The 57671-nt window shown below is 45.8% G+C and carries 53 protein-coding genes and 4 tRNA genes (2 of these 57 running past the window's edge); 8 read left to right on the top strand and 49 right to left on the bottom strand.

The window, feature by feature from the left end:
* Both ABD744_RS20735 and ABD744_RS20730 read right to left on the bottom strand, forming a co-directional pair.
* Positions 1-258: the 5' portion of a hypothetical protein gene (locus tag ABD744_RS20735; RefSeq protein ID WP_344800509.1), read on the bottom strand. The gene continues 126 nt to the left of window position 1, outside the view; the window shows 258 of its 384 coding nt (coding positions 1-258); it begins with the start codon at positions 256-258; the stop codon falls past the left edge of the window.
* A 225-nt stretch (positions 259-483) separates the two neighbouring features.
* Positions 484-831, bottom strand: coding sequence for a hypothetical protein (locus ABD744_RS20730; protein WP_344800508.1), 348 nt, complete (start codon positions 829-831; stop codon positions 484-486).
* Between the two features lie 334 nt (positions 832-1165).
* Here ABD744_RS20730 and ABD744_RS20725 point away from each other — a divergent pair, with 334 nt between their 5' ends.
* Both ABD744_RS20725 and ABD744_RS20720 read left to right on the top strand, forming a co-directional pair.
* Complete coding sequence (locus ABD744_RS20725; RefSeq protein ID WP_344800507.1) at positions 1166-1741, top strand: hypothetical protein; 576 nt, start codon at positions 1166-1168, stop codon at positions 1739-1741.
* 398 nt (positions 1742-2139) lie between these two features.
* Complete coding sequence (locus ABD744_RS20720; RefSeq protein WP_344800506.1) at positions 2140-2943, top strand: chalcone isomerase family protein; 804 nt, start codon at positions 2140-2142, stop codon at positions 2941-2943.
* 118 nt (positions 2944-3061) lie between these two features.
* Here ABD744_RS20720 and ABD744_RS20715 read toward each other — a convergent pair whose 3' ends face one another.
* From ABD744_RS20715 to ABD744_RS20705, 3 genes are read right to left on the bottom strand one after another with little or no spacing between them, the layout of a single operon-like run.
* The gene (locus ABD744_RS20715; RefSeq protein WP_344800505.1) at positions 3062-4363 is read right to left on the bottom strand and encodes a sodium ion-translocating decarboxylase subunit beta; all 1302 of its coding nucleotides are present in this window, start codon (positions 4361-4363) and stop codon (positions 3062-3064) included.
* A gap of 14 nt (positions 4364-4377) precedes the next feature.
* Positions 4378-6159, bottom strand: coding sequence for a sodium-extruding oxaloacetate decarboxylase subunit alpha (oadA, locus tag ABD744_RS20710; RefSeq protein ID WP_344800504.1), 1782 nt, complete (start codon positions 6157-6159; stop codon positions 4378-4380).
* A gap of 55 nt (positions 6160-6214) precedes the next feature.
* Complete coding sequence (locus tag ABD744_RS20705) at positions 6215-6463, bottom strand: OadG family protein (RefSeq protein WP_344800502.1); 249 nt, start codon at positions 6461-6463, stop codon at positions 6215-6217.
* Between the two features lie 306 nt (positions 6464-6769).
* On the opposite strand from ABD744_RS20705, the gene ABD744_RS20700 reads away from it, so the two are divergent.
* Positions 6770-7729 (top strand): tRNA dihydrouridine synthase, encoded by a 960-nt coding sequence (locus ABD744_RS20700; protein WP_344800501.1) that lies wholly within the window; start codon positions 6770-6772, stop codon positions 7727-7729.
* A gap of 87 nt (positions 7730-7816) precedes the next feature.
* On the opposite strand, the gene ABD744_RS20695 is transcribed toward ABD744_RS20700, so the two are convergent.
* From ABD744_RS20695 to alaS, 7 genes are all read right to left on the bottom strand, one after another.
* A tRNA-Arg gene (locus ABD744_RS20695) sits at positions 7817-7893 on the bottom strand.
* Positions 7894-7945: 52 nt separating this feature from the next.
* A tRNA-Arg gene (locus tag ABD744_RS20690) sits at positions 7946-8022 on the bottom strand.
* Positions 8023-8079: 57 nt separating this feature from the next.
* Positions 8080-8156: transfer RNA gene (locus ABD744_RS20685), tRNA-Arg, on the bottom strand.
* Positions 8157-8224: 68 nt separating this feature from the next.
* Positions 8225-8314 (bottom strand) — tRNA-Ser (locus tag ABD744_RS20680).
* Between the two features lie 70 nt (positions 8315-8384).
* Entirely contained in the window at positions 8385-8570 is a 186-nt protein-coding gene (gene csrA / locus ABD744_RS20675) for a carbon storage regulator CsrA (RefSeq protein WP_284380622.1), read from the bottom strand.
* Between the two features lie 250 nt (positions 8571-8820).
* Positions 8821-10050 (bottom strand): aspartate kinase, encoded by a 1230-nt coding sequence (locus ABD744_RS20670; RefSeq protein ID WP_344800500.1) that lies wholly within the window; start codon positions 10048-10050, stop codon positions 8821-8823.
* A gap of 108 nt (positions 10051-10158) precedes the next feature.
* A complete protein-coding gene (gene alaS, locus ABD744_RS20665; RefSeq protein WP_344800499.1) occupies positions 10159-12783 on the bottom strand; it encodes an alanine--tRNA ligase in 2625 nt (874 codons plus the stop codon).
* Positions 12784-13021: 238 nt separating this feature from the next.
* Between alaS and ABD744_RS20660 the strand changes: the two genes are divergently transcribed.
* On the top strand, positions 13022-13477 hold the full coding sequence (locus ABD744_RS20660; protein WP_344800498.1) for a YtoQ family protein: 456 nt from the start codon (positions 13022-13024) through the stop codon (positions 13475-13477).
* Between the two features lie 55 nt (positions 13478-13532).
* Here ABD744_RS20660 and ABD744_RS20655 read toward each other — a convergent pair whose 3' ends face one another.
* Positions 13533-14549 (bottom strand): DMT family transporter, encoded by a 1017-nt coding sequence (locus ABD744_RS20655; protein WP_344800497.1) that lies wholly within the window; start codon positions 14547-14549, stop codon positions 13533-13535.
* Between the two features lie 426 nt (positions 14550-14975).
* On the opposite strand from ABD744_RS20655, the gene ABD744_RS20650 reads away from it, so the two are divergent.
* Positions 14976-16055, top strand: a complete 1080-nt coding sequence (locus ABD744_RS20650; RefSeq protein ID WP_344800496.1) for an energy transducer TonB — start codon at positions 14976-14978, stop codon at positions 16053-16055.
* A gap of 107 nt (positions 16056-16162) precedes the next feature.
* Here ABD744_RS20650 and ABD744_RS20645 read toward each other — a convergent pair whose 3' ends face one another.
* The 8 genes from ABD744_RS20645 to ABD744_RS20610 all read right to left on the bottom strand — a co-directional run bounded on the left by ABD744_RS20645 (position 16163) and on the right by ABD744_RS20610 (position 23384).
* Entirely contained in the window at positions 16163-16339 is a 177-nt protein-coding gene (locus ABD744_RS20645) for a helix-turn-helix domain-containing protein (RefSeq protein WP_344800495.1), read from the bottom strand.
* A gap of 63 nt (positions 16340-16402) precedes the next feature.
* Entirely contained in the window at positions 16403-18706 is a 2304-nt protein-coding gene (locus ABD744_RS20640; RefSeq protein WP_344800494.1) for a PqiB family protein, read from the bottom strand.
* Positions 18707-18710: 4 nt separating this feature from the next.
* Positions 18711-19289, bottom strand: a complete 579-nt coding sequence (locus ABD744_RS20635) for a paraquat-inducible protein A (RefSeq protein ID WP_344800493.1) — start codon at positions 19287-19289, stop codon at positions 18711-18713.
* A 62-nt stretch (positions 19290-19351) separates the two neighbouring features.
* Complete coding sequence (locus tag ABD744_RS20630; RefSeq protein WP_344800492.1) at positions 19352-20023, bottom strand: paraquat-inducible protein A; 672 nt, start codon at positions 20021-20023, stop codon at positions 19352-19354.
* An 88-nt stretch (positions 20024-20111) separates the two neighbouring features.
* Positions 20112-20618: a regulatory protein RecX gene (locus ABD744_RS20625; protein ID WP_344800491.1), complete on the bottom strand. Its 507-nt coding sequence runs from the start codon at positions 20616-20618 to the stop codon at positions 20112-20114.
* The gene (locus ABD744_RS20620; protein ID WP_344800490.1) at positions 20602-21636 is read right to left on the bottom strand and encodes a S1C family serine protease; all 1035 of its coding nucleotides are present in this window, start codon (positions 21634-21636) and stop codon (positions 20602-20604) included. Before ABD744_RS20620 ends, ABD744_RS20625 begins: the two co-directional genes overlap by 17 nt.
* 119 nt (positions 21637-21755) lie before the next feature.
* On the bottom strand, positions 21756-22790 hold the full coding sequence (gene recA / locus ABD744_RS20615; protein WP_344800489.1) for a recombinase RecA: 1035 nt from the start codon (positions 22788-22790) through the stop codon (positions 21756-21758).
* A gap of 96 nt (positions 22791-22886) precedes the next feature.
* Entirely contained in the window at positions 22887-23384 is a 498-nt protein-coding gene (locus tag ABD744_RS20610) for a CinA family protein (protein ID WP_344800488.1), read from the bottom strand.
* 90 nt (positions 23385-23474) lie between these two features.
* Here ABD744_RS20610 and ABD744_RS20605 point away from each other — a divergent pair, with 90 nt between their 5' ends.
* From ABD744_RS20605 to fdxA, 3 genes are all read left to right on the top strand, one after another.
* Positions 23475-24251 carry a substrate-binding periplasmic protein gene (locus ABD744_RS20605; protein WP_344800486.1) on the top strand — a complete coding sequence of 259 codons (777 nt, stop codon included), beginning with the start codon at positions 23475-23477 and terminating at the stop codon, positions 24249-24251.
* Positions 24252-24338: 87 nt separating this feature from the next.
* Positions 24339-26936 (top strand): DNA mismatch repair protein MutS, encoded by a 2598-nt coding sequence (mutS, locus tag ABD744_RS20600; protein ID WP_344800485.1) that lies wholly within the window; start codon positions 24339-24341, stop codon positions 26934-26936.
* 138 nt (positions 26937-27074) lie between these two features.
* Entirely contained in the window at positions 27075-27398 is a 324-nt protein-coding gene (gene fdxA, locus ABD744_RS20595; protein ID WP_344800484.1) for a ferredoxin FdxA, read from the top strand.
* Positions 27399-27528: 130 nt separating this feature from the next.
* Here the strand turns inward: fdxA and rpoS are convergent, their stop codons facing one another.
* From rpoS to pyrH, 28 genes are all read right to left on the bottom strand, one after another.
* The gene (gene rpoS, locus ABD744_RS20590) at positions 27529-28497 is read right to left on the bottom strand and encodes an RNA polymerase sigma factor RpoS (protein WP_344800483.1); all 969 of its coding nucleotides are present in this window, start codon (positions 28495-28497) and stop codon (positions 27529-27531) included.
* A 116-nt stretch (positions 28498-28613) separates the two neighbouring features.
* Positions 28614-29363, bottom strand: a complete 750-nt coding sequence (locus ABD744_RS20585; RefSeq protein WP_344800481.1) for a peptidoglycan DD-metalloendopeptidase family protein — start codon at positions 29361-29363, stop codon at positions 28614-28616.
* A gap of 157 nt (positions 29364-29520) precedes the next feature.
* Entirely contained in the window at positions 29521-30462 is a 942-nt protein-coding gene (locus tag ABD744_RS20580) for a DUF368 domain-containing protein (protein ID WP_344800480.1), read from the bottom strand.
* Positions 30463-30540: 78 nt separating this feature from the next.
* Positions 30541-31170, bottom strand: coding sequence for a protein-L-isoaspartate(D-aspartate) O-methyltransferase (locus ABD744_RS20575; RefSeq protein WP_344800666.1), 630 nt, complete (start codon positions 31168-31170; stop codon positions 30541-30543).
* A 40-nt stretch (positions 31171-31210) separates the two neighbouring features.
* Entirely contained in the window at positions 31211-31963 is a 753-nt protein-coding gene (surE, locus tag ABD744_RS20570) for a 5'/3'-nucleotidase SurE (RefSeq protein WP_344800479.1), read from the bottom strand.
* A gap of 3 nt (positions 31964-31966) precedes the next feature.
* Entirely contained in the window at positions 31967-33019 is a 1053-nt protein-coding gene (gene truD / locus ABD744_RS20565; RefSeq protein ID WP_344800478.1) for a tRNA pseudouridine(13) synthase TruD, read from the bottom strand.
* Between the two features lie 60 nt (positions 33020-33079).
* Positions 33080-33550, bottom strand: coding sequence for a 2-C-methyl-D-erythritol 2,4-cyclodiphosphate synthase (ispF, locus tag ABD744_RS20560; protein ID WP_344800665.1), 471 nt, complete (start codon positions 33548-33550; stop codon positions 33080-33082).
* Between the two features lie 50 nt (positions 33551-33600).
* Positions 33601-34317, bottom strand: a complete 717-nt coding sequence (gene ispD / locus ABD744_RS20555; protein WP_344800477.1) for a 2-C-methyl-D-erythritol 4-phosphate cytidylyltransferase — start codon at positions 34315-34317, stop codon at positions 33601-33603.
* Positions 34314-34601 (bottom strand): cell division protein FtsB, encoded by a 288-nt coding sequence (gene ftsB / locus ABD744_RS20550; RefSeq protein ID WP_344800476.1) that lies wholly within the window; start codon positions 34599-34601, stop codon positions 34314-34316. Before ftsB ends, ispD begins: the two co-directional genes overlap by 4 nt.
* Positions 34602-34695: 94 nt before the next feature.
* Positions 34696-35991, bottom strand: coding sequence for a phosphopyruvate hydratase (gene eno / locus ABD744_RS20545; protein ID WP_344800475.1), 1296 nt, complete (start codon positions 35989-35991; stop codon positions 34696-34698).
* A gap of 72 nt (positions 35992-36063) precedes the next feature.
* Positions 36064-36909 (bottom strand): 3-deoxy-8-phosphooctulonate synthase, encoded by an 846-nt coding sequence (gene kdsA, locus ABD744_RS20540; RefSeq protein WP_344800474.1) that lies wholly within the window; start codon positions 36907-36909, stop codon positions 36064-36066.
* A 15-nt stretch (positions 36910-36924) separates the two neighbouring features.
* Complete coding sequence (gene pyrG, locus ABD744_RS20535) at positions 36925-38550, bottom strand: CTP synthase (protein ID WP_344800473.1); 1626 nt, start codon at positions 38548-38550, stop codon at positions 36925-36927.
* Positions 38551-38734: 184 nt separating this feature from the next.
* Positions 38735-40072: a tRNA lysidine(34) synthetase TilS gene (tilS, locus tag ABD744_RS20530; protein ID WP_344800472.1), complete on the bottom strand. Its 1338-nt coding sequence runs from the start codon at positions 40070-40072 to the stop codon at positions 38735-38737.
* A gap of 57 nt (positions 40073-40129) precedes the next feature.
* Positions 40130-41080, bottom strand: coding sequence for an acetyl-CoA carboxylase carboxyltransferase subunit alpha (locus ABD744_RS20525; RefSeq protein ID WP_344800471.1), 951 nt, complete (start codon positions 41078-41080; stop codon positions 40130-40132).
* 136 nt (positions 41081-41216) lie between these two features.
* Entirely contained in the window at positions 41217-44714 is a 3498-nt protein-coding gene (dnaE, locus tag ABD744_RS20520; RefSeq protein ID WP_344800470.1) for a DNA polymerase III subunit alpha, read from the bottom strand.
* A 108-nt stretch (positions 44715-44822) separates the two neighbouring features.
* Positions 44823-45431 (bottom strand): ribonuclease HII, encoded by a 609-nt coding sequence (gene rnhB, locus ABD744_RS20515; RefSeq protein WP_344800469.1) that lies wholly within the window; start codon positions 45429-45431, stop codon positions 44823-44825.
* Position 45432: 1 nt separating this feature from the next.
* A complete protein-coding gene (gene lpxB, locus ABD744_RS20510) occupies positions 45433-46578 on the bottom strand; it encodes a lipid-A-disaccharide synthase (RefSeq protein WP_344800468.1) in 1146 nt (381 codons plus the stop codon).
* An 80-nt stretch (positions 46579-46658) separates the two neighbouring features.
* A complete protein-coding gene (lpxA, locus tag ABD744_RS20505) occupies positions 46659-47429 on the bottom strand; it encodes an acyl-ACP--UDP-N-acetylglucosamine O-acyltransferase (RefSeq protein ID WP_344800467.1) in 771 nt (256 codons plus the stop codon).
* On the bottom strand, positions 47422-47868 hold the full coding sequence (gene fabZ / locus ABD744_RS20500) for a 3-hydroxyacyl-ACP dehydratase FabZ (RefSeq protein ID WP_344800466.1): 447 nt from the start codon (positions 47866-47868) through the stop codon (positions 47422-47424). The genes lpxA and fabZ overlap by 8 nt, the downstream gene beginning before the upstream one ends.
* A gap of 37 nt (positions 47869-47905) precedes the next feature.
* Positions 47906-48931: a UDP-3-O-(3-hydroxymyristoyl)glucosamine N-acyltransferase gene (gene lpxD, locus ABD744_RS20495; protein ID WP_344800465.1), complete on the bottom strand. Its 1026-nt coding sequence runs from the start codon at positions 48929-48931 to the stop codon at positions 47906-47908.
* A gap of 119 nt (positions 48932-49050) precedes the next feature.
* Entirely contained in the window at positions 49051-49563 is a 513-nt protein-coding gene (locus ABD744_RS20490) for an OmpH/Skp family outer membrane protein (RefSeq protein ID WP_344800464.1), read from the bottom strand.
* 33 nt (positions 49564-49596) lie between these two features.
* A complete protein-coding gene (gene bamA, locus ABD744_RS20485; RefSeq protein ID WP_344800463.1) occupies positions 49597-52179 on the bottom strand; it encodes an outer membrane protein assembly factor BamA in 2583 nt (860 codons plus the stop codon).
* 27 nt (positions 52180-52206) lie between these two features.
* Complete coding sequence (gene rseP / locus ABD744_RS20480) at positions 52207-53565, bottom strand: sigma E protease regulator RseP (protein ID WP_344800462.1); 1359 nt, start codon at positions 53563-53565, stop codon at positions 52207-52209.
* Position 53566: 1 nt separating this feature from the next.
* On the bottom strand, positions 53567-54748 hold the full coding sequence (gene ispC, locus ABD744_RS20475) for a 1-deoxy-D-xylulose-5-phosphate reductoisomerase (RefSeq protein ID WP_344800461.1): 1182 nt from the start codon (positions 54746-54748) through the stop codon (positions 53567-53569).
* A gap of 3 nt (positions 54749-54751) precedes the next feature.
* On the bottom strand, positions 54752-55558 hold the full coding sequence (locus ABD744_RS20470; RefSeq protein WP_344800460.1) for a phosphatidate cytidylyltransferase: 807 nt from the start codon (positions 55556-55558) through the stop codon (positions 54752-54754).
* Between the two features lie 56 nt (positions 55559-55614).
* The gene (uppS, locus tag ABD744_RS20465; RefSeq protein WP_344800459.1) at positions 55615-56364 is read right to left on the bottom strand and encodes a polyprenyl diphosphate synthase; all 750 of its coding nucleotides are present in this window, start codon (positions 56362-56364) and stop codon (positions 55615-55617) included.
* A gap of 102 nt (positions 56365-56466) precedes the next feature.
* Positions 56467-57024, bottom strand: coding sequence for a ribosome recycling factor (gene frr / locus ABD744_RS20460; RefSeq protein WP_344800458.1), 558 nt, complete (start codon positions 57022-57024; stop codon positions 56467-56469).
* Positions 57017-57671, bottom strand: the 3' portion of a protein-coding gene (gene pyrH, locus ABD744_RS20455) for a UMP kinase (RefSeq protein WP_344800457.1). It continues 86 nt past the right edge of the window; 655 of the gene's 741 nt are visible here — the last part of the coding sequence; its start codon lies off the right edge, out of view; it ends in the stop codon at positions 57017-57019. The genes frr and pyrH overlap by 8 nt, the downstream gene beginning before the upstream one ends.

Raw genomic sequence — 57671 nt, 5'->3', positions numbered from 1 at the left:
CACCCCGAAAAAGCCTTCTTCCGGCACACAGCGATACTGAGATTCGCAATGCTCAAAGATGGGAGAAGCGTCGTTATTTTCAGTCAACGACCAATGACCCCGCTCATTTGAGAGACGTAACTGAAACTTGGAAACATCGTATATCAGAGACTGTATACCGGCAGGCCCTCCGTTTTCTACTCCGGCACCTGCATCTCCACGACAAAGATAAGTTTCAGCAAAAAGCAACGGTGAAAAAACAATTAACACTAAGCTCATACACTTCATATGCTCGGCGCCCATACAGCAATCAGATCACGTTCTTGCCTTCAGATAACCGAGTCCAAATTTGTGCATCTTCGATTATCAAACCTCTCTAAATTCTAGCAAAAAATAAAGAACTCACCTCTTATCTCTGCTGTTTGCGTATATCAGCCACAAAACCGAACTTAATTGGTGCAATCTTAATTCAGAATTATTCGTCCGATTAATTTTGCGCAAACATCAGGCAACCACTCGCCCTCTGTACATTTTTTTTGGCTTGTCTCGCACCACTTCAGTGCTTTCATCCAGCTTAGCGCTCACTAACTGAACACGACCTCGATAAACTTTAGTAACGTACTTATCCTCTGAAATTTCGCCAGCCTCAAGTTTTTGAGACCAACCTTCCCCTGCTTTATGAAACAACTCTTTCGTCAAGGCTTTCAGAATCGCATCGTCTGAGCCCTGATAAATGGGGATTAATTCATTAAATAGCTCTGGATTAGCCAATTTAATGCCCGGTTTGTCTTCAGAATCAGCGCGCCGTCGAATCTCTTGAATCAGATCAATCATGGACTTGTCGTAGTTCATTGTGGCTCCTTCGCGTATGAACAACCTTTGACTTAAAAATCAATTGATTAGCTCATAGCAATTTGCGTACACAGTTTATACTTAAGTCGTAAAAAAGTGACTGAGTCATCATTTTCCAACTACCTAAAAGTACTGTTCTTAACGCAACGTATTGGACATGTTGAGTTTTTTTTATTAAGAATTTCGCTGAGTAACTTGTAATTCAATAACCTAGCAAGGCTTGTTAGGTTGAATTATGAGTAGTTTGGTCTATCTTATTTAATTCACTACTAAACTCTTTCACTTATGCTGCCGATAGACTGGCTAAGCACTTTAAAATACATGAGAGATTAGAATGGCCGATGACAATAATGACAAAGAAGAGTTAACCGAAGAACAAAAAATCCAGTTGCTGGAAAAGAAAAATAACACACTGAAGATGTTTATCACCGTATTGGCCGGTATCAGCTTTGTTCTGTTACTCGGTGTCGGAACTCTTGCTTACTTACTTGCTGATCAGCCGGACATAGAGCTCGCAACAACCACAGAAACCAATGAATTAAAAACACAGCTTGATCTCCAGCAAGCCACTATTGATAAAATGTCAGCTCAGATTCAACTGATCGCCTTACAAAAAGAGAGTGCTTCGGGCATTCCAAGAGAGGCGGCCATAGAAGCACAACGCGACGTGATTCACTTGATCAAGCTATTGCAAAACAGCATGAGGGACGAGTCCCGGATGATTAAGGGAGCGCGCTCCTGGTATGAGCATTACGATCAACTGCTGGAAGCTTTGCGCCAAAAAGCCAAGGACAGAATCATTAAACTGGGTTCAACACCGCCACCTGAAAGCGATGCCGACCAACAAAGCCCGAAGAAAAACACCAGCTCCGGCTCAAAGAGTGATGATTTCTCGGAAGCCATGTTCTGAGCAGAATAATAACCCCACATTAGGAGCCTGATCTGGCTCCTTAATATTACCGCTGAATCTATACGCCCTAATTTATGTAGTCTTCTGCTTACAGAAAGTAAATGGTATATTCCGCTGATTTTCTGATACTGTGATGACTTCCACAGCCAAAGCGGACACCCTTCAACTTTCCTTGTTCAGCCGAGAAAAACAGCCTGCACTTTCCCAACTTCAGCACTAAATCATTACCGAAAAAACACTTATTTTTGAAGGATATATCTCACACTTTCACCAGAAACAAACGTTTCATTTATCGTCTTTGCTGTCCCATCAACTGTACATTTCCTGATCATTTTGATTGCTATATTTAGTCCTAGAAGGAAGTTCTTCATGAACACTGACGCTCTGGGGAAAGTAAGATGGGAAAGTTCATTCAGCAATCGGTTCAAGCGATTCAACATTCACAGGTTCAAGGTCATCTGATACCAACAGACCCGAACACACATAAATCACGGGCAAAGCATTGGCTAACTTCTCTCATTGCCACCGTTTGTTTTGCTTACGGTAGCACCAGCGTTGCGCAAGGTACCGAGTACTGGCCTCCATCATCGGAAGTCTTTACCGAAAACAGCATGTCCGTCACACACATTGGCAGCGCCATGCGCTATCACAGTTCCAAGCCCGTTTATATTGCCAGCCTTTACAGCCAGGATTCGTTTCCGAATACGGCTGTCCTTTATTCCAATGATGGTGCCAAAGAACTTCAGTTAATCGTAATGGACGAAAGCATGAGCTATCGTCGCTTCAAACGCATTTTAAGGGACGATTACCTGATCACGCTAAGCGAAGACGAATACACCAAACTGCAACCTAAAATCACAACCTTGCTTACATCGCTCAAATCCGACTTCAGAGTAGGATCATTAGTCACTATTGCCTACGATTCTCTACGTGACGCAACCATTCTAAGACTGGACGGCAAACGAAAATCCACCATTGACGGTAAAGAACTGTTTAATGCCACATTACGCGCTATGGTAGGCGAGAGAGCCCCCAGTCGAGAATTTAAAGAATCTTTACTGGGCCAACGCTTACCCATTATTGATATATCAATGGAACAGGAAATTTTACTGACTCAGTACATGGACAGACGTTTAAATAAACACGACGTCGGCAGCAGCACAAAACAGGAATGGGTGGTGAACTCAGATATTGACGGTTAAAGCAGAATAGGCACCCGACCTAAGACTCACTCAACTCTGTTAAGCGACTTTAAAAAACAGCCGGATATAAAAAAGCCACGCATATGCGTGGCTTTTTTGAGGTTCAGTGAATCCCTGATTAACTCAAGTAATTCAACATCACCCCTGCCGCTACCGCAGAACCGATTACACCAGCAACGTTTGGACCCATCGCGTGCATAAGCAGGAAGTTCTGCTTATTCGCTTCAAGACCAACCTTGTTGGATACACGGGCTGCCATAGGTACAGCAGATACACCCGCTGAACCAATCAACGGATTCACCGGAGTCTTAACAAACTTGTTCATGATCTTAGCCATGATGACACCAGCCGCAGTACCGATACCGAATGCAACGATACCCAAAGCCATGATGCCTAAAGTTTCTGTAGCCAGGAACTTATCAGCCACCAGCTTAGAACCTACAGAAAGACCAAGGAAAATAGTTACAACGTTAATCAACGCGTTTTGAGCCGTATCACTCAAACGATCAACCACGCCACACTCTTTCATCAAGTTACCAAAGCAGAACATACCAAGCAGTGGAGCTGCATCAGGAAGCAATAGCGCTACTAGAACAAGAACGATGATCGGGAATACGATTTTCTCAGTCTTAGTCACGTGACGCTGCTGAGTCATTTGGATCGCACGTTCTTTCTCAGTAGTAAGCGCTCTCATAATTGGCGGCTGGATCATAGGAACCAATGCCATGTAAGAGTATGCTGCTACCGCAATCGCACCCAGGAATTCAGGCGCCAGCTTAGAAGCTACGAAGATTGAAGTAGGACCGTCAGCACCACCGATGATACCGATAGCAGCTGCCTGCTCAACAGTGAACTCCATAATACCTAGTTCAGTCATACCTACCGCACCGAATACCGTTGCGAAGATACCAAACTGTGCTGCAGCACCCAGTAGAAGCGTCTTAGGGTTCGCCAATAGCGGACCGAAATCCGTCATCGCACCAACACCCATGAAGATCAACAGCGGAGCAATGGTAGAACCAATCGCTACCGAGTAGAACTGGTACAGCATACCATGGCCGTAGCCCGCATCCTGTGCAATGTTCATTGCAACAGTCTGAGTCGCCGCTGGCGCTTCATCGTATGCAGTTAGAATAGCCTTATAGCCAACATCACCAGCCACACCTAACGCTTGCGCAATCTGGTTAGCAAGTTCTGGCGTACCCACATGCAACGCTTGCTCAAGTGCGTGATAAGCCAAACCAGCTTCAGGGATATTCGCAAGAATACCGCCCATACCGATAGGAACAAGCAATAGAGGCTCGAAGCCTTTTACGATGGCAAGGTACAACAGACCCAAGCAGACCACGATCATAGAGAACTGGCCTACTCCAATGTTGTACATCCCGGAGGAGTACCAAAGGTTTAATACATTTTCCATTAAGTCAGCCCCTATTAACCAAGAGTTAGAAGAGTATCGCCAACTTTAACAGCGTCGCCTTCTTTCACAGAGATAGAACCAACTACGCCTGCTTTCGCAGCACTCACTTCAGTTTCCATCTTCATTGCTTCAAGAATCATCAGCGTTTGGCCTTCTTCAACTTGCTGACCTGGCGTAACTAGTACTTTCCAGATGTTGCCTGCAAGAGGAGCCGGAACCGGATCACCGCCGCCTGCTGGCATTGCAGCCGGAGCCGCACCGCCCGCTGCTGGAGCAGAGCCACCGAATGATAGAGGCGCACCATTTACTGGGGCTAAATCAGTTACGTCGCCGCCGTCGTCAACTTTAACAACGTACTCGTTACCATCAACAGTTACTGTGAAGGTATCTTCTGCATCACCCTTCGGTGCTGGTTCAAATGCATCCGGGTTACCACGATTCTCCAGGAACTTAGGCGCAATCTGTGGGAACAATGCGTAAGTCAAAGCATCGTCGATCTTGTCAGCTGAAAGCTTAATGCCTTTCTCTGCTGCCAATGCGTCAACGTCTGCAACGATCTTGTCCATTTCATTTTCAAGAAGGTCTGCAGGGCGACATGTAATCTCTTCAGCGCCATCAAGTACTTTCGCTTGAAGCTCTGCGTTATATGGCGCAGGAGCCGCACCGTATTCGCCTTTCAGGATGCCTTGCGTCTCTTTAGAGATCGACTTATAACGCTCACCTGTCAACACGTTAAGTACTGCCTGAGTACCAACGATCTGAGAAGTAGGTGTTACCAGTGGAATATGACCAAGGTCTTCACGAACGCGAGGAATTTCTTTCAATACTTCGTCAAACTTGTCTGAAGCACCTTGCTCTCTCAACTGGTTTTCCATGTTAGTCAACATGCCACCAGGAACCTGAGCTACCAGAATACGTGAGTCAGTACCACGCAGTGCGCCTTCAAACTTAGCGTACTTCTTACGAACACTTCGGAAGTAAGCCGCAATTTCTTCAAGAAGCAGAAGGTCAAGACCTGTATCACGGTCAGTACCTTTCGTAGCTGCAACAACAGTTTCAGTTGCAGAGTGACCGTAAGTACCAGACATTGAAGAAATAGCCGTATCTACACGATCAACGCCAGCTTCGATAGCCTTAAGAATGGCCATATCAGACATGCCCGCTGTTGCGTGGCAGTGAAGCTGAACTTCCAAATCCGTTTCTGCTTTAAGACGAGAAACCAAGTCAAATACTTCGTAAGGGTTAATGATGCCCGCCATATCTTTAATGGCAATAGAATCGGCACCCAAGTCTTCAACCTGCTTCGCCAAAGACAACCAAGAATCCATACCATGAACAGGGCTGGTTGTATAAGACAAAGTACCTTGTGCGTGTTTACCGTTCGCCTTAACCGCTTTAATAGCCGTCTCAAGGTTACGAGGATCATTCATCGCATCGAATACACGGAAAACATCAACACCGTTTGTAGCGGCACGCTCAACAAACTTCTCAACTACATCGTCTGCGTAGTGACGGTAACCAAGTAAGTTCTGACCACGCAAAAGCATCTGATGCTTTGTATTTGGCATGGCTTTCTTAAATTCACGGATACGATCCCAAGGATCTTCACCTAAGAAGCGAATGCAAGAGTCGAATGTTGCTCCGCCCCAAGATTCTAAAGACCAGTATCCAACTTGGTCTAATTTCTCTGCGATTGGCAGCATATCGTCAATACGCATACGCGTTGCAAATAACGATTGATGTGCATCTCGCAATACTACGTCAGTAATGCCTAGAGGTTTTTTGTTATCGGTCATGGGTATATGGCCTTTCCTAAAACGTTCGGTTAAACGTGCTTAACTAATTCATTCACTACTTTTGGCGTGAACGATGTTCCTTTACTGCAGCCTTTAATACTGCCAGCAATTGTGGGTCAACACCGCCACCACTCGTTGGTGTTGGAGCAACTGGAGCTGGAGTTACAGGTTCTGGTTCAGGGAAAAATTTAACAACTACTTTGGACATCGCAGTTGTGGCAAAAATGAGAACAACCAGGAATGAGAATACAAATCCCATACCTAATATCATAAGCGTAACGCCTTCACTCATTAATTCGGACATGCGGTCTCCTTTTTGGTAACCGTAGTTCAGTCCCTTAAATCGGTTGGATTCAGGGCTCCCTCTGCATGATTTTTTGGATCATACGTCTCTTGTCTTGCTAGTAACTACTTACCATTTCCAGAGATAAGTAACTTAACTCTGTATGAATAATAGGCAACACAGGTAGCAAACCGGCAATACTTTACCCAGTAAAGTTTTTTTACGCAATATTGACAAGATAAATTGAGGGCTACAAAACACAAAAAACTGATGAGAAATCACCGTTTTTCGCTAAAATACGCATCTTTTTAGTTCATTTGAGTAACAATGAAAATACTTCTTGCCCCAATGGAAGGCGTTTTAGACGCACCTCTACGTGAAATTCTGACCCGCTTAGGCCGATATGACCTGTGTGTTTCCGAGTTCATTCGCATCACAGATCAACTGCTACCTCCAAAGGTGTTTTACCGCCTTTGCCCAGAACTTTACAAAGGCGGGGTAACAGACGCAGGTACGCCGGTTCGGGTGCAGCTGTTAGGGAACAATCCTGAAACTCTAGCCTCCAGCGCCTTAAAAGCCGTCAATATGGGGTCGCCCGGAATTGATTTAAACTTTGGTTGCCCAGCAAAAACCGTCAATAAAAACAAAGGCGGCGCAATTCTCCTGAAAGAACCTGAAAGCATTTTTAAAGTCATTGAAGCCGTTCGGCAGGCGGTACCAGACGACATTCCGGTCACAGCCAAAATGCGGCTAGGCTTTGATCATGATGACAATGCCCTAGCCATCGCCAAAGGTATTCAGGAAGCCGGAGCAAACGAGCTGGTGATCCACGCCCGAACCAAAGTACAAGGCTATAAACCGCCCGCTCATTGGCACCTGTTGGCTGAAATCAAGCAAGCGCTTTCCATTCCGTTGATCGCCAACGGTGAGGTGTGGAGTTTGGAAGATTATAAAACCTGCCGAGAAGCCAGCCTTTGCGATGATGTCATGATTGGCCGAGGTGCAATTGCCTCGCCCTTCCTGATCGAACAAATTCGCGCTTATCAAAAAAATGAAGAGGCGCCAGCAAGAAGTTGGGACAAAGACATAAAACCACTGTTATTGACCTACTACCTGTCTTGCGAGCCTGACGGCACCCACAAACACGATGCTTACCTCTTAGGTCGGGTGAAACAATGGCTGCATATGCTGAGCTGGCAACATCCGGAAGCCAAAGAAGCCTTCTCGGCGGTTAAGCGCCTGAAAAATAAATCTGAAATTTTTAACGCTCTGGAACTTCAACACTAAGGTAAAGGGAGTTAAATTTGGTAGAAGTTAAATATGGCGACTGCCGCTGTATTTGATTTCTATTTAGAAGGGTTATTAACAAGGAAATGGTACACCCGAGAGGAGTCGAACCTCTAACCGCTCGGTTCGTAGCCGAGTACTCTATCCAATTGAGCTACGGGTGCATCAAGAAGGCAAAAGCCTGAAATTTTAGAATTTTGAACTGAAAAAATAAAATGGTACACCCGAGAGGAGTCGAACCTCTAACCGCTCGGTTCGTAGCCGAGTACTCTATCCAATTGAGCTACGGGTGCACATACCAGATCCATCTGGGAATTCTTCAGAAACGCTCACCATCTTTAAAGTGAAGATGGTACACCCGAGAGGAGTCGAACCTCTAACCGCTCGGTTCGTAGCCGAGTACTCTATCCAATTGAGCTACGGGTGCATCACGTGGGCCGGCATTCTAGCGATATAACAACTTTATTCAAGTACTTATTTCGCACCGACATAAAATGGCGGAGAGAGAGGGATTCGAACCCTCGATAGGAGTAAACCTATACGCCCTTAGCAGGGGCGCGCCTTCAGCCACTCGGCCATCTCTCCAAAACACGGGCTGCATATTACCATGAAAAAATGAAAAGAAAAGACCGAAAATCAAAAAAATGTAAGTTTTTTATGAATTTGCGTCTTGTTCTTTTTCTTTTTGGATACGCTGATAGATTTCTTCACGGTGAACAGCCACTTCTTTAGGCGCGTTTACCCCAATCCGAACCTGATTTCCTTTTACACCAAGCACAGTAACAGTGACATCATCGCCAATCATTAATGTTTCACCAACACGGCGAGTCAAAATAAGCATACATTTCTCCTTGTTATAATTCCTTGTCCACTGGTGCACTTTCACACACAGCAGGTTCTGTTGACTCCTAAGCGTTTAATAACCTCACGATTCAACAGTCATCTTCCGCCTATGAACTTCCCCTGTGGGTTATAGCTTACTTTTCTTAAGCTAACTTCTTACCCACTAGTAAGCAAGTATTGACCATAGATACAAGAATACAAAATTAAATTGTTTCTGAAACGCTATTAATGCGTTTCAGAAAGGCAACCTAGTCGTTTGAAGCCAGGTCAAAAGCACTGTGTAAGCTGCGTACAGCCAACTCTAAGTATTTCTCATCAATTACAACAGACACCTTAATTTCTGACGTAGAAATCATCTGAATGTTGATATTGTCATCGGCCAAACTGCGGAACATGGTACTGGCAACACCTGCGTGAGAACGCATACCAACGCCTACAATCGACACTTTGGCAATTTTATTATCACCTACCACTTCTCGTGCACCCAAATCCTTACAGATCTGCTTCAGAATCTCTTCTGCTTTATCGTACTCGTTTCTGTGAACGGTGAAAGTAAAGTCGGTAGTGCCGTCCTGACCAATATTCTGAACAATCATATCCACTTCAACATTCTGGTCACCCACAGGCCCCAAAATTTTAGAAGCAACACCTGGAATATCTGGCACGCCCACTAAAGTCAGCTTTGCCTCATCACGGTTAAACGCAATACCGGAGATCAGTGGTTGTTCCATTGAATCATCTTCCTCATTATCAATCGTAATTAGAGTACCAGGCCCTTCTTTAAAGCTGGACAGCACTCGTAATGGCACCTTGTACTTGCCCGCAAATTCAACAGAGCGAATCTGTAAAATTTTAGAACCAAGACTGGCCATTTCTAACATTTCTTCAAATGTAATTTTTTCAAGACGTCTTGCGTCCTCAACAACCCGAGGATCGGTGGTATACACCCCGTCCACGTCGGTATAGATCTGACATTCGTCAGCATCCAATGCCGCCGCTAAAGCAACACCGGTTGTATCGGAACCACCACGACCCAAGGTTGTGATGTTTCCATCAGCATCTACGCCCTGGAAACCAGCAACCACGACCACACGACCAGCGTCCAGGTCGCGCTTCATGTTACTGCCATCAATATCCTGAATCCGCGCTTTGCCATGGGCATCATCGGTTAGAATTCTGACCTGACCGCCAGTGTAAGATCGTGCATCCCAACCACGCTTTTTAAGCGCCATTGAAAGCAAAGCAATGGTGACCTGCTCTCCCGTCGACACTAACACATCCAGTTCTCTGGCATCCGGACGCTCCATAACATCGGAGGCCAAGCCCAACAAACGGTTAGTTTCGCCGCTCATAGCAGAAACAACGACCACGACATCATGACCGTCTTCACGAAATTTAATTACTTTTTCCGCAACAGCTTCAATTCTTTCAACAGTACCTACGGACGTACCGCCATATTTTTGAACTATTAATGCCATATCTGATGATCTGTCTTGACAAAGAAACGGGCGCCCATTAAACACTAAGACGCCCGAAAATTAAATAACTAGATAAAAGGAGTTGTACCCGCCTTTTAATCGCCTGCCTTACGCAAATTTTTCTGCGACCCAATCTTTCGCCAGCTCAAGGGCAGCATTCACACCTGACGGATCACTTCCACCCGCCTGAGCCATGTCAGGGCGACCACCGCCTTTACCGCCCACTTTCTCAGCGGCAAGCTTGATCAGGTCACCGGCTTTCGCCTGACCGGTTAAGTCTTTGGTCACACCGGCAATCAAGCTGACCTTCTCTCCATTCACTGCGGCCAGCAAAACAATGCCAGACTGCAGTTTATTTTTAAGCTGATCCACAAGATCACGCAAACCTTTCGGGTCTGCACCGTCCAGTTTAGTAGCAAGCAGCTTAACACCAGCAACATCAACCGCCTGACCAGCCAAGTCATTACCCGCAGAGCTGGCCAATTTCGCTTTGGCTTGCTCTAATTCTTTCTCCAGCTGACGCGCTTTCGCCACTAACTGCTGAACTTTTTCAAACGCGCTGTCACGATTGCCTTTCAACTGCCCGGCAATCTCAGAAATAATAGCATCTGATTCCTGAGTTCTCTGATACGCCGCCATTCCCGTAACAGCTTCAATACGGCGAACACCCGCCGCGATACCGGATTCACTGGTGATTTTCAAAATACCGATGTCACCCGTACGTTTGGCATGCGTACCACCACAAAGTTCAATGGAATAGTCCTCCGCCATGGATAAAACACGCACGGTATCGTCGTATTTCTCACCAAATAGCGCCATAGCGCCTTTTTCTTTGGCCGAATCAATGTCCATGACCTCAGTAACAATGTCAGTGTTCGCTGAAATTAAGGTATTTACACGTGTTTCAATTTCTGCCAATTGCTGAGCTGAAATACTCTCTGAGTGCGAAAAATCAAACCGAAGTTTTTCTGCATCCACCAAAGAACCTTTCTGAGCAACATGATCCCCCAGCACTTCACGAAGAACCGCATGCAACAAGTGCGTTGCAGAGTGATTCAATTCGGTCGCCGCACGGGCCGCTTTATTCACTTTAGCACCCAGCACATGACCTACTTTAATTGTGCCTGCTTCTACCAGACCGACATGAAGATGATTCGCACCGTCTTTCTGAGTATCCGTTACGGCAAACGAAACACCTTCCGCAAGCAACTCACCGCTGTCACCCACCTGGCCACCGGACTCAGCATAGAAAGGCGTTGTTTCAAGAACCACAATTCCTGAATCACCGTCGTTCAATTCGGATACCTGAGCGCCATCTTTCAATAAAGCGACCACCTTCGATTGGCCATCAAGATCGGTATAACCGGTAAACTCAGTATCTTTTTCAAGTTCTACTTTCGCCGTCAAATCAACACTGAACTTACTTGCAGCACGAGCGCGCTCACGCTGTTCATTCATGGCTTTCTCAAAACCTTCTTCGTCGATCGTTAAATCACGATCACGAGCAACCATCGCCGTCAGATCCACCGGAAAGCCGTAGGTATCGTAAAGCTTGAAAACCGTTTCACCCGGAATCACAGAACCTTTCAGATCAGCGGTTGCCTGATCAAAAATTTTCACCCCCTGCTCCAGGGTTTCTGCAAACTTCTCTTCTTCTTTAAGCAACTCTTTTTCAATCAACTTCTGGTTTTTTACCAGCTCTGGGTAAGCCTCTCCCATGATTTCGGTCAGCGCCGGAACCAGTTTATAAAAGAACGCCTCTGTGGCACCCAGCTTATGACCATGCAAAGCAGCACGACGCACGATGCGACGAAGCACATAACCTCGACCTTCTTTTGAAGGCACAATGCCATCCGAGATCATGAACGAGCATGCACGAATGTGATCCGCAATTACCCGAAGGGATGCCAGTGTGGTATCAGTGACATTCAGAATCTTGGCTGCTGCATTTAATAAATGCTGGAACAAGTCAATTTCATAGTTGGAATGAACACCTTGCAAACAAGCTGAAATACGCTCCAAGCCCATACCGGTATCAACCGACGGCTTAGGCAAAGGTTCCATCACGCCATCCGCAGTACGGTTGTACTGCATGAAAACCAGATTCCAGATTTCCACAAAACGATCACCGTCTTCTTCAGGAGATCCCGGAGGACCACCCCAGATTTCAGGGCCATGATCATAAAAGATTTCAGTACAAGGACCACAAGGACCTGTGTCCCCCATCGCCCAGAAATTGTCTGAATTATACTTTTCGCCTTTATCGCCAATACGAATAATGCGATCTGCCGGAACGCCCATTTTATCATTCCATAAAGCGTACGCTTCGCTGTCGTCTTCATAGACAGTGACAATCAGCTTATCTTTTGGAATGTTCATCCATTCAGAAGAAGTTAAAAATTCCCAGGCAAATTTAATGGCATCTTCTTTGAAGTAATCCCCGAAACTGAAGTTCCCCAACATTTCAAAAAATGTATGGTGGCGCGCAGTAAAACCAACGTTTTCTAAATCGTTATGCTTACCGCCGGCACGCAAACACTTCTGAGAAGTGGTGGCTCGGGTATAGCTGCGTTTTTCTTTACCAAGAAAACAATCTTTAAACTGCACCATTCCGGCGACAGTAAACATCACAGTTGGGTCGTTGCCTGGAATCAACGGACTGCTGTTAACAACTTCATGCTGCTGGCGATTAAAATATTCCAGGAATGCTTGGCGAATTTCTGAGCTTTTCATATTACTTCCATTGGCGGACGCTGTGTTCAGCGATCTTATTCTAAAATTCTACGGTCGGCAGTGAACAAAGCAGTATATAAGTTTTATTCCCACTTGCACACATACTAAACAAGGCTATTTAGCGATAATTTCCATAGCAAGCCTGATAACGGCCTTAACCAATAACCCTAAACTTCTTTTTGACTGAATTCTTTTTTTACTCCATCCTTGCACCAAAAATGCTGATGAGGAAAAGCAAATGAAATTAAGCGTGTATCTGTCGGGTGAAATTCATTCTAACTGGCGCGAAACCATCGAAGCAGGTGTTGCTAAAGCCGGGTTGGAAGTAACGCTTACCGCACCAAACACTTGCCATGCAGACAGTGATGACTGCGGAGACCGTATTCTTGGATCAGAAGAAAACAACTTCTGGAAAGACCATAAAGCATCAAAAATCAACGGATTGAGAACGCGCAAGCTGATCTCTGACGCCGACATAGTTGTGGTTCGTTTCGGCGATAAATACAAACAATGGAACGCTGCTTTCGATGCAGGCTACGCAGCGGCGCTGGGCAAATCTTTGATCGTAATGCATGGCCCGGAAATTGTGCACCCCTTAAAAGAAGTGGATGCTGCAGCCCAAGCCGTGTGTGAGACGCCAGAACAAGTGGTTGAAATTCTTCAATACATCATGACCAACCAACTACCAGCCTAAAACGAACAAGAGCTTTTGAATTAGACTCAAAAGCTCTTGTTTTAAGGAACGCGATTTAGCTGATTAAAGCTTCAGCCTTTGCTTTGCTATTATCGTCCAGCGTTTGCCGAGGTTCCTTTTTTGCAGAACTTTGATCAGAACCATAGAGCCGTATCCATCGCCGAATCGAAGCCCCCCAATTAAAGAGCACTAACGACAACAAAATCAACGCAGTCCCTAATATGGTCATTCCACTAACTACTTCGTCATTGACCAAGTGCCCAACAGTCAACGCCATGACAGGTGTAATCAAGGTCACAAGCGCTACTTTGCTGGCCGACATTTTTGAAAGCACGTAGAAATAGCACATAAAACCGACCAAAGACCCCATGGTCGCCAAATATAAGATGGCTGATAATGACTTCACCGACATAGCATCCACAGCGGCAGTCATTCCTTCTATCGTCACAGCGGAACCATTCAGCACATAACCTTTCAGCACCTCCATTCCAAAGATAACCGCCAATAAAGGCACAGAGCAAATGAGCGACCCCACCGTTTGTTCCACAAAACCATTTTGATGAGTACTTCGCTTCACCAGCACGCCACTCAAACTGAATAAAGTGACCGCCAATAACAGCCACAACACGCCAACCAAGGCCTCAGAACTCAAAACCAAACCCTGGCCAAAAATAGTCAACAAGCCAAACAGCGAAATAATGCAAGCAACCCAACGGTAAGCTGGCAGCGCTTCCTCATCCGATAACCATTGGCCAAACAGCGCTGAAATCATCGGAGACAAACCGTAAATCACAGATATCAGGCCACTCGGGATCAAGCCCGCCCCCTGATAAGTTGCGTACATCGCGAGCACAATACCAACGTCTGCAGACAGGTACTTTTGGACAGCCGATCGCTTCCACGAAACCGAGCCACCTGACATTCGAAACAGTCCCCAGCCCAAACCAGCGGCCAAAACCATTCGACTGAAAATAGCCAAGGTGGGAGAAACAGTTTCACTGCTCCAGGTAACCCCTAAGGGGGTGGTCGTCCAAACAATGATGACCGTTAAATAGGCCATTGCGACAGACATGATTGCCTCCGATATTGAAAATAAAATTCAACCCCGGAAAACAACAAAATAAGACAACGAAAACAAAAAACCGCAGTCTGAATCTGCGGTTTTCGGGAATTCTATAACTTCATCATTCGCCTAAGTCACCGCAAATCCTACCTTAATCCAGCGGACGGCCACGCACATTGCTGCCGCAGAGCGGAGCAGGTTGTTTTGTAAGGCGATCTTGAATTCAGACATATTTACAAAGTCACGCGATTAATGAGATGAAAGTTGGTATGAGTCTCACAAATAAATGATCAATAATCAACCCGTAATTTTAGTTATTTAGATTGAGGGTATTTCACCGTAAGTTGACTACGCTTATTCAGAGCAGCAGGCGGGAACAACCTCTGTATTCCCGTGAATGCCATTAACATTTAATCAGCATATGCACGGAACGCTTTGGACTCTACAAACCACAATAATAAAACACTTATTTGGATCACCTGTGCGGTCAGCATTACTCTGCACCTGATTGCAGGCGCGCTTTGGCCTGATTTCGGACACTCAGCAAAACCCAAAACACCAAAGCTTGCTGAGAACACCATTTCCATCTCCCTGACACCGACCCAAATAACGCCCCCAGCCATTGATCCGCAAAAACCTGCTGAGCCTAAGTTAGAGCCAAAACCTAAAAAAGAGTTAGTACAAAAACCAAAACCAAAACCAAAACCAAAACCAAAACCAAAACCAAAACCAAAACCAAAACCAGTAGAAACCAACGCCAGTAAAGTCGAATCACTGGACTCACTTAATGACAAAATGAAAAAAGGAAGTGTGAACTCAGAACAAAAAAAGCAAGAAATCAAACGCGGGAATAAAAATAATCAGAAGACAGCTCAGGCTCAGGCTCAGGCTCAGGCTCAGGCTCAGGCTCAGGCTCAGGCTCAGGCTCAGGCTCAGGCTCGAGAAATTTTATCAGACAAAGTTCAACACAACACAAAAAATCTCACACAAAAAACAGCCCCCGTGGTGGGAGACACTTCTCATAAAATCAAACAAGAACCCAGCGAAAAAGAACCAGTAGAACTGAGTGACAACCCAATATTCAATGAGATACTCAAACAAAAAAACAAAAGCAACCTAAAACACGCCGCCCTTCACAATAATCAAGGTAATCATGGAGATGGGATTTCCGACCAGGAACTGTCCAACTTCAGCATTGAAGGCGATCCGGACGGAGATATCAAAGGAAAAACTTTTAACCCACTTCTTTATCAGTTCACCAAAGAAATGGAAAAAGAGTGGAACCCGCCAGAATCAAAAATGCGGCTGAAAACGATTCTCTCAGTTTACATCTCGCCCTATGGAAAAATAGAACAAATAAAGGTGGATCAATCCAGTGGTGACCTGAGTTTTGATAAACTCGCTATAGCAACGGCTCAGTCCAAAAAGAAGTTCAACATAGATGGGTTTAAGATAATTCCCACAGACTACCGTTACTTGAGCATGACCTTTGATAACTATTCAGACTCAAAGTAACTGTTCAGAATCAAAATAACTGTCCAGAATCAAAGTAAGCACCCAGAACCAGAACAACCGCTCAGAGCCTGAATAGCAGTCAGGCTCCGATCACGCTGAATTACAGGTCACTTCAATTGATTAGTGATCTCGATGTATTTATCCACATCTTCCTGCCTAAACTTAAACTGACCAGCCTCTTTTACTGAAGCAATCAAGTTTTCCTTGGCATAACGCTTAACCGTAAATTCAGAAACACCCAACTTATCCGCCACATCTTTCAGGCTCAACAAACTTTCAGACATCAGTTCCTTCTCCAGATAGCTATTGATGATGTGATCAGTATAGTCCCAGATCGACCAGTGTGTTCATCTTTTCAAAGAGATTTCCGGCTTCCAACTTAGCCAGCGCTCGTTCACTTCAGGAAATAACCGAAATCTGTAACCATGACCGACGGCATCCCCCATTTTACTTTCTGGCGGCGTAGCAAAAGCAATGCCGCCCTCCAAAATGGACTCCAACGACGATGTCTTAATCTTTGCTCCACCAAATAAACTGAAATCCATGCCTATACCACTGGCATTCCAAAATACTGAATTTTGACGAACCAACGGGGCGAACTTATCTTCAATATTGATAAAAACTTCAACTTCATTTGCTTTTTCAGCCAAAGAAAATGCAGTTACTTCGCCCACAGGAACATCACGATATAACACCTTCACCCCAGGCTTAAGAGAACCTAACCGCTCTGTCACAATCACAATATTCAGGCCTTTTGATTTCTCTTCTTGCACAGGTTTGGACTCTAAACCTACAAACTCAGTTTGCTGTGCGCCTGAGCCAGGAGAAACATTAATGTATTTACCCGTAACCAACGTCTCCAGGTTTGTGGTTTTCACCAAGCTTAATTCAGGTTTGACCAGCCAAAACTGACTGCCTGAACGAGCAAGCTGCTCGGCCGAAGAGTTCAAATCCACAATCACGGTCACACCATCCAATGCATCATTCAGCACAACGTCTGTTACTGAACCAACATTTATCCCGAGGTATTTCAATTTGGTACCAACCTGCAGTCCATCACCGGATTTAAAAGCAATCTTAATTTTTATACCTTCGGAGTGCGCACTGTCATAATCTTCATGTAAGACAAATTTTTGGCCAGATTTAGCATGTTTGGCAAGACTGGTTGAAGGCGTGTACAACTCTATGCCTCCAGATAAAATGGTTTTCACAGAAGGGGACTGTATTTTCAGTCCTTGTAAGCCGCCATGAATACTCAGTCCCCCGGCATTCCAGAAGCGACTGTCTTTTTTCACCAAGTGTTGATATGCCGGTTTGACAAAAACATCCACATACACGGCTTGGTGATCTTTCGAAAAATCAAACCCCTGCACGGAACCAATTGATATATTGCGATATAAAATATCAGTACCTCGTTCAATGGACTTAAGATCCTGTGCAACCAGAGTGATGTGCAACCCCGGCTCATTCCTGTTCTTTCGGGGGGCTTCCGACAGAGCCACAAAATTTCGTTCCGGCTTGCCTTCCAGTTCAGAGTCAATTTCTATGATCCCTGGCCCCAAAATGGTTTCGAGTCCAGAAATTTCGTTTAAACTCAGTTTTGGTCTGGGTAACCAAAAACGTAAATTCTCATTCAACGCCGGTTCTGTTCTTGGGTCCATTGAAATCGTAGCAATCATGCCATCCAAATCTGCTGTCGGCTTTACATCAATAACACGACCAACCGTTACCCCTTTATACTGAACTTCTGTTTTTCCTACCTTTAAGCCTTTGGCTGTTTTAAATTTCACATACACCAAAATTCCCGTATGGGCCTTTTCATAATCATCAAACAATGTAAAACGATGACCATCCTGAACACTTTCATCGTCCGATGCTTTGCGATCCGGTGTATCAAAAGAAATGCCTCCGGTAATCAAAGAAGCCAAAGAGTCCATTTTGACTTTAAAACCCGAAAAATCACCAGTAAAAGCCACCCCGCTGCTTTCCCAAAAGCGCGTTGACGCGTTGATCACATCCACAAACTCTGGTTGTATATAAACTTTAATGGCGACTTTTTTGTATCCCTCATCGAAGTGATAATCCACCACTTCACCCACTTCAATACGGCGATGCGAAACAGGCGCGCCACGCACCACTGACCCTAACCGATCACTGATCAACGTCAACTCCAAGCCTTTGTCACTCTGCGGAATCAAAGGAGGCTCGGACAAGGCAACAAAGTTTCTCGTTGGCAGTCCTTCTTTATATAACAACTGAATATAATTACCTGACAACAAGGTCTCCAAACCGGTCACACCACTGAAATTAACTTCCGGTTTAACCAACCAAAGCTGACTATTTTCGGTCAGTAACGGCTTAGCAATGGATTTAAGCCTTAATGTAGCAATCACGCCTTTCATATCTTTAGGATCAAGTTCATATCGATCCAGCACACCGAGCGTCATTCCCTGGTATTTCAATTCCGTTTTGCCTTCAATCAAGCCTGTGGCTGACTCAAAAAGGACTTTGACTTCAATATCGCCTTCTACAAAGTTCTTATAAACAAGCCAACCCGCAATCAACAAAGCAATAAAAGGCAAGAACCAATAAATGGACACACTTTCTTTTTGATGAACAATGGCGGAACCTATCGTTTCTTTCTCTTCCATGTCATTACTCACCTGTAAGATGGTTATTTTGAGGCTTCACTTCCAGATCCCAAATCAAGCGTGGGTCAAAAGAATGCGCTGCGATCATTGTCACCACAACCACCGCCGAAAATGCAGTTGCTCCAGCCCCTGCGCTTATCGTCGCTATTGCATCCAGGTTCACCAACGTGACAAGAATAGATACCACAAACAAATCAAGCATCGACCATTTTCCAATCAATTCAATCACACGGTACGCCTGAGCACTTTGTTTTTTATCCAAAGGCATTTGAAAATGGACAATCAACAACATAAATAAAATGCCGAACAACTTTAAGACTGGCACCGCAACACTGGCAATAAAAACAACCAGCGCAATGCCGTACATGCCGTAATCTATTAATGACAACACCCCTGAAATGATCGTATCGGTGGATGCCGTGCCTAAGTACAAAACAGTCATTACAGGATAGACATTCGCCGGAATCAACAAAATAAATCCGGTTATAACCAAGGCCATGGTATGAGAAAAGCTTTGGGGTTTACGATAAAATACCTTCGAGCCACACAAACTGCATCTGGCCTGATTGTAACCTTGCGGCATGCGCAACACTTTTTGGCACACAGAACAACCAACCACATTTGATTGTATTGCAGACCTTATCCTTACTTTCGATTCAGCTGGCTCCATCCCTTCCCCTCGATGTCAATCTGACGCCATATTGCTCCGGGTTCAAATCTGGTAGTGACTAAGACATCCAACAATAAAAAAACAATAAAACAAAACAATCCCACATCAAGAATCAAATCCCCCATGTCGGTCATTTTGATGTAAGAAAGCAAGATCGCGATCAAATAAACATCCAGCATTCCCCAGACTTCAATTTTTTGATAAAGCTTCAACGCATGTATCAAAGGCCTGCCCCAGATTTTGAAATAAGCTTTCAAACTGATTATAAAAACCAATAAAAATTTCAGCCCCGGAACCAAGACACTGCAAAACAACACTAAAAAAGCCATCCACCAATATCCATCCACCGCTAATTGGTAAACCCCTTTTACCATTGTGTTCTGGCCTGAGTTTCCCAGAACAGACAAACTCATTACCGGTAGAAAGTTGGCAGGAAAAAATAAAAAAAGACCACTTAACGAGATAAACAAAGAAGGCAACAAACGATTTCTGTAGTGTTTAATCAAGTGTCCTGCGCACCGAGGGCAGCTCATACTATTGCCCTCGTTCAACGCCTCATAAGGCATAGACACCAAAGCATCACACTCCTGACAAACGATCAGATCCGCCTGCACAATGGAAGTAGATTGAGGTTCCGGTTTCATCATTCAATCATCCTAACCTTTTAATCATCTAAACCATCAATCTGTATGACCTGCCCTGATTCCATGAGAACTCATTACGAAATTATTGATGTCACTGTCCCTCACAGGAAGATAATAGTAAATCTTTTGCGTGCTGGATATGTTCTGACGAGAACCCCCGGTTAGCCATATACCTGAAGCTCTTTTGATAGCTTTTATAATCTTTGATGATATCCGGCGAAAATTTGCGGGCGTATAACTTCGCTGCTATCTCAAAAAAATCCACAGCTTCTTGTTCTGAAACGTCCCGAAACAGGCCTTGTGGAATACCTTTTCCGTATAACTCTCTGGAAATCCTGAGCGGCCCATAACCACTGTTTGCCCGATGCCTAATAAATACCTCGGTAAACCGGGCATCACTTTGATAGCCAAGCGTCATCATCTCCTCAAGCACAGCCTCGATCAGATCCTCCGAAAACTCCGAATTTCGGGCGAGCTTGGATTTCAACTCGAATCTGCTCTGCTCCCTCCTGGCCAATAAGTCAACCGCCTTCAGTTTTGCTTGTTTATAAAGATCCTGATGATCGGTTTCGGGAAACATATTACTGGTCTGCCCCATACAAAGTGACCCACTCACCACCTCTCCAGACCGTCAGCTGAAGAGGTTCAGAGCGATTCGATAAATACTGACGTACATTCAAGAAGCCATCTTTCGAAACATGGATCGGATACGGCCCGACCTGAACAATGACATCGCCACCAATGAAAATATCGGCCGCACCCGGAATTTTCACGGGCAGTATTCCCGCCTGAAGTCCAAGCTGTTCCGCCGGAGATCCCTTTGCAACCCGCTGAACCAGCAAGCCCTGGCGGTGAGGGACATTCAAAGCCCTGGCCAATTCACCTTTGATCGGAATAATATCAGCACCAATCCATGAATTTGGCTGATTCAGAATTAAGTCCTGAATCATGTCGATGCTGGCCACAAATCCCAAGCCTTCATTTCCTCCTGAGCGTGAGCGAATATGGCTGACGATTCCCACCAGCTCTCCTGAAGTATTAAACATCGGGCCACCTGAGTTCCCGGAGTTAATCGCAGCGTCGGTCTGAATAAACTCCATAGAGATCAGGTCATCGTATACTCTACGACCACTGACGTTGCCAACCGACAAGCTGTAACCTAAACCATAAGGCGCGCCGACCACAAAGATTTCCTGGCCAACCCTGAGCTTGTTGGAGTCACCCACTTTAGCAACCACGGCGGATTCCGGTACGGAATCAAGTTGGATCAATGCCACGTCGGCCAAATAGGAACTGCTGATGACGTTGGCTGACGTTTTTTCTCCCGAAGAAAATTCCACTTCAATTTTATCGGCAATGTTGACTATATGAGACGCCGTCAGCACCAAACCTTTTTGATCAATCAAGACCCCAGAGCCCAGTTCATTCATCTTTTTTTCAACAATGCCAAATTTGGAAAACTGTTTTTTATGCTCCTCGGTTTTAATCATAACCACACTGCCGACAACGCCGTCATATGCATCGCTCACATCCGTTGCATATGCTGCAACAGTGAAAAACCCAAGCCCCCATAGAGCACAAATCGAGATCAATCTTTGTATCACTAGCACCCTCATGCCTACTCCAAACCATTCAAACGCTTCAATCTTACCAATACATTATGTACAGCCAATAAAAAAGGCGAACAATAATGTTCACCTTTTTTATTTATACAAAGCCCTTAGCAGAATGGAACCTACAGCTCCAATTCACCTTCTTCTGGCTCAGGTTGAGAAGTATTCACTGACTCCAGTAATTGACTGCGAATCGAAGCTTCAATTTCCTGAGCGATATCCATATGCTCTTCCAAATACTTCGCAGCATTCGCTTTACCCTGACCAATCTTATCGCCGTTATAGCTGTACCAGGCGCCTGCTTTTTGAACAAGCCCCAACTTAACACCAAGATCAATCACTTCGCCCATATGATAAATACCAGAGCCATACATAATCTGGAATTCAGCTTGTTTGAATGGCGGAGAGACCTTGTTCTTAACAACTTTTACCCGAGTCTCGTTACCCACAACTTCATCACCGTTTTTCACAGCCCCGGTACGACGAATGTCCAAACGTACTGAAGCATAGAACTTCAACGCATTACCGCCCGTTGTTGTTTCAGGGTTACCAAACATCACACCGATCTTCATACGAATCTGGTTGATAAAGATGGCCAAACAACCGGACTGTTTAATATTACCGGTTAATTTACGAAGAGCCTGAGACATCAAACGCGCCTGAAGACCCATATGAGAGTCACCCATTTCGCCTTCAATTTCAGCCTTTGGCGTCAAAGCCGCAACCGAGTCAACGACCAAAACATCAACTGCGTTTGAACGAACCAACATGTCCGCAATTTCAAGTGCTTGCTCACCAGTATCAGGCTGAGATACCAACAGTTCATCAACATTTACACCCAGCTTTTCAGCGTAAATAGGGTCTAAAGCGTGCTCCGCATCAATGAAAGCACAGGTTTTCCCATTCTTCTGCGCTTCAGCAATGGTGCTCAAAGTCAGTGTCGTTTTACCAGATGATTCCGGACCATAGATTTCAACAATACGACCATAAGGTAAACCGCCAATGCCCAAAGCGATATCCAACCCCAAAGAACCTGTCGATACCGACGGCATAACTTCTCTGGGCGCATCGCCCATTTTCATGACCGCGCCTTTACCAAACTGGCGTTCAATTTGACCTAGTGCAGCATCAAGCGCTTTTTGTCTTTTATCGTCCACGTCTGAAATCCTCAACCGAATACTGTATATTTATCCAAATTAAAACATACGAACTGTACAAATACTATATTTTTATACAGTGATTTTAAAATTTATTTATAACCTGCCCAACACCCCTGCCAGAGCATCCATGATTGTCTGATAACGCACCATTTCTCGGTCTCCGTCATAACGGTGACACTCACTGAAAAGTTGCCCATTTATCCACCAGCCAATCCAAACGGTTCCTACCGGCTTTTCTGCACTGCCGCCACCGGGGCCTGCTACTCCAGACACCGCCACCGAAACCTGACTATCACACACCTCAGCAACACCATGCGCCATTGCTTCAACAACGAGTTGACTCACCGCACCATGCTCGATCAAAACGTCCTCTGAAACAGCCAATAACTGATGCTTCATTCGATTCGAATAGGTAATTATTCCCCCTTCAAACCAAGCAGAACTTCCGGCAATAGCAGTAATGGCCTGAGCAATACCGCCTCCGGTACAGGACTCAGCAGTAGCAATTGTAAAATCATTGGCACTTAAACGCTTGCCTAACCTATCCGCAATCTGAATTAATTCATTTTGCTGAAGAACAGAAAGAGTCATCTTCTACCCAAAATCCCAAAAAAGACATCACATACACAGAGAATAATTTTAAACTAGCATTACCCGTGTATATATTTAAAGGTAAGCTCAGTGTTCTTTTATTGTATTGCTAATCGATCAGCATTGTTAGCCATCAGTTTCACCTTGTCATCACTGCTGATGGCAGAAGAAACCACGATCAAAATACTCGTGGACAACAGCTACCCTCCTTATATGTATGGCACCCAATCTAAAGCCGAAGGCCTGTATCCGACATTACTTCGCGAAGTAATTAAACAGTCTGATCTGAATATGACCGTGCATGCAATTCCCTGGAAACGAGCATTGGCTCTCTCCGAGTCAAGTCAGGTGGCTGTCGGAGGTTTATACAAAAACACCCTACGAGAAATGCAATACGATTTTTCAGACCCTATCTTTACAGAATATTTGTGGATCTATGTAAAAGCCAATTCCGACATCAGCTTTTCCGGATTTGATGCGTTAAAAGGTAAAAACGGCGCCATTAATTTAGGGTGGAGCTATGGCCAGACATTTGATCATCACAAAAACTCTGGCATTTTTTCCTTTGAAGAAAATGAAGACAATCTGACCAATTTCAAGAAACTCATAACGTTATCCAGAGTCGACTTTGCCATTGTCGACGGCATAGCCGCCAATCAAATCCTGCTGACCCACAATTACTCAGATGAAGTGAAAAAGCTGGAGCCGGAGGTAGCTAAAAATTATGCTTTTATTGCAATCGCAAAAAAATACCAGCAACGGGAAACACTCGAAAAATTCAATCGAAGCCTGGCCACCATTAAAAACAACGGTACTTACCAGACCATCATTGACCAATACATCAAACCACTCGCAAAATCGCCTTGAATCTTCAAAGCAAGGATCGACCTGACCCTGCCGATTATCATAAAATGTCGGGCCAAATTAAGCGTACCGGCAATTTCAGGATCATTCATGGCAAAGGCAAGCAAAGACAAGTCATCCCAGCACACTCCAATGATGCAGCAATATTTTGCGCTAAAGCAGCAACATCCGAATGAGCTACTGTTTTATCGGATGGGTGATTTCTATGAATTATTCTATGACGACGCCAAACAAGCGTCCGAACTGCTCGACATTACCCTAACCGCCAGAGGAAAGTCCGGCGGTCAGCCCATCCCAATGTCAGGCATTCCTTATCATGCCGCTGAGGGATATGTTGCCCGACTGGTTAAATTCGGTAAATCCGTCGCGATATGTGAGCAAGTAGGCGACCCCGCCACGTCCAAAGGCCCGGTAGAACGTAAAGTGGTGCGTGTCGTTACCCCTGGCACATTGACGGACGAAGCATTTCTTGAAGAGCGTCGAGACAACCTTTTGTGTGCAATCTATGGTCACGATCAAAAATTCGGCATCGCCAGCATGGAGTTATCGAGTGGTCGCTTTAATGTGTTGGAAGCACCGGATCAGGAAGCGTTACTGGGCGAAATTGAACGGCTGTCCCCTGCCGAACTTTTGGTCTCAGAGGACTCCACTCTGGTGGATGTATTTTCAGGCCGGGTAGGCCTTAGGAAACTGGCCCCGTGGAATTTTGATTTTGAAACCGCCGAGCGCTTATTAACCAAACAATTCAAAACCCAATCCTTGCAGGGGTTTGGTTGCGATGACCTGCCCAACGCCATTACTGCAGCGGGCGCGCTATTAAGTTATGCCAGAGACACCCAGCGTTCAGAACTTCCCCATTTAACCGCCATTGCACCTGAAATTCGTGACGAGTCCTTATTGATGGACGCTGCGACGCGACGTAACCTCGAAATCGACAGCAATCTGATGGGTGGCCATCAGTTTACGCTGGCGGCATTAATGGACAAATGCGGTTCAGCGATGGGCAGCCGTTTACTTCGTCGCTGGTTAAATCGTCCCATTCGAGACAAAAAGCAATTAGAACTGCGACACGAAGCCATCAGCCAGCTTTCAGATACCTATTTGTATGAAGACTTACTGGCCACGCTCAAACAAATCGGTGACATCGAACGCATATTAGCCCGAGTGGCTCTAGGCTCCGCCCGTCCACGAGACCTGGCCCGTTTACGGGATACCTTCGCATTACTTCCGGATATTCAACATCAACTGGCTAACAGTACCTGCGCATTACTCAATAACCTTAAAGGCACCATCAGTGAATACCCTGAGCTGAGTGACCTTTTGACTAAAGCGATCATTGAAAACCCACCGGTTGTCATTCGGGACGGCGGTGTCATAGCTGAAGGGTTTGACCCGGAATTAGACGAGTTAAGAGGGCTAAGTGAAAATGCAGGCCAGTTCCTGGTCGATCTGGAAACACGCGAAAAAGAAAAAACCGGGCTTTCTACGCTCAAAGTCGGCTATAACCGGGTCCACGGTTACTTCATCGAATTGAGCAAACAACAAAGTGATCAAGCACCCACGGAATACATTCGACGTCAAACCCTAAAAAACACCGAGCGTTTCATCACCCCCGAATTAAAAGAGTTTGAAGATAAAGCACTGAGCAGCAAAAGCCGGGCACTGTCCCGCGAAAAAGCTTTGTACGAAGAACTGATTCAACGCCTTGCACAAGACTTAAACCAACTTCAAAATACCGCAGCGGCTTTATCCGAACTGGATGTATTAGTCAGTTTCAGCGAACGAGCCATCAGCCTGAATTTGGTGAAACCAGAGTTAACCGAAGAAACCAAGATTGAGATTTCAGCCGGTCGTCATCCGGTAGTAGAAGATTTATTAGACGATCCGTTTGTTCCCAACAGCGCTCAATTAACTCACGACCACAGCATGATGGTCATTACCGGACCCAACATGGGTGGTAAATCCACTTACATGCGTCAAATTGCACTGATTGCGTTATTAGCCCATACCGGAAGTTTTGTGCCTGCAGAAAGCGCGGTTATCGGTCAGCTCGATCGCATCTTCACCCGCATGGGATCTTCAGATGACGTCGCCGGTGGTCGCTCTACCTTTATGGTTGAAATGACAGAAACGGCAAATATCTTGAACAATGCCACCAGCCAAAGCTTGGTCATCATGGATGAGGTTGGCCGAGGAACCAGTACCTTTGATGGCCTTTCACTCGCTTGGGCCAGTGCCGAACATCTGGCAAAACTGGGTAGCCTGACACTGTTTGCCACCCATTATTTTGAAATGACGGAATTACCCGAACTCTTCAAAAATACGGCAAATGTGCACCTAACAGCCACAGAGCATGACGATCATATTGTTTTCATGCATTCGGTTCAGAACGGCCCCGCCAGCAAAAGTTACGGTTTGCAGGTAGGTCAATTGGCCGGCGTTCCTCAGTCCGTCATCAAAAGTGCAAAAGAAAAACTGGCCAGTCTGGAGTCCGATCACACGTCCATTGCTTCCAAAGCCAAGCCAACAGCGCCGGTTTCGGATATCAGTCCAATGCAGGCAGACATGTTCTTGTCCCCGGTCAATGACAAATTAACGGAGATTCTGGATAATGTATCGCCAGATGAAACCACTCCGCGTGAAGCCCTGGAGCTGATTTATGAACTCAAAAAAGCGCTAACAAGTTAAACCCATAAGGCTAATCGGTAAAAACCACATACCGCTTAATAGTCAATCGCTTGCGATTCAAAAGATCTACTCTTAGAATACGTGGAAAATTTGGGGTGGTTCCGTGGCCAACCTCAAAATAATGAGGAGAATAATTAAATGACCTTTGTAGTAACCGAAAACTGCATTAACTGTAAATACACCGACTGTGTAGAAGTTTGTCCTGTAGACTGCTTCTATGAAGGCCCTAACTTCCTGGTAATTCACCCGGACGAGTGTATCGATTGTGCTCTGTGTGAGCCGGAATGTCCTGCAGAAGCGATCTTCAGTGAAGACGATTTGCCCGCAGGTCAGGAACAGTTTATTGAGATTAACGCTGAGCTTGCAGAAGAGTGGCCGAACATCACCGAAATGAAAGGTGCAATGGACGACGCTGCAGAGTGGGACGGCAAAGACGGAAAAACAGCACTGTTACAGCGCTAGTCCCTGTTGTATTCGTTGCTATAACGAATACAAGCCCTGGTCTCTTTAATTATTTTCCAGGTATCAGACACAAAAAAGCCAGGTTTTAACCTGGCTTTTTTGTGCTTATTTCGGGGATATATCAGAGCCTTTAACTGAATAAAGAACCGCCACTTAAACCCTGACTTTCAAGAATGCCTCTGAGTCGCTTGAGCGCTTCCACCTGAATTTGACGAACACGCTCACGGGTTAACCCGATTTCACGCCCCACTTCTTCAAGCGTACTCATTTCATAGCCACGCAAGCCAAAACGTCGGGCCAATACTTCACGCTGTTTTTCACTCAATTGATCCAACCAATGATCAAGACTGCCACGAATATCATCGTCCTGCGCCATCTGGGCCGGATCAGACACTTTCTGATCAGCAATGGTATCTAATAACGATTTATCACTGTGTGGCCCAACCGGCGTATCAACCGAAGTCACTCTTTCGTTAAGACCGAACATTTTCTTGACGTCACCAACGGGCTTATCCAGCAATTCGGCAATTTCTTCAGGAGTCGGTTCGTGATCAAGCTTCTGGGTGAGCTCTCGAGCTGCACGCAAATAAACGTTTAACTCTTTTACTACGTGGATAGGAAGGCGAATGGTTCGGGTTTGATTCATGATCGCACGTTCGATGGTTTGACGTATCCACCAGGTTGCGTACGTTGAGAAACGGAAGCCACGTTCCGGGTCAAACTTCTCAACCGCTCGAATCAGTCCCAAATTACCTTCCTCAATAAGGTCAAGTAAGGTTAATCCTCGGTTGATGTATCTGCGGGCAATTTTAACTACCAAACGCAGATTACTTTCAATCATTCTCTTACGACCGGCCTCAATACCCTTTTGGGCCATTCGGGCGTAATACACCTCTTCTTCAGGTGACAACAGTGGAGAAAAACCAATTTCATTAAGGTATAACTGAGTTGCGTCCAGATTTTTCGCTGCACCAATCGGCTTTACCGACTGATCGATTTCGTCTTCATTCACATCGTCAGATACATCAATATCTTCTGACATAACTGCTACATCATCGTCGTCTAGTTCAGCCTGATGGGCTTCTGCTTGTAGTGCCATGATGTTTATCCTTCTTATTAGTTCACCATTGTTAACTTGGCCCCTCAACCAAGCCCACACCCGAACAGTACAAATCTAACCTGCTCAGCTACCCAATAAGATGTTTTCGCTGTTTACTATCTTTTGGGTAGATACTGCAGCGGATTGACCGGTTTGCCGTTTTTCCGAACTTCAAAATGAAGCTTCGGTTTGTCTGTTCCTGTAGAACCTATCTCGGCAATTTTTTGTCCGGCTTTAATAATCTGGTTTTCTTTTACAAGTAACTTACTATTGTGCGCATAAGCACTGAGATATGTTTCGTTGTGATGAATGATCACCAACTTGCCATAACCTCTTAATCCACTACCTGCAAATACAACCTTTCCCTTCGCCGCTGCATAAACAGGCTCACCCAATTTACCGGCTATATCAATACCTTTGTTAAAACGGCCGTTTGAAGAAAAGGTGCCGATTAATTTCCCGGAAGCCGGCCATTGCCATTGAACTTTTCCGGCCGTTCGCTTGTCGTTGGAGCGCCGAATAACTGGCGCTTTTTTAATCGGCTTAACAACTGACTTTACTTCATTGTTTTTTATGGTTTTCTTAGCTTTAGATGACTTAGGTTTTGAAGAGGTTTTCAGGGCAATTTTCTGTCCGGGGTGGATTACATAGGGGGACTTAATACCATTAATTCGAGCCAGCTCTTTGAAGTTTTTACCATAATTCCACGAAATGGAATACAGTGTTTCGCCTCGTTTAACTGTATGATATTTAGCTGATTTTTGACGGTAAGTCAGGCGCTTTTCCTTCGTATAATCAATGCTACTGACGGGGGCATAACCCGACTTTCCAGCACAGGCACTCAACAACATGACTAATACAGTCATGCTGAGAAGGCACCACACATTAATATACGATAAGAAAAATCTACTCATTAAAAACATTCTGGTTGTTTTTAATGGAAATGTACTTGTTTTTTAATCAATTAGCCAAAAAACATCACGATAAAGAACAGTACATAACGAATTGAAACAAAGAATTGCCTTATTTGGCATGCAATTGAGCATTATCCGGCGCATTACGCCCCAGCGCATAAATAATGGCATAACCGATGATGAACATCACTGCACACAACATCAGCTGCGGCTGCTGCCCCGTCAGGTCAAAATAACTGGCAGGCATCACATTGGATTGCACCAAAGGCATTTGAGAACCGTCAGCCCCTAAACGATAAATAACCGTCATCTTCCAAGGCCAAACTTTGTATAAAGCACCAAGCAAAAAGCCGGTAAGCACCGCTAAGGTCAAACTGGTGTACTTATCCAGCAAATAGCTCAGTAACCGAGAGAAAGACAACAGACCAATCGCGCAACCTGCCACAAAGACAAGCAGCACAGAGAAGTTAAGGCTGTGTACCGCCTCCAGAATAAAAGCATACATACCCAGCACCAACAGAATAAAACTGCCCGAAACCCCGGGTAAAATCATCGCACAAATCGCAAACGCGCCGGACAAAAAGATCATCCATTGGCTTTTATCCACTTCCACCGGAACCGCCGCTGAAATCAAGTAAGCGGCAAGCACTCCAACAATCACCAGTAACCGTTCAATAAAGCGCCACTGCTCCACTTCTTTTAAGACAAAAAATGAAGACGATAAAATCAGGCCAGCAAAAAACGACCACAGAGGCTCAGGGTAATTGGTTAATACAAAAGTAACCAATTTTGCGAGGCTGAAAATACTGACCAGAATACCAGACAGCAACGTCACCAGAAACGCAGCATCCAGATGTTCCCACAACGCTTTAATCTGGCCGGATTTCAACAGACCTAATGCCGTAATGTTAAACCGGTTTAACGCAGCAAGTAAGCGGCCGTAAATGCCGGTAATAAAGGCAATGGTTCCTCCTGACACACCAGGCACCACATCCGCCGCCCCCATGGCAACGCCTTTTAAAAAAAGCTGTACTCTTTGCTGCTTAGTCATTTCTTATTCCCTGATTTCTCAACACCCATCCCCTGTCCATAACTGAATATCACAAAAGGGTAAAATGAATGAGTGATGTTATCTGATACCCGCCAACAACGGAACAAAACGGGCAGGCTCAACACGCTCTATTTCCACACCTGCGCTCGTTCGGTCAACAATGGTTAGATACTGTTTGTCTGCGCCCACCGGAATAACCATGCGGCCACCAATAGTCAACTGATCAATTAATGCTTCTGGAATGTGTTCCGGGGCTGCAGTCACCATAATGGCATCAAACGGACCTTTTTCAGGCCAGCCCATGCCACCGTCGGTATGCAAAAACTTAACGTTATCCAGGCCCAGCAACTTCATTCTGGACTTTGCTTTTTCCTGTAAGGGGCCAATTCGCTCTACGGTAAACACACTGGGCACCAATTGCGCTAACACTGCGGTTTGATAACCTGAGCCCGAACCCACTTCAAGAACTTTTTTCGGCGCACCGTTCTGCAATAACAGCTCGGTCATTCTGGCCACAGTATAGGGTTGTGACAACGTTTGATTGAAGCCGATGGGCAACGCAGTATCTTCGTAAGCGCGATGAGAAAGTGCCTCATCCACAAATATATGTCTGGGTGTAGTTCGAATAACATTCAGGACAATCTCATCTGAAACACCCTCCTCTCTTAATCGCTGAACCAAACGTTCCCGCGTTCTCAGAGAGGTCATTCCAATACCATTAAGATTAATTACCTTCACTCGGTATACCTTACAATTTCTGTGTATCCAACCAATGACTCAGTTGTTCTCTAACTTGATGTTCACACATATCGAAGTGAACCGGCGTTATCGACACAAAGCCTTTTTTTATTGCATTAAAATCCGTCCCCTCTGAGTCTTCCGCTACGCTTCCGACTGCGGACACCCAATAGCGGGTTTTCCCTCGGGGATCTATTATTTTTTCGGGTTTCGCCGACCGTTGCCGGTGCCCTAAACGCGTTACTTTCATGCCTGCTATTTGCTCCCAAGGTAAGTCAGGAACATTGATGTTTAACACCGTATGAGGAGGCATAGGAATTTCGGATAATCGCTCCGCAACCATTCTGGCCACACGCTCAGCACTTTCAAGGTATGTTAACCGACGATCCACATATGAAATTGCAACAGCGGGCAGTTTCAGGCTTCGACCTTCCAAAGCGGCAGCAACCGTGCCTGAATATAATACATCATCCCCTAAATTGGCACCTGAATTAATGCCTGAAAACACGCAATCCGGTTCGATGCCTGCCACGCCGTTCATGCCCAGATATACAGAATCTGCGGGAGTGCCATCCACCGAGAACCAGCCAGGCTTCAGCTCAGTCGCCATTAAAGGTCTGGTCAGGGTCAGTGAACTGCTGGCACCGCTATGATCCCGATCCGGCGCACAAACCACGACTTCCGCGACGGAAGACAACGAAGACTCCAATCCAATAATGCCCGGAGCATTAACGCCATCATCGTTCGAGATCAAAACTTTCATACGTTAACCTATCTTTTCGGGAGAATGACGCTCAGGAGAATACTGTGTGTTCTTTCTTTCCGGTTCCTGCAACTCGCATACTTCTTTTAATAAACTGGTCGCATAACTGCCGGTGGGCAATGAGAAAGAAACCTGCAACACACCCTCTTCGGGTAAAGTCCAGGAGAGCCCTTTTGGAATAATTCGAAGCGACCGGTTTTCCGGAGAAAACCGCTTTTTCCTGAATTTATCAAACCAAGACTGATCGGCCAGCTCCGCCAGAGAATCCGGTAGTTGATGATTCCCATCAAACAAAGCGATTGCCGGATGAATTTCGCCATGGCAACAGCGATCATCGTCCGTATTCTCGACCACAAAACCAGACTTACTCCAGTCAAATTGGGCAAAATCTCCGGCACACAATTGGTTCCAGTTCCCTTGCGCCACCCGTTCGGCCAAGCTCATATTAAAAATATAAGATCGAAGCGCGGATAAATACATTCCCTCAAGAAAACGCTGACGAGGACGCTTGCCGGTAATCAGCCACTCCATAGCATTGGTCAGGTTTGACCGATCAAAACCAAAACGCTGATGACCAAAATAATTCGGGAACCCCTGCTCTTTGATGGTTGCCAAACGGCCGATTAATTCTTCGACGTCAGAGACATCACGTAACGTAATGATGAACTGATTGCCCTGGTGAACCCCGGTTTTAAGTTTCTTATTGTGTCGTGTCTTATTCACAATATCCACATCCCGGAAAACAGGCATACCAATCAACTTACCTTTACCCGGTAAGTGCACCGTAAAGCACTGACGCGTGATGGCATTTTTATCTTTTAAGCCACTGTACGCGACCGCATTTTTATCCACATTGAAGTGCTTGGCCAAATCTCTGGCCAAATCCTGAGTATTTTTCCCTTTTTTTAACACGTCCAGCCAAAGGTGCTCTCCGTCTCCGGACGGCTCAAAGCCCATGATTTCAAACACCTGAAAATCTTCGGGCGCACTTTTAAACAGCACATCTTGCTTGGGTGCCTTTGAAACGTCAGTAAACGGTAATTCAAACAACGACATCTGGTCTAACTCTTAAATATTCAGGAGCCCTTAGGCTAAGAACAAACTTAACATACAAGGCTATTTGGCAATCAAAACAACCGCATGAGCTTCAACACCTTCTTTGCGGCCTACAAAACCAAGCTTTTCCGTCGTGGTGGCTTTCACATTGACATCAGCCTGAGTGACAGCAAGGTCTTCCGCCAAAACAACCCGCATCTGATCAATAAACGGTGCTAACTTAGGCGCCTGAGCCACCACAGTGCAGTCAGCATTGACCACCCAATAACCACTTTTTTGCAGTAGCTCAATCACGTGCCGTAACAATATCCGGCTATCAATGTTCTCAAACGATTGGTCAGTATCCGGGAAGTGCTTACCTATGTCCCCAAGACCGGCCGCGCCCAATAACGCATCACACAGCGCATGTATCAGCACATCACCATCGGAGTGAGCCACAAATCCCTGTTTATAGGCAATTTTAACCCCCCCCAGTGTAATTACGTCTCCCGGCCCAAACGCATGTACGTCATAGCCATGGCCGATTCGCATCCCCATTCACTTCACCTTATCCATACTTCACTGCACGAGCGTATCAACGCTCAACTCACATCAGTGGTATTTTTTTGCTGAGTTAACAACCACTCCGCCAATGGTAAATCCTGAGGCTGAGTGATTTTAATATTATCTGAAGCGCCTTCGACCATCACCGGCCGATGTCCCGATAGCTCCATAGCACTTGCGTCATCGGTGACCATGAAACCGCTTGAGATTGCGTATTCAAGCGCTGAGACCAACACCTCAATCCGAAACATCTGGGGCGTAAATGCCTGCCAGATTTTACTTCGATCCAAGGTCTTCTCAACGCCTAACGTGATATTTGCATCCACCTGCTTGATCGTATCTTTCGCTGGAACCCCCAACAAAGCACCATCGTTATTGCTGGCCACTGAAATCAGTTTATTGATATCAGACACCCGAACGCAGGGCCGGGCAGCGTCATGAACCATAACCCAGTCCTGACCCGAGGTAATTTCTTTTAATGCATACAAACCATTTAAAACAGAATGAAAACGTTCTGCGCCGCCAGTTGTCGTATAAACAGACGGATGGGCATAACTTTGAGTTGAAGGCCAATATGCATCATCAGCGGAAATTACCACCATCACCCCCGACAAACCTGAAACCGACAGCATTTTCTGAATGGTGATGTCTAAAATATATTCGTTCTGAATTTTCAAATACTGCTTAGGGCAATTCGCCTGCATTCGGCTGCCCACACCACTGGCAGGCAGCAGCGCCCATATTTGCTCTGTCATTTTCGTTCAGAGTCCTCAACCAACAAATAAAAAGTCTCCCCTTTTTTGATCATCCCAAGCTCGCTTCGGGCTCGTTCTTCGATCGACTCCAGGCCACTTTTCAAATCCTGTACTTCGGCATCCAACACCTGATTCCGATCTTTAAGACGGTCATTCTCAAAAGACTGTTCTTCAATCGCATCCTGCAGTGCCCAAATATGAGTAATACTGCCTTCACCCGACCACAAACGAACTTGCAGGGCACAAAACACTATTACCAATATTCCACACAACACTTGGTACATATAAACCGATCTTTCAAGAAATAAAACAGAAAATAGCAGAAAGGGGAAACCACTGGTTTCCCCTTTCTCAGAGTATCAATAAACCAAAGCTATATTAGCCCTGACCTTTGATCTCTTTCAAGCCGTTGTATGGTGCTTTTGCGCCCAACTGCTCTTCAATGCGAAGCAAACGGTTATACTTAGCTACACGATCTGAACGACACAAAGAACCCGTCTTAATCTGACCGGCACAAGTACCTACAGCCAAATCAGCAATGGTGGTGTCTTCAGTTTCACCTGAACGATGAGAAATAACAGCCGTGTAACCAGCGTCTTTCGCCATCTTAATTGCATCAAGTGTTTCAGACAAAGAACCAATCTGGTTGAACTTGATCAGGATGGAGTTAGCAATGTTTTTATCAATGCCTTCTTTCAGGATTTTGGTGTTAGTTACGAAAAGATCGTCACCAACTAACTGAACCTTGTCACCCAAAACTTTCGTCTGATAAGCCCAGCCATCCCAATCAGATTCATCCTGACCGTCTTCAATAGAAACGATCGGATACTGCTCACACAACTCAGCAAGATAATCACTGAAACCTTCCGCTGTGAACACCTTACCTTCACCGCTCAGGTCATATTTACCGTCTTTGTAAAACTCTGAAGAAGCACAGTCCAACGCAAGTGTGATGTCTTTCGTCAATTCGTAACCGGCATTTGCAACGGCTTCTTTAATCACAGCAAGCGCATCTGCGTTAGAAGCCAGGTTTGGAGCAAAACCTCCTTCATCACCCACTGATGTACTCAAGCCTTTTTGGCTCAATACTTTCTTTAGTGCGTGGAAAATTTCAGCACCGGCGCGTAGCGCTTCAGCAAACGTTGGAGCAGAAACAGGCTGAACCATAAATTCCTGAATGTCCACGTTGTTATCTGCGTGCTCACCACCATTCACGATGTTCATCATAGGAACTGGCATGCTGTACTGGCCAGAAGTACCATTAATGTCGGCAATGTGCGCGTAAAGCTCAACACCTTTAGCCTGTGCTGCTGCTTTTGCTGCCGCCAAAGACACGGCCAAAATTGCGTTTGCACCCAATTTTGCTTTGTTGTCAGTGCCGTCCAGCTCTAACATTTTATTGTCCAATGCACGCTGATCAGTTGCATCCATGCCAACCAAAGCTGTGCGAATTTCTGTATTAACGCCTTCAACCGCCTTAAGAACACCTTTGCCAAGGTAGCGAGACTTATCGCCATCTCGAAGTTCCAGCGCTTCACGAGATCCCGTAGATGCACCTGATGGCGCACAAGCCGAAGCCATGATGCCATTCTCCAGAATTACATCCGCTTCAACCGTTGGGTTACCGCGTGAGTCCAAGACTTCACGAGCCTTGATGTCTGCGATTTTAGCCATTCGAATATCTCCATTTATTACTTTTTAAAATATTTTAAACGAAATCGTTAAGCAGTGCTTATCCAGTCTTAATTAACTGGTCACTACAGGCTCAAAGCCTTTAATCAAATCATCCAGCTGCTTCAACTGAGATAAAAACGGCTCAAGCTTATCCAGTGGCAAGGCACATGGACCATCACACTTCGCCTCGTCCGGACTAGGGTGCGCTTCTAGGAACAAACCCGCAATCCCCTGAGAAATACCCGCTTTCGCCAAGTCCGTTACCTGAGCGCGACGACCACCCGCAGAATCCGCACGACCGCCCGGAGTTTGTAACGAATGCGTGACATCGAAGAACACAGGGTACTCAAACTCTTTCATCAACCCGAAGCCCAGCATATCAACAACCAGGTTGTTGTAACCAAAGGCACTGCCCCGTTCGCAAAGAATCAGGTTTTCATTTCCTGCTTCTTCACATTTACGAAGAATGTGCTTTATTTCATGCGGCGCCAAAAACTGTGCTTTTTTAATGTTGATGACCGCATCGGTTTCAGCCATCGCCTTCACCAAGTCAGTCTGACGCGACAAAAACGCCGGCAACTGAATGATGTCACACACCTCAGCAACCGGAGCGGCCTGGTACGGTTCATGAACGTCGGTAATGACCGGAACGTCGAAAGTCTTTTTGATTTCTTCAAAAATCTTTAAGCCTTCTTCCATGCCCGGGCCACGATAAGAATTAATCGAAGAACGGTTGGCTTTATCAAACGATGCTTTGAAGACATAAGGAATGCCGAGCTTGTCAGTGATCGTTTTGTAGTGTTCAGCAATTTGCATCGCTAAATCACGACTTTCCAAAACGTTCATTCCGCCAAACAAAACCATAGGTTTGTCGTTCGCAATTTCAATGTTCTGAACTTTAATCGTTTTCTGAGCCATAAAGATGTCCCTTTCTTATTTATTTGATTGCTCAAGTGCAGCATTGACAAAGCCACTGAACAAACCATGACCATCACGCGGTGTAGATGTAAATTCCGGGTGGAACTGACACGCGACAAACCAAGGGTGATCTTCCACTTCAACCACCTCAACCAGGTTCTGATCCACAGACACACCAGTAATTTTCAGGCCAGCTTCTTTTAATCGGTCAACGTAAGTATTGTTCACTTCGAAGCGATGTCTGTGACGCTCAACCACATTCTGCTTGCCATAGGACTCACGAACGGTAGAACCTTCAGCCAGCTGGCATTCCTGAGAGCCCAGACGCATAGTACCGCCCAGATCTGAAGCGGCATCGCGCTGCTCTACCTGGCCCTCGGCATCCACCCACTCAGTGATCAATGCAATTACCGGATCTTCACATGACTGTTCAAATTCCGTACTGCTTGCGCCTTTAAGGCCGGCAACATTACGCGCAAACTCAATCACGGCCACCTGCATACCCAGACAAATGCCCAAGTAAGGAATCTTATTCTCACGAGCAAACTGAACGGTTTTAATTTTACCTTCAACACCTCGGGTACCAAATCCACCAGGCACCAGGATGGCATCTTTACCTTCAAGGCAGGCAGTACCTTCTTTTTCGATTCGTTCCGAATCAATGTAGTCAAATTTGATCTTGGTACGGGATTTAAAGCCGGCGTGTTTAACCGCTTCGATCAGCGACTTATAAGCGTCCAACAACTCCATGTATTTACCCACCATGGCGATGTTAACTGTGTGCTCAGGATTCAGTTCTGCTTCCGCAACGGCCGCCCACTCGCTCAAGTCCGGTGCGCTTGCTTTGATGTTAAAACGATCACAAATGATTTGATCCAAGCCTTGCTCATGCAGCATTGCAGGAATCTTATAAATGGAGTTTGCATCCGGCAAAGAAATGACCGCACGCTCTTCAACGTTAGTGAACATCGCAATTTTACGGCGAGAATCCGTCGGAATGGACTGCTCAGAACGACAAACCAAAATGTCTGGCTGAATACCGATCGAACGCATTTCTTTTACAGAATGCTGTGTCGGCTTGGTTTTAGTCTCACCTGCGGTGGCAATGTAAGGCACCAGCGTCAAATGCATGAACATGGCGCGATTGCTGCCCAACTCAACTTTCATTTGACGAACCGCTTCCAAAAACGGCTGAGACTCAATATCACCCACCGTACCACCGATTTCCACCAAGGCCACATCGGCACCTTCTGCGCCATCAATGACTCGACGCTTGATCTCATCAGTAATATGAGGGATCACCTGAACCGTGCCGCCCAAGTAATCACCACGACGTTCTTTACGAATCACTTCTTCGTAAACACGGCCACTGGTGAAGTTGTTACGCTTAGTCATCTTGGTATGGATGAAACGCTCATAGTGGCCCAAATCCAAATCGGTTTCGGCGCCATCTTCCGTGACGAAAACTTCCCCGTGCTGATAAGGACTCATAGTACCCGGGTCCACGTTAATATATGGATCGAGTTTCATCATTGTGACTTTAAGTCCGCGCGCTTCCAGAATTGCGGCAAGGGAGGCGGAGGCAATGCCTTTTCCTAAAGAAGAAACAACGCCACCAGTTACGAAAATATATCGCGTCATACAGAACCCATCTTGGTTATAAATGCGGTGAGAAACAGGAAGAATGCCCTGATCAAGATGGGGCGCCAGAATACCAGAACACCCACCTTTGAACAATTCAAAATCGCAGAAAGAATGTATTTTTCTGGTGCAGTTTGCACCTTTTTTGTAACAGAGCGGAAAAAGTCAAAAATAGGCTCTGTTTTCAAGCTTTTTTTCGATTCCAAACCAACTTCCAACCGTATGCATCAGGTTTTGCTGCAAAGGCCTGATCAAAACTGTAATCACCCACCGATACAAGTTTGTCGTTGCAGTATAGCAGTGGAATTCGCCCTCGCTCCCAAGGTGGTATGTCCTGGGTTTGCAGCCATTTTTTAAGTTCACGGTGATGTGCCTCGTGGACGGGTTTAAACCGCTCGCCACCTTGTCGATAACGAATCTCGACCAGTCCCTCCGGCAAAACAAAACCACCCAACTGTGCCTCCAGAGACACCTGATCTCCAGAAGGTAATTCATACTCTTTGTTGTCTGAACTGGTGTCCAGTTTCAGACGGACGCCTGGATCAAATACCTCTGCCGCCTGAGAATAATAAAGTCGATTCCGAAAACGTCTAAACCTATGTTCTCCTACCGCAAGCTCCGACCGTGCATCCTCTTTCGCCAGACAAACTTCAGACCATAAAACCTGCAATTGCTTGGACGACAATGACTCTCCGGCCAAGGTAGTCACCCAATGAGAAAGCACCCCTAACTGTTCGTAATTGGGTAACGACATCAAGGAAGCAATATCCAGCCAATTTCCCTGCCCGTTTTGGCCAATCCATTGTGACCGGTAATAATTCAGTGAGTCTGAATCTTTACGCAATAACTCGGTGGTTCGTCTGACCGTCGATAACAACCCAGGCCAACGACCAATCAATTCTGGCAGTATTTTATGACGAAGAAAATTACGATCGTATTGCAGAGACTCATTACTTTCGTCTTCCACCCAATCAACGCCTAGCAAAAGCGCGTATTCATGAAGTACCGACCTCGATACCCCCAACAAAGGACGAAATAACTGGCCTGAAGCCAGAGACCGCTCTATAGGAATCGCAGCCAACCCCGAGATAGAAGCACCACGAATCAAACGCTGAAAGAAGGTTTCCGCCTGATCATTCAGATGATGCGCCATCAACAACACGTCACCCTGAGCTATATTTTGTTCAAACACCTGATAACGGGCCTTTCGCGCATTCTCTTCCAAAGACCCTTGATCAGACACGGAAACACGTTCAGCAATGATGGGAATATTAAGCGCTTGACACAAGCGCTCACAAAAGGACTGCCACTTCGCCGCTTGAAGACTGATGCCGTGATTCACGTGAATAGCCCGAATTGGGCGCGAGCTTTGTGATAAATGAAGCAGGTGCAACAGAACAACAGAATCCAGTCCACCACTGAGAGCCACACACCATCGTTCAACCGAATTCTCGGCCTCAAAGTTAGCCAGCTGCTGTTGAAATTCAGTCAGTAGCTGATCACGATCATTAGGGCTCTTCATATCAAGTGAAGTTCATATCAAATGAAGTTCTTATAAAGTGAGAATACGCGCTTAGCCTCAGTTGATGCCATTCGACATAAGGCGCTGGTAACGACGATCCAACAGTTGTTCCATAGGTAGCTGCTCCAGATTTTCTAACTGTTTCACCAACACCTGCTTCAAATGTTTGGCCATTTGCTGAGGGTCCCGATGGGCTCCGCCCAGAGGCTCGTCCAAGACCTGATCCACCAGCCCTAAACTCAGCAAACGTTCTGCAGTCACCCCCATGGACTCGGCCGCTTCCGGCGCTTTTTCTGCGCTTTTCCACAAAATAGAGGCACAACCTTCAGGTGAAATCACAGAGTAAATAGAGTACTTCAGCATAATCAGGTGGTCACAGACACCAATGCCCAGGGCGCCACCCGAGCCACCTTCACCGACAACGCATGAGATCACCGGCACATTTAAGTGGGACATCACCGCCAGGTTATGCGCAATCGCCTGGCTTTGACCGCGCTCTTCCGCATCAATGCCCGGGTAAGCACCCGGGGTATCAATGAAGGTTAAGATGGGTAATTTGAACCGTTCCGCCATTTCCATGACCCGGCACGCCTTTCGATAGCCTTCCGGCCTTGGCATGCCAAAATTTCTGCGGACTTTTTCTTTTACATTCCGGCCTTTCTGGTGACCAATGACCACCACTGGTCGCCCTTCCAAACGCGCAATGCCCGTTACAATCGCAGGGTCGTCCGCAAAATTCCGATCACCATGAAGCTCATCGAAGCCTTCAAAGATGTACTTTACGTAGTCCAGCGTATAAGGGCGCATTGGGTGGCGTGATACCTGCGCCACCTGCCAAGGGGTTAACTCAGAAAAAATCGATTCGGTCAGTGCAGTACTTTTATTTTGAAGGCGCTGAATCTCTTCATGAATGTTTAATTCATTATCATTGCCAACCAATCGAAGTTCTTCGATTTTATCCTGCAACTCAGAGATGGGCTGTTCAAAGTCCAGATACTGTGAATTCATTCATTACTCTTCAAACAAATGGTAAGTAAAACGCCCAGACAATTCGATGACACATCTGAAAGCGACATAAACAATTCTTAAAAAAGCGATCTTACTGCAATAGAACCTACGCCAAAATATTCTAACCCAAAAATGGTCATATGTCAGAATTTCGATACAGTATCTCTACACGTTCGTGACCAAATTCCGATCTGAGTAAACTGACACTCTCATCATTAGGGGCCAATTTCCAGTCATCTCCCAAACGGACGCGACCTCTGGCATCGTCTCTTTGGTAATCCACCAAAACCGGCACGCCTTCCGGCGTGAACGTCAACGAACTTTGAGTCAGCATTTTATTAAACACGTCTGGGTCTTTCGCTTCATTAAGTTTGACCCGGATGTATTTGGCGTATTTGGTTCTGGCCTGACCAATATCAATCAAGGATTTCACACGACAACGAATGCCTTCGGTGTAGTAGTCGTAACTCACATCCACCTCTGCGACCACCAGAACATCAGGCTTCAACCAATCTTTATGCTCGGCATACAGTTCACCAAAGAGGCCTATTTCAACGCGTGCGGTTCGGTCATCCAATGCAAGAAAAGCTAAAGTATCGCCCTTCTTGCTTTGCATGGTACGCACGTCCATCACTAACCCGGCAATAATATAGGATTTGGACTTATCAGCCTGAAGCGCCGACAAACGACAGGTCACAATTTCTTTAACTTCAGATTCGTATTCTTCGATCGGATGCCCTGTCAGGAATAAACCTAAGGTATCCTTCTCTTTGGATAACTTCTCTTTAGGCGACCACTCACGGATATGACGAAACTCTTCATACACATCACGTTCTGTATCTTCCGCCATCAGCTCACCGAACATGTCCACCATTCCGGCATCCTGGTTTTTAGCAGACTGATCCGCAGAGCGAACGGCATCCGGTACAGCGGCCAATAAAGCTGCACGGTTCGGCCCTAATTTATCAAACGCACCACAAAAAATAAGCGATTCCAGCGTCCGTTTATTTACTTTCTGAGTACCCACTCGTTCACAGAAATCAAAAAGATCCGTAAACGGGCCATCCTGTCTTGCTGTCAAAATCGCATCTACAGGGCCTTCACCTACCCCTTTTACCGCCCCCAGGCCATAAACCACCTGATCCTGATCATTTACGGTGAACTTAAACTCAGATTCATTAATGTCCGGCAATACCAGACTGAGTTTCATCTCACGGCACTCTTCAATGAAGACAACCACCTTCTCGGTCTTATCCATATCAGAAGACAGTACCGCAGCCATAAACGCAGCCGGATAGTGGGTTTTTAACCAAAGCGTTTGATAAGAAACGATGGCATAAGCCGCCGAGTGCGATTTGTTAAAGCCGTAGCCCGCAAACTTTTCCACAAGGTCAAAGATGTTCATCGCCAAGTCAGGGTCAACCCCTTGTGAAATTGCCCCTTCACGGAAAGTCCCCCGTTGCTTGGCCATTTCTTCCGGTTTTTTCTTACCCATTGCCCGGCGCAACATGTCCGCTCCACCCAGGGTATAACCAGCCAATTCCTGAGCGATCTGCATGACCTGTTCCTGATAAACAATCACACCATAGGTTGGCTCAAGGATTTCTTTCAGGCAATCGTGCTGATAATCAGGATGGGGATAAGCCACTTCCGCACGACCGTGTTTACGGTCGATGAAATCCTGTACCATGCCAGATTCCAGCGGCCCGGGCCGAAACAAGGCCACCAGTGCGATCAAATCTTCAATATTATCGGGCTGAAGACGACGAATAAGGTCCTTCATTCCTCGCGATTCCAACTGGAAAACTGCTGTGGTTTCCGCTCGCTTCAATAACGCAAACGATTCCTGATCATCCAAAGGAATCTGGCTGATATCAACCGGTTCTAACCCTTGCTTTTGACGCTTAGCATTCACGGTCTGAAGCGCCCAATCCACAATGGTCAGTGTCCGCAAACCCAGGAAGTCAAACTTCACCAGACCAGCTTCTTCTACGTCGTTTTTATCAAACTGAGTAACCACCCCTGTTCCATCAGGGTCACAGTTAACAGGTGAGAAATCGGTTAATTTGGTCGGCGCAATTACCACACCACCTGCGTGTTTACCGGTTCCTCGAGTCACACCCTCCAGTTTTAAAGCCATCTCCCAGATTTCCTGGGCTTCATCATCCGTTTCCAGAAACTCTTTCAGTTCTGCAACTTCTTCAATGGCGTCTTTCAGTTTCATGCCAGGCGTGGCCGGAATCAATTTTGACAGTCGATCGGCCAAGCCATAAGACTTGCCCTGAACACGGGCCACATCACGAACCACCGCTTTTGCAGCCATGGTGCCAAAGGTAACAATCTGAGAAACCGCTTCTTTGCCGTAATTATCCGAAACGTACTTAATGACCTTATCACGATTATCCATACAGAAATCGATATCGAAATCGGGCATAGAAACACGTTCTGGGTTCAGGAATCGCTCAAACAGCAAATCGTATTCGAGCGGGTCCAGATCGGTAATCTTTTGAGCATAAGCCACCAAGGAACCGGCACCGGAACCACGGCCTGGCCCAACCGGAATGTCGTTGTCCTTACCCCACTGAATAAAGTCCATTACGATCAGGAAGTAACCCGGGAAACCCATCTGAAGAATAATATCGAGTTCAAAGTTCAACCGGTCGTAATACGCTTGACGACGTTCTTCATAATCAGGCGCAGCTTTATCTAAAATCACCTTCAGCCGCTCTTCCAGCCCCTCCGCAGACAGCTCCCGGAAAAACTGATCCATGGTTTTGCCTTCCGGAACTGGAAATTCCGGCAGATAATAAGTCCCTAACTTCACTTCCAGGCTGCATCGTTTGGCAATTTCAACGGAATTCTGAAGCGCACTGGGGACATCTGAAAACAGCTCAGCCATTTGCTCAGGTGATTTCAGGTACTGTTCTTCGGTGTAGTTATGCGGTCGTCTTGGATCAGAGAGTGCGAAGCCTTGGTTAATACATACCCGCGCCTCATGGGCCTCAAAATCAGTGGCTTCAATAAAACGAACATCATTGGTCGCAACCACAGGCAAATTCAACTCTGAGGCTAATTCAAGCGAACCATGCAAACTTTCATCATCGCCATCACGACCACAACGATGCAGTTCAAGATAAAAACGATCTTTAAATAAATTCGCCCAGTAAACGGTGCGCTCCCTGGCCATGTCGAGATTGCCCTTTCTCAAAGCAAAACCAATATCGCCGTCTTTACCACCGGAAAGTAAAATCAGCCCTTCATTTTTTTCTTCAATCCAGGCTTTCTTAGCAATTGGCACTGCGTCCCTCTGCCCGACCAGATAAGCATCGGACAGAATTTCAGTCAGATTACGATAACCTTTTTCATTCAGGCACAATAAACAAATCCGAAATGGATGATCCAGGTCTTCTTCATTTTCCAGCCAGACGTCAGCGCCCATGATTGGTTTAAGGCCACTACCTTGCGCACCCTTATAAAACTTCACCAGACCAAACAGATTTCCCTGATCCGTTAACGCCACCGCTGGAGCATTTTGCTCCACGCTTTTCGACAACAGAGATTTGACTTTAACGATGCCATCAATAAGAGAGAATTCCGAATGAACTCTCAAATGAACGAAGGGAACAGATGACATGAAAAACTCCAGGTAACAGACTAAACAGAATTAATAAGAAACAGACAACGAAGCACGCCAGAATACCATAAACACCCTTAGTCAAAACACGCTAAAAATCTATTTGAATCAGAATAACGAAAGATTCTTTTGAACCGGGCCGAAACTGCGCCGGTGATACTTAGTCACACCGTGTTTTTCAATGGCTACGATATGCGCCTTGGTTGGGTAGCCTTTGTGTTTGGCGAAGCCATACTCAGGAAATTGTTTATCCAAGGCTACCATTTCACGGTCACGAGTTACTTTGGCTAGGATAGAAGCGGCGGCGATCGCCTGATGGCGGGCGTCGCCTTTAACAACTGCCTCAGCCGGACAAGATAATTCAGGAGGAATCCGGTTGCCATCAATCAAAGCAAATTCGGCCTTAGGACTTAACATATCAATTGCCCGTTTCATCGCCAACATAGAGGCATTCAGAATATTGAGTTCATCAATTTCCGCCACAGAGGCTCGGGCTATGCCGTAACTCAATGCTTGATCAATAATCTGGTCAAACAATAACTCTCGTTTTTTTTCACTGAGTTTTTTCGAATCATTTAAACCTTCAATGGGCCGTTCAGGATCAAGAATCACCGCAGCAGCCACCACATCCCCGGCCAAAGGGCCGCGACCGGCTTCATCCGCACCCGCCAGCAACAAACCTTTAAACTCAGGAACGAAAGGATCTAAATCAGCCATATTATTTTCCGATCAATGCCAGGACAGCAGTAGCCGCTTTTTCATTTCCACCTTGCTGCAACAATGTATGAATGCCATAAAACTCATCAACAACCGATTTATATTTTTCAGGATGCTGTAATCGATCAAGCACTTCTGCCGATATATTTTCAGGTGTCGCATCGTCCTGAATCAATTCAGGCACCAAGGCTTTATTGGCTAACAGATTAGGCAAAGAAACATAGTCAATTTTGACGATTCGTTTGGCAATCGAAAACGTCAATGACGCCATCTTATAAACAACAACGATGGGTCGCTTATGAAGTGCCGCTTCCAATGTAGCAGTACCGGAAGCCAAAGCGATCACATCTGATGCAGCCATCACTGTTCGACTCTGGCCGTCAACAATGTGAATATCTTTTCCTATCCCGGACATGGTTTGTATGGCTTCAATTTGAGTTCTTCGTAACTCGTTAGCCGCCGGTAACACCAACTGTACTTCAGGTATGACGGCTTTTATCTGATCCGCAGCCCGCAATAACGTTGCCCCAATGTACTTAATTTCTCCACCGCGACTGCCAGGCAGAATCCCGACCACAGGACGATTCACGTCCAACCCCAACGCCTGACAGGCTTCATTCCTATCTGGATTCATTTCAATATCATCGGCCAAAGGGTGACCAACAAAACACTCTTTCATCTGGTGTTGCTGATAAAACTTGCTTTCAAATGGCAGCAAGGTCAGCATCAGATCCGTACTCTCTTTGATCTTAAAGATACGTTTTTTACGCCATGCCCATACAGACGGACTCACATAGTGGGCCGTTGGAATGCCCAAAAGCTTGAGCTTCTTCTCCATGCGTAAAGTAAAATCCGGGGCATCAATTCCGATAAACACATCAGGCGGATTTTCTTTAAAGTGGCGATACATCTTACGGTGAATACCAATCAGCTCCCGTATGCGCCCAAGCACCTCAACCAACCCCATCACAGAAAGTCTTTCCATTGGAAAGTGAGAAGTAAACCCTTGCTCAATCATCAAAGGGCCACCAATGCCCTCAATAATTGCGTCGGGGTATCTGGCTCTTAGAGATTTGATCAAGCCAGCTCCCAAAATATCACCTGACGCTTCACCGGCAATGATGCCTATCCGTAAAGGTTTACTCATACACTCACACTCAACACAGGAAAATTGGTCACAAAAAAGCCGCCCCATCCGGACGGCTGATTATAAACACGACTTAAAATCTAACGGGCAATACCGCGCGTTGATGCCAGCACGGAATCTAAAAAGACTTTCACAGCAGCGGACTCTGCGGCCATCGGCTCAATTTCTTTCAGGGCCTCTTCAAGTCGTAAACCCTGACGGTAAACCAGCTTATAACAGTTTCTTAAGTCACGAATATCTTCTTTACTGAAGCCCCGACGCTTTAATCCTTCGATATTAATTGCCGCCGGCTTCATCGGATTACCATTCCCAATCACATACGCAGGCACATCCTGATTCACAGCTGAACCACCACCGATCATAGCGTGCGCGCCGATTTTTGAGAACTGATGAACCCCTGTACCACCGCCCAAAATAGCCCAATCGCCAATATGAACATGTCCGGCAACTAAGGCATTATTCGCCACAATACAGTTATCACCCAAAATCACGTCATGTGCAATGTGGGCATAACACATCAAAAGATTACCTGATCCGATCTGGGTCAGACTTTCGTCCTGAATCGTACCCCGATGAATCGTCACCCCTTCACGAATGACGTTATTATCACCAACCTTTAACCGAGTCGGTTCACCTGCGTATTTTTTATCCTGGCAATCTTCACCAACACTGGCGAATTGAAAGATCCGGTTATTTTTGCCAATTTCGGTTGGCCCTTTCACTATCACATGAGGACCTATTACCGTTCCTTCACCAATAGTGACATCAGGACCCACGATACTCCAGGGCCCGATTTCTACACCTTCAGCGATGTTCGCACTAGGATCAATTATTGCTCTTGGATCAATCAAGATTTACCTGCCTTTCAACACACATAATTTCAGCCACACAAGCGACTCGTTCATTTACCAAGGTACGACATTTAAACTTTAGCAGATGATGACGACATTCAATAAACTCTGCTTCATGGTCTAACCTGTCTCCTGGAAAGACCGGTTGTTTAAACCGGACTTTATCAGCACCAGCAAAATAATATAAAAAGCCTTCCGATGCCTTTTTATTTTGTAACTGATACGACAAAATACCTGCGACCTGAGCCATAGATTCAAGAATCAACACCCCAGGCATGATGCTATGCCCGGGAAAATGACCATCAAAAAAAGGTTCATTCACGGTAACATTCTTATAGGCTTTGATTGTCTTGTTATCAAAGTCCATCTCCGTAACCCGGTCCACTAACAGGAACGGGTAACGGTGTGGTAAGCACGCTCTAATTTCTTCGATATCCATATCTTAGGCCTCACTTACTCAATCGTTTAAATTCACATTAACCGTTTAAGGCTTCCAACTGCTTTTCTAACTTTTTAACTTTTTTCGCCATCTCATCAAGCTGTTTAAAACGCACCACGCTCTTACGCCAGTCAGAGGCTTTCTGCATGCCCGTCCCCGAGGCATACGTTCCCGCCTCCTTGATAGAACCCGTTACTGTGGTGGTTCCCACAAGCTGTACGCCGTCTGCCAATTTAATGTGACCAGCAATCACCGAGCCGCCGCCAATCATGCAATAGCGACCAATTTCAGTACTGCCTGCAACGCCAGCACAACCAGCCATTGCGCTGCCAGTACCAATTTTCACATTGTGAGCAATTTGAATCTGATTATCCAAAATCACGTTATCTTCGATGATGGTATCGTCGATTGCGCCTCGGTCGATGGTTGTGTTGGCACCAATTTCAACACGGCTACCAATTTTCACCCCACCAATTTGTGCAATTTTATGCCAGACGCCTTTATCATTGGCATAACCAAACCCATCACTGCCGATCACTGCGCCGCTTTGAATCACTACCTGATCACCCATTTCAACACCGTGATAAACAGTAACTCTCGGAAACAAGCGGCAATTCGCACCCAACTTGGACCCGGCACCAATGGTTACGTGCGCCATTAACTCTGTGTCATCGCCAATGACAGCATCCTCATCAATGACCACATACGGTCCAATGATCACATTTTGACCAAGCGTTGCAGACTCAGCAATGACCGCAGTCGAGTGCACTTGGGGTGCTCGTTTGGGCGCAGGATCAAACAAATGCGATAATTTCGCGAAGGCCAAATAAGGATTCGCCATCACAATGGCTGGCCCCTCAAACAAGTCAGCGTGTTCTTCCGTTAAAATAACAGCCGACGCTTCGCAAGTTTTCAGTGCAGGAATATACTTAGGATCACTCAGAAAGGTAATATCGCCTGACGCAGCTTTGTCCAATGCCGCCAACGAACTCACTAGAACCGATTCATCACCTCTTAGTTCGGCCCCTAAAAATTGAGCGATGTCAGAAAGAGTTTGCGCCATGTTCAATTCACCTTATGATCCGTTGTCAAAATTTCAGAAACTCAATAAGAGATTTACCGGATAAAAAGAAACGCATATAAGTCAGACTTACATGCGTTTTTTCTTCCAATACGTTTCAGTTATTTAGCTTGATTGCTGTTCAGCTTTTCCAATAACTTTAAAGTGATGTCCAAGTCCGGGCTCACCCACAAAGTTGCTTCGCGAGTCACCAACAAATCAATTTTTAATTCGTCTACCAGCTCTTTCAAAGCCGCATCAATGGTCGCTTTATTTTGACCCAGAAACTGCTTTTCACGCTGAGCCTGCATTTTCTGAAGTTTCTGAACAATGTGCTTATAATCTGCTTTTTTACTTTGAATTTCTTCAAACAAACGACGCTTATCATCTTCCGTCATCAGCATGCCATCACGCTGACCTTTTTCTTGTTTGGCCTTAATTTCCTGTTCAAGCTGTGTCAAACGCTCCTGTTCAGGTTTGAATTCATTTTGTAATTCAGCCACTGCCGCTTTCGCCGCTGTTGAAGACATCAGTGCCCGATAGATATCCACCACTGCAATATTGGCTTCAGCCGAGGCCAACGAAGGTAAAACAGCCATCATACAAACAGACAAAAAAGTAATTAGTTTCTTCACAATTAAAGTCCTTAACCTTGTTATTATTGAATATTAAAATGGTCTTCCCAAGGCAAATTCAAACACCTGAGTATCGTCACCATCCTTGTCATTAAGCGCCTTTGCCAAACTGAAAGACAGCGGCCCAATCGCAGTCACCCACGATAATGAAACACCTGCTGCCGCACGTATTTCTCCTAATTCGAACTCATATTCAGTGCGGTTAGTATCAAACACCTGACCGGCATCTACGAAAAACGCAGTACGGAATGAGCTTTGGTCATCCACAAACGGTAACGGGAAGATCAATTCAGCAGAGCCTTCCATCAAGACGTTGCCGCCGAACGGGTCATCGTCACCCACCTCAACCGTTTGATAGACTCCATTTTCATCAATCACATACGCAGGATAAGAGTCACAATCTCCATTATCACACTGCTCAACAGCTGTTCTTGTTGCATAGACTTCAGCAGGAGTCGTTCTTGGTCCTAACGAGTTAGAAGCAAAACCTCGAACTGAGCCTATGCCGCCTGCGTAATAATGCTCCCAGAACGGCATGGCACTGGCATCACCGTAAGAGTCGCCATAGCCCAGCTCGGTACGGAACCTCAGCACGTAATCGTTCTTCTTGGTCAGCGGCTTAAACAACTGACCTTTATAGGTCAATTTATAAAAACTGACGTCACTGATCGGCGTCGCCACCTCTAAAGCCAACGATTGCGAAGCGCCCGCCGTTGGCATCAAACCACGATTCAAAGTAGAGCGAGACCAGGAAGTAGTGATCGAGAAATCCCGAAACAAATCACCCTCCTCATCAATAAAACCACCGGCTTCTTCAGAAGGTCTATCAACAACGCCAAGACTGCAACTAGGGTCATCAAACTCACAGATAATATTATTATTTGCTGTAGGGTCACTGCTGCCAGCAGTAGAGTCCGTGGTGTAGTGCTCATTCACATAATGATCAACCCCATCAAGCGGGTCAGGCGAGCCTGAAATTTCCTGGGCAGGCTCTGAACCCAGCGTAATTTCCGTCTGAGATACACTGAAGTCCAGATTGATTCGCTCGACGTTGCTGATTGGATAACCAAAGTTGACACCACCACCAAAACGGTCGGTCTGATAGCTGGAAATGTCGGCTTCGCTGTAATCCGTTTCCTGATAGAACAAATTAAATCCGCGACTGATGCCATCCACCGTAAAGTAAGGATCAAGATAGGAGAAGTTCACACTGTTTCGGAAGTCGCTTCGGGACACCCCGAAAGACACACGATTACCCGTGCCCATCCAGTTATTCTGGCTGACACTGGCGCTTAGAATTAAACCGCTTGATTGAGAGAAACCAACACTGGCGGTTAAGCTGCCTGAAGACTGTTCTTCCACTGAATAAACCACATCAATCTGATCCGTAGTACCCGGCACAGGCGGCGTTTCAACGTTAACGGTTTTGAAGAAGCCCAGACGCTCCAGACGTGTTTTGGATTGTTCAATCTTATTGGTCGAAGCCCAGCCGCCTTCCAGCTGACGCATCTCTCGTCGAATCACTTCGTCTTTAGTTTTGGTGTTACCTTTGAAAGAGATACGACGAACGTAAGCACGTTTGCCCGGATCAACAAAGAAAGTAATATCGACTTTATTTTCGCCAGGAACCTTTTGAGGAATGCCATTAACGTTAGCAAAGGTATAACCCTCATTACCTAAACGCTTGGTAATGAAATCGGAACTTAGGGTCACTAACTGCCTTGAGAAAATCTGTTCTGAATCCACCAAAATCAGGCGACGCACTTCTTCCTCTGAAACAACCACATCACCAGCCAGATTCACTTCATTGACAGTGTATTGCTCGCCTTCAAAGATATTGATGGTGACGAAGATTTCAGACTTATCCGGGCTGATGGAAACCTGGGTGGATTCAACACTGAAGTCGATGTAGCCGCGATCCAAATACCAGGACTTTAACTTCTCTAAGTCACCAGACAGTTGCTCACGGGAATAGTTACCTGAACTGGTAATGAAGGACATCCAGTCTTTTTCAGACAAATCAAACTGGTTCAAAAGGTCTTCGGATTCAAACGTTTCATTGCCCACAATATTTATGTGAGTGACCGCCGCCAAAGTTCCTTCTTTAATATCGATGTTCAACGAAACGCGGTTTCGAGCCAACTCTTCGATATTAACTTTAACATCGGCATCGTAGCGACCTTGGCCAATGTATTGTCGCTCAAGCTCTTGTTCAATCAGTTCAATGGTCATCCGCTTAAACAAACGACCTTCAGCCAACCCGGCCTGCTCAAGCCCTTTGGTTAATTCTTCATCGGGGATAGACGAGTTGCCTTTAAACTCAATGCCACTGATAAAAGGTCGTTCCTTCACTTCGATGATCAAAACACTGCCTTCCCGGCTTAACTTGATATCATCAAAAGATCCGGTTTTATACAAAAGCTTCGTTGCTTCTGCCAAGCGGCGAGGATTGACTGTATCACCAACGGATACAGGAAAAGACGCAAATACACTACCAGCAGTCACCCGCTGAAGACCATCTACCCGAATATCAGTAACAGTAAACGCATTTGCAAAAGAAAAAGACGGTAAAAAAGCCAGAACAAAAAATAAACGTCGAAAACTAAAATTCAGCACGCAACAACATCCCTGAATAGAATAGGGTTAACTTCCAATAAACCAGCGGCTTATATCATTAAATACGGCAAATATCATGAGTGTGCCAATCATTAACACACCGACTTTTAAACCTAACTCCTGAATACTTTGAGAGAGGGGTTTGCCACGCGCAAACTCTATTAGGTAATACACCAAATGTCCACCATCCAATACCGGGATTGGCAACAAATTCAACACACCAAGACTGACACTGACGTAGGCAAGGAAGGACAGAAACGGCACCAAGCCATAACTTACAGAATCGCCTGCAACTTTTGCGATGGTAAGCGGGCCACTGATGTTCTCAACGGAGATCAAGCCGGTAATCATTTTCCATATAGACTCAAGCGTCAAAACAGACATGTCCCAGGTCTTGATCACACCCAATTGCAAGGATTCAAAAAAGCCATACTCCAGCTCAATCAAATACTCTTCCGGCCAGCTGACGGTCTGAACCGACGCACCCATGTAACCGATCTGTTTACCCGAATCATTTGACTTTGAACCTGGTGTTAAGTCCAAATTCAAAGACTGACCTTCCCGAAGTACTTCAAGTGAAAGCGTCTTACCTGGATTGGCCTGAACAAGTTCAACCACCTCACGCCAGTCAGCCACCTCAGTATCATTGATAGCAAGCAAGGTATCCCCGGTTTGCAAACCGGACGCATCCGCCGCACTTCCTTTAACCACTTCATTTAAAACCGGCGGAATAGGCAGTTGAAACGGTTTAATACCCAGCGATGTAAAAGGGTCTGGGTCCCGAACACCCTCTTGCCAGCGATCGATCTTCAAGGTGTGATTTGTTGGCCAACCATTTGAGCTTTCGGTAACCATCTGAATTTCGCCCGATTCACCTATCCGGCGAACCAGTGCCAACTGTACCTGAGTCCAGTTCAGTACTTGTTTACCGTCCACTTCAGTGATAACCTGATCTGGAGTTAAACCTGCTTTACTCGCAATTGATTCAGGAACCACCTCACCAATCATCGGCTTTACTGTAGTGCTGCCAATGCCAAACACAGCCGCATACAAAACGATGGCTAACAAAAAGTTGGCAATCGGCCCGGCCGCTACCACCGCAATACGTTGCAATACAGGTTTACGATTGAATGATTTATCTAACTTTTCCGCTGGAATATCACCTTCCCGCTCGTCCAGCATTTTGACATAACCGCCGAGAGGAATCGCCGCTACCACAAATTCAGTGCCGTGCTTATCGGTCCATCGAAACAAAGGCTTACCAAAGCCGATAGAAAATCGCAGAACTTCGACACCGCAACGTCGAGCCACCCAAAAGTGCCCAAACTCATGAAAGGTAATCAATACCCCCAGAGTTACCAGCGTTGCCAAAAGCATTTGTAGCATATTAACGACCGTCCAATTTTTCTATTTGTTTTTTGGAAACTGTCCTAGCCAGAGAGTCCGCCTCAAGAATTGAATCCAGACTGTCTACGTTTCGATTTTCAATTTCGTTAAGAGTTCCCTCAACCACACGAGGAATATCCATAAATGCGATTTTTTTCGACAAAAAGGAGGATACTGCAATTTCATTCGAGGCGTTTAACACCGCTGGTGCTATGCCCCCAACACGAAAAGACTCCATTGCGTGCTTTAAACAAGGAAAACGAACCAAATCCGGCTTTTCAAAATTCAGCTGAGCCACTTCAAACAAGTCAAGCGATTCAACCCCGGAGGCCAAACGCTCAGGCCAGGCCAGGCCATATGCAATCGGAGTCCGCATATCCGGGTTACCCATTTGCGCGATAACGCTGCCATCAACATATGACACCATCGAGTGGATAACACTTTCTGGGTGAACAACCACTTGCACTTGATCTGCCGAGCAATGAAACAACCAACACGCTTCAATCAGTTCCAACCCTTTATTCATCAAAGAAGCGGAGTCCACCGAGATTTTCTGCCCCATTGACCAATTTGGGTGCGCCACCGCTTGAGCGGGTGTCACAGAATTGAGTTGATCCAGAGTAAACTGGCGAAAAGGGCCACCAGAGGCCGTCAACAGTATTTTCTCAACACCGGTATGTTGATCAAACCGACCATTGGGAAGACATTGAAAAATGGCGTTATGTTCACTGTCAATGGGCAACAGAACCGCGCCGGACTGCTCTACAGTCTCCATGAATATCTGACCAGACATCACCAAGGATTCTTTATTGGCCAGCAATACCCGCTTCCCGGCCTTCGCGGCTGCAAGATTAGGTAATAGCCCTGCCGCCCCAACGATGGCAGCCATGACCACATCAACAGATTCATGAGAAGCAATATAAGCTAATGACTCACTTCCAAATAAAACCTGTGTATCCAAGCCATCCAGTAAGTGTGTCAGTTTCCTGGCAGAAGCTTCGTCTGCAACTACAGCATAAACAGGAAGGTACTGCTGACAAAGGGCCGCTAACTCATCTACTCTGGAAAAGGCAGAAAGCGCAAACACATTGAATCGATCTGAATGGCGTTTAACCACATCCAGAGTGCTTAAACCAATACTGCCCGTTGCGCCTAATATTGTGATCTGTTGAGGACTATGCATAAATCAAAAAGTCAAACCAGATATAAGCAACAAAAGTGCAAACACAGGAGCGGCTGCTGTTAAGCTATCCACACGATCCAACACGCCGCCATGACCAGGAAGCAACTGACTGCTGTCCTTAATACCGCGATATCGTTTAAACATACTTTCCGTCAAATCACCCAGTACAGAAACCGCAATCGTCACCGCACTGACCAGTGCAAGAATAATTAACTGAACAGGTGACATCCCGACAAAAACACCCACACTGATACCAATAATCATGGCAGAAACCATTCCACCCCAAAAACCCGCCCATGATTTGCCAGGACTTACTTTGGGAGCCAGCTTACTTACCCCCCACTTCTTACCAGCGAAGTAAGCTCCAACATCAGCCCCCCAGACCATCAAACATAGGTACAGCAAAACAAGCTCACTGTTTTCCTGAAGTTTCAGCCAAAGCAGACCTTTCCAGAAAGGAACAATTACCAGTACACCAATAGCAAGGCGCATCCACTTAGCAGCCCACAGCGACGCCAACCCAGGATAAGCCAACACCAATACCAGAGCCAAACCCCACCAGGCAATACCGATACTCAACACATTAATGCCCGGCGCGGTATAGATTCCAAACATAGCCAAACCGATCACAACCGAATACGCCACTCTTTTTAATTGGCTCTCAAAACCGGCCAGATTTGCCCACTCCCAAGCACCAATCATAGCCACAGCACCTACAAATAAAGCAAAATACTCGTAAGGCAAAAAGAAAATTCCGCCAATGGCCAACGGAGCCAACAACAATGCAGTGATAATTCGCTGCTTTAACATAACAATTCCTTTCCTATATCCCTAAAGCGTCTAGAGTAAAGCCATTCCTACGGCCATCACAAACCTGAATTCGATTCCACTTGTTCGCACGTCATACCAAAACGTCTTTGACGACGACCAAAATCTGCTATTGCAGCCAACAAAGCTTCTTCTTTAAAGTCAGGCCAATACAAATCACTGAAGTACAGCTCGGCATAGGCAGCCTGCCATAGCATGAAGTTACTTATACGGGTTTCACCACCGGTACGAATGTACAAGTCAGGAGCAGACACCCCCGACAGGCCGATGTGGCTTTCAAAATAATCACGACTTATGTCCTCAGGTTTAATCTTACCCAAAGCAACATCTGTCGCGCATTGCTGAGCGGCATTCACAATATCCCACTCACCACCATAATTTGCAGCAATCACCAAAGTCATTGCATCATTATCTTTTGTTTTCTGTTCTGCTTCATGAATATGGGCCTGCAATGTATCGCTGAATCGCGACTTGTCACCCATAATTCTCAGACGAATGTTGTTTTTATGCAGCTTTCGAACTTCGTTTTTCAACGCCAAAAGAAAAAGAGACATTAACCCCTTTACTTCATCTTCCGGCCGATTCCAGTTTTCACTACTGAAGGCAAATAAAGTCAGACTCTCTACCTTTTGAGACAAACAGGTCTCTACAACATTACGAACCGCATCCAAACCGGCTTTATGGCCAGCAAGCTTCGGTAATTTACGTTGTTTGGCCCAGCGATTATTACCATCCATGATAATGGCAATATTCTTCGGCGTTATTTTCTCTACTGAGTCAGCAGTCATAATAAACAGTCAATAAAAAATAAAAACATCAATACCAAAAAAACAGGTAGATACTAAATACCTACCTGTCAGTAACACAACTCAAACTGAGCCAGAACCGGTTTAGATTTCCATCAAATCCGCTTCTTTTTTAACAAGATCCGCATCCACCTGAGCGATGAACTTATTCGTGATCTTTTGAACTTCATCTTCTGCACGACGAGCATCATCTTCAGTCAGCTCTTTCTCTTTAAGAAGATCTTTAATATCCGAGTTCGCATCTCTTCGGGCATTTCGCACAGATACACGCGCCGTCTCTGCTTCAGCACGAGCCTGTTTGATGTAGTTCTTACGGGTTTCTTCCGTCAATGCCGGCATCGGCACTCGAATCTTATCACCATTAGTCGATGGATTAAGACCCAGATCAGCCTTCATGATCGCCTTTTCAATTTCAGGCACCATCGGCTTTTCCCAAGGCACAACCGCTAAGGTTCTGGCGTCTTCAACGTTGATATTCGCCAATTGACTTAACGGAGTATCAGCGCCGTAATAAGACACCATCACACCATTTAGAATACTTGGGTGCGCACGGCCCGTACGAATTTTAGCGAACGCGTTCCCTAACGCTTCAATGGACTTTTTCATCCGATTTTCAGCGTCCTGCTTAACTTCATTAATCATTCTTCGCCCCTTCAATTAATGTGCCTTCGTCGCCACCATTAACTGCGGTTAACAGTGCACCAGGCTTATTCATATCCAACACTCGAATTGGCATGTTATGGTCACTGCACAAGCAAATAGCAGTCAAATCCATCACACCCAACTTACGTTCTAACACTTCATCAAATGACAAGCTGTCGTATCTTACTGCATCTGGATTTTTAACCGGATCATCCGTATAAACGCCATCCACTTTAGTTGCTTTAATCACAACGTCAGCTTCAATTTCAATACCGCGCAAACACGCCGCTGAATCCGTAGTAAAGAACGGGTTACCAGTTCCTGCAGAGAAAATCACCACATCACCCATATTCAGGTAACGCATGGCTTTTCTGCGGTCGTAGTGCTCAACCACACCACTCATTGGAATAGCAGACATAACATGAGATGAAATATTCGAACGCTCAAGCGCGTCCCGCATGGCCAGGCCATTCATAACCGTTGCCAACATCCCCATATGATCACCAGTAACACGATCCAGGCCTGCTTCACTTAAAGCAGCGCCACGATATATGTTACCGCCACCGATAACTAAACCAACCTGGACACCAATACCTACCAATTGACCTACAACCAAGGCCATATCATCCAGAACTTTCGGGTCAATC

It is taken from the genome of Litoribacillus peritrichatus, from assembly GCF_039537985.1.
Taxonomy (GTDB): Bacteria; Pseudomonadota; Gammaproteobacteria; order Pseudomonadales; family Litoribrevibacteraceae; genus Litoribacillus; species Litoribacillus peritrichatus.
Note: the sequence above shows the minus strand (reverse complement) of the source record. Positions and strands in the feature narration are given on the sequence as shown.

Coding starts and splice junctions, on each gene's coding strand:
- ABD744_RS20730 (WP_344800508.1), bottom strand. CDS start 831: ATGAACTACGACAAGTCCATGATTGATCTGATTCAAGAGATTCGACGG.
- ABD744_RS20725 (WP_344800507.1), top strand. CDS start 1,166: ATGGCCGATGACAATAATGACAAAGAAGAGTTAACCGAAGAACAAAAA.
- ABD744_RS20720 (WP_344800506.1), top strand. CDS start 2,140: ATGGGAAAGTTCATTCAGCAATCGGTTCAAGCGATTCAACATTCACAG.
- ABD744_RS20715 (WP_344800505.1), bottom strand. CDS start 4,363: ATGGAAAATGTATTAAACCTTTGGTACTCCTCCGGGATGTACAACATT.
- oadA (WP_344800504.1), bottom strand. CDS start 6,159: ATGACCGATAACAAAAAACCTCTAGGCATTACTGACGTAGTATTGCGA.
- ABD744_RS20705 (WP_344800502.1), bottom strand. CDS start 6,463: ATGTCCGAATTAATGAGTGAAGGCGTTACGCTTATGATATTAGGTATG.
- ABD744_RS20700 (WP_344800501.1), top strand. CDS start 6,770: ATGAAAATACTTCTTGCCCCAATGGAAGGCGTTTTAGACGCACCTCTA.
- csrA (WP_284380622.1), bottom strand. CDS start 8,570: ATGCTTATTTTGACTCGCCGTGTTGGTGAAACATTAATGATTGGCGAT.
- ABD744_RS20670 (WP_344800500.1), bottom strand. CDS start 10,050: ATGGCATTAATAGTTCAAAAATATGGCGGTACGTCCGTAGGTACTGTT.
- alaS (WP_344800499.1), bottom strand. CDS start 12,783: ATGAAAAGCTCAGAAATTCGCCAAGCATTCCTGGAATATTTTAATCGC.
- ABD744_RS20660 (WP_344800498.1), top strand. CDS start 13,022: ATGAAATTAAGCGTGTATCTGTCGGGTGAAATTCATTCTAACTGGCGC.
- ABD744_RS20655 (WP_344800497.1), bottom strand. CDS start 14,549: ATGTCTGTCGCAATGGCCTATTTAACGGTCATCATTGTTTGGACGACC.
- ABD744_RS20645 (WP_344800495.1), bottom strand. CDS start 16,339: ATGTCTGAAAGTTTGTTGAGCCTGAAAGATGTGGCGGATAAGTTGGGT.
- ABD744_RS20640 (WP_344800494.1), bottom strand. CDS start 18,706: ATGGAAGAGAAAGAAACGATAGGTTCCGCCATTGTTCATCAAAAAGAA.
- ABD744_RS20635 (WP_344800493.1), bottom strand. CDS start 19,289: ATGCCGCAAGGTTACAATCAGGCCAGATGCAGTTTGTGTGGCTCGAAG.
- ABD744_RS20630 (WP_344800492.1), bottom strand. CDS start 20,023: ATGATGAAACCGGAACCTCAATCTACTTCCATTGTGCAGGCGGATCTG.
- ABD744_RS20625 (WP_344800491.1), bottom strand. CDS start 20,618: ATGGGGCAGACCAGTAATATGTTTCCCGAAACCGATCATCAGGATCTT.
- ABD744_RS20620 (WP_344800490.1), bottom strand. CDS start 21,636: ATGAGGGTGCTAGTGATACAAAGATTGATCTCGATTTGTGCTCTATGG.
- ABD744_RS20610 (WP_344800488.1), bottom strand. CDS start 23,384: ATGACTCTTTCTGTTCTTCAGCAAAATGAATTAATTCAGATTGCGGAT.
- mutS (WP_344800485.1), top strand. CDS start 24,339: ATGGCAAAGGCAAGCAAAGACAAGTCATCCCAGCACACTCCAATGATG.
- fdxA (WP_344800484.1), top strand. CDS start 27,075: ATGACCTTTGTAGTAACCGAAAACTGCATTAACTGTAAATACACCGAC.
- rpoS (WP_344800483.1), bottom strand. CDS start 28,497: ATGGCACTACAAGCAGAAGCCCATCAGGCTGAACTAGACGACGATGAT.
- ABD744_RS20585 (WP_344800481.1), bottom strand. CDS start 29,363: ATGACTGTATTAGTCATGTTGTTGAGTGCCTGTGCTGGAAAGTCGGGT.
- ABD744_RS20580 (WP_344800480.1), bottom strand. CDS start 30,462: ATGACTAAGCAGCAAAGAGTACAGCTTTTTTTAAAAGGCGTTGCCATG.
- ABD744_RS20575 (WP_344800666.1), bottom strand. CDS start 31,170: ATGACCTCTCTGAGAACGCGGGAACGTTTGGTTCAGCGATTAAGAGAG.
- surE (WP_344800479.1), bottom strand. CDS start 31,963: ATGAAAGTTTTGATCTCGAACGATGATGGCGTTAATGCTCCGGGCATT.
- truD (WP_344800478.1), bottom strand. CDS start 33,019: ATGTCGTTGTTTGAATTACCGTTTACTGACGTTTCAAAGGCACCCAAG.
- ispF (WP_344800665.1), bottom strand. CDS start 33,550: ATGCGAATCGGCCATGGCTATGACGTACATGCGTTTGGGCCGGGAGAC.
- ispD (WP_344800477.1), bottom strand. CDS start 34,317: ATGACAGAGCAAATATGGGCGCTGCTGCCTGCCAGTGGTGTGGGCAGC.
- ftsB (WP_344800476.1), bottom strand. CDS start 34,601: ATGTACCAAGTGTTGTGTGGAATATTGGTAATAGTGTTTTGTGCCCTG.
- eno (WP_344800475.1), bottom strand. CDS start 35,991: ATGGCTAAAATCGCAGACATCAAGGCTCGTGAAGTCTTGGACTCACGC.
- kdsA (WP_344800474.1), bottom strand. CDS start 36,909: ATGGCTCAGAAAACGATTAAAGTTCAGAACATTGAAATTGCGAACGAC.
- pyrG (WP_344800473.1), bottom strand. CDS start 38,550: ATGACGCGATATATTTTCGTAACTGGTGGCGTTGTTTCTTCTTTAGGA.
- tilS (WP_344800472.1), bottom strand. CDS start 40,072: ATGAAGAGCCCTAATGATCGTGATCAGCTACTGACTGAATTTCAACAG.
- ABD744_RS20525 (WP_344800471.1), bottom strand. CDS start 41,080: ATGAATTCACAGTATCTGGACTTTGAACAGCCCATCTCTGAGTTGCAG.
- dnaE (WP_344800470.1), bottom strand. CDS start 44,714: ATGTCATCTGTTCCCTTCGTTCATTTGAGAGTTCATTCGGAATTCTCT.
- rnhB (WP_344800469.1), bottom strand. CDS start 45,431: ATGGCTGATTTAGATCCTTTCGTTCCTGAGTTTAAAGGTTTGTTGCTG.
- lpxB (WP_344800468.1), bottom strand. CDS start 46,578: ATGAGTAAACCTTTACGGATAGGCATCATTGCCGGTGAAGCGTCAGGT.
- fabZ (WP_344800466.1), bottom strand. CDS start 47,868: ATGGATATCGAAGAAATTAGAGCGTGCTTACCACACCGTTACCCGTTC.
- lpxD (WP_344800465.1), bottom strand. CDS start 48,931: ATGGCGCAAACTCTTTCTGACATCGCTCAATTTTTAGGGGCCGAACTA.
- rseP (WP_344800462.1), bottom strand. CDS start 53,565: ATGCTACAAATGCTTTTGGCAACGCTGGTAACTCTGGGGGTATTGATT.
- ispC (WP_344800461.1), bottom strand. CDS start 54,748: ATGCATAGTCCTCAACAGATCACAATATTAGGCGCAACGGGCAGTATT.
- ABD744_RS20470 (WP_344800460.1), bottom strand. CDS start 55,558: ATGTTAAAGCAGCGAATTATCACTGCATTGTTGTTGGCTCCGTTGGCC.
- uppS (WP_344800459.1), bottom strand. CDS start 56,364: ATGACTGCTGACTCAGTAGAGAAAATAACGCCGAAGAATATTGCCATT.
- frr (WP_344800458.1), bottom strand. CDS start 57,024: ATGATTAATGAAGTTAAGCAGGACGCTGAAAATCGGATGAAAAAGTCC.